This is a genomic window from Microbacterium sp. WCS2018Hpa-9 (assembly GCF_031843745.1).
Lineage (GTDB): Bacteria > Actinomycetota > Actinomycetes > Actinomycetales > Microbacteriaceae > Microbacterium.
This window is the reverse complement of record NZ_JAVTIY010000007.1, coordinates 1-57671: the sequence shown is the minus strand read 5'-3', so window position 1 is coordinate 57671 and position 57671 is coordinate 1. Positions and strand designations below refer to the sequence as shown.

The 57671-nt window shown below is 65.3% G+C and carries 53 protein-coding genes and 1 pseudogene (1 of these 54 running past the window's edge); 31 read left to right on the top strand and 23 right to left on the bottom strand.

What is annotated here, in order from left to right:
• From RQG82_RS14960 to RQG82_RS14890, 15 genes are all read left to right on the top strand, one after another.
• Positions 1-329, top strand: partial view of a helix-turn-helix transcriptional regulator gene (locus tag RQG82_RS14960; protein WP_074731945.1) — the 3' portion only. 7 nt of this gene lie to the left of the window's left edge; 329 of the gene's 336 nt are visible here — the last part of the coding sequence; its start codon lies beyond the left edge, outside the window; it ends in the stop codon at positions 327-329.
• A gap of 206 nt (positions 330-535) precedes the next feature.
• Positions 536-2416 (top strand): cation-translocating P-type ATPase, encoded by a 1881-nt coding sequence (locus RQG82_RS14955; RefSeq protein WP_052492874.1) that lies wholly within the window; start codon positions 536-538, stop codon positions 2414-2416.
• Positions 2417-2541: 125 nt separating this feature from the next.
• Entirely contained in the window at positions 2542-3072 is a 531-nt protein-coding gene (locus RQG82_RS14950) for a hypothetical protein (RefSeq protein WP_136041015.1), read from the top strand.
• Positions 3073-3142: 70 nt separating this feature from the next.
• Complete coding sequence (locus RQG82_RS14945) at positions 3143-3808, top strand: thioredoxin domain-containing protein (RefSeq protein ID WP_136041016.1); 666 nt, start codon at positions 3143-3145, stop codon at positions 3806-3808.
• Entirely contained in the window at positions 3805-4794 is a 990-nt protein-coding gene (locus RQG82_RS14940; protein ID WP_308418032.1) for an NAD(P)-binding domain-containing protein, read from the top strand. Before RQG82_RS14945 ends, RQG82_RS14940 begins: the two co-directional genes overlap by 4 nt.
• Positions 4795-4803: 9 nt before the next feature.
• Positions 4804-5718 (top strand): cation diffusion facilitator family transporter, encoded by a 915-nt coding sequence (locus RQG82_RS14935; RefSeq protein WP_042538288.1) that lies wholly within the window; start codon positions 4804-4806, stop codon positions 5716-5718.
• Between the two features lie 61 nt (positions 5719-5779).
• The gene (locus RQG82_RS14930; protein ID WP_162253853.1) at positions 5780-6388 is read left to right on the top strand and encodes a copper resistance CopC family protein; all 609 of its coding nucleotides are present in this window, start codon (positions 5780-5782) and stop codon (positions 6386-6388) included.
• Entirely contained in the window at positions 6381-6920 is a 540-nt protein-coding gene (gene lspA, locus RQG82_RS14925; protein WP_053098498.1) for a signal peptidase II, read from the top strand. The genes RQG82_RS14930 and lspA overlap by 8 nt, the downstream gene beginning before the upstream one ends.
• Positions 6917-7252: a DUF6804 family protein gene (locus RQG82_RS14920; protein WP_042538290.1), complete on the top strand. Its 336-nt coding sequence runs from the start codon at positions 6917-6919 to the stop codon at positions 7250-7252. Before lspA ends, RQG82_RS14920 begins: the two co-directional genes overlap by 4 nt.
• A gap of 25 nt (positions 7253-7277) precedes the next feature.
• Positions 7278-8228 (top strand): cytochrome c oxidase assembly protein, encoded by a 951-nt coding sequence (locus RQG82_RS14915; RefSeq protein WP_042538291.1) that lies wholly within the window; start codon positions 7278-7280, stop codon positions 8226-8228.
• Positions 8212-9816, top strand: coding sequence for an apolipoprotein N-acyltransferase (gene lnt / locus RQG82_RS14910; RefSeq protein WP_311259815.1), 1605 nt, complete (start codon positions 8212-8214; stop codon positions 9814-9816). Before RQG82_RS14915 ends, lnt begins: the two co-directional genes overlap by 17 nt.
• The gene (locus tag RQG82_RS14905) at positions 9801-10316 is read left to right on the top strand and encodes a DUF3515 family protein (protein ID WP_042538292.1); all 516 of its coding nucleotides are present in this window, start codon (positions 9801-9803) and stop codon (positions 10314-10316) included. The genes lnt and RQG82_RS14905 overlap by 16 nt, the downstream gene beginning before the upstream one ends.
• Positions 10313-12211, top strand: a complete 1899-nt coding sequence (locus RQG82_RS14900; RefSeq protein ID WP_042538293.1) for a cytochrome c oxidase assembly protein — start codon at positions 10313-10315, stop codon at positions 12209-12211. The genes RQG82_RS14905 and RQG82_RS14900 overlap by 4 nt, the downstream gene beginning before the upstream one ends.
• Positions 12208-12891, top strand: coding sequence for a copper resistance CopC family protein (locus RQG82_RS14895; RefSeq protein ID WP_026049677.1), 684 nt, complete (start codon positions 12208-12210; stop codon positions 12889-12891). Before RQG82_RS14900 ends, RQG82_RS14895 begins: the two co-directional genes overlap by 4 nt.
• Before the next feature lie 193 nt (positions 12892-13084).
• Positions 13085-14440, top strand: coding sequence for a M23 family metallopeptidase (locus RQG82_RS14890; RefSeq protein ID WP_026049678.1), 1356 nt, complete (start codon positions 13085-13087; stop codon positions 14438-14440).
• A gap of 98 nt (positions 14441-14538) precedes the next feature.
• Here RQG82_RS14890 and RQG82_RS14885 read toward each other — a convergent pair whose 3' ends face one another.
• Both RQG82_RS14885 and RQG82_RS14880 read right to left on the bottom strand, forming a co-directional pair.
• Positions 14539-15300 carry a cytochrome c biogenesis CcdA family protein gene (locus RQG82_RS14885; protein WP_017201929.1) on the bottom strand — a complete coding sequence of 254 codons (762 nt, stop codon included), beginning with the start codon at positions 15298-15300 and terminating at the stop codon, positions 14539-14541.
• On the bottom strand, positions 15297-15866 hold the full coding sequence (locus RQG82_RS14880) for a TlpA disulfide reductase family protein (RefSeq protein WP_053098497.1): 570 nt from the start codon (positions 15864-15866) through the stop codon (positions 15297-15299). Before RQG82_RS14880 ends, RQG82_RS14885 begins: the two co-directional genes overlap by 4 nt.
• Positions 15867-16311: 445 nt before the next feature.
• Between RQG82_RS14880 and RQG82_RS14875 the strand changes: the two genes are divergently transcribed.
• From RQG82_RS14875 to RQG82_RS14860, 4 genes are read left to right on the top strand one after another with little or no spacing between them, the layout of a single operon-like run.
• Complete coding sequence (locus RQG82_RS14875) at positions 16312-17133, top strand: TnsA-like heteromeric transposase endonuclease subunit (protein ID WP_167347459.1); 822 nt, start codon at positions 16312-16314, stop codon at positions 17131-17133.
• The gene (locus RQG82_RS14870; RefSeq protein ID WP_053098495.1) at positions 17126-19162 is read left to right on the top strand and encodes a Mu transposase C-terminal domain-containing protein; all 2037 of its coding nucleotides are present in this window, start codon (positions 17126-17128) and stop codon (positions 19160-19162) included. The genes RQG82_RS14875 and RQG82_RS14870 overlap by 8 nt, the downstream gene beginning before the upstream one ends.
• Positions 19159-20202: a TniB family NTP-binding protein gene (locus tag RQG82_RS14865; RefSeq protein ID WP_053098494.1), complete on the top strand. Its 1044-nt coding sequence runs from the start codon at positions 19159-19161 to the stop codon at positions 20200-20202. The genes RQG82_RS14870 and RQG82_RS14865 overlap by 4 nt, the downstream gene beginning before the upstream one ends.
• Positions 20199-22526, top strand: a complete 2328-nt coding sequence (locus RQG82_RS14860) for a zinc-ribbon domain-containing protein (protein ID WP_150115143.1) — start codon at positions 20199-20201, stop codon at positions 22524-22526. Before RQG82_RS14865 ends, RQG82_RS14860 begins: the two co-directional genes overlap by 4 nt.
• 70 nt (positions 22527-22596) lie before the next feature.
• Here the strand turns inward: RQG82_RS14860 and RQG82_RS14855 are convergent.
• Positions 22597-23562, bottom strand: a pseudogene (locus RQG82_RS14855) (IS481 family transposase).
• Positions 23563-23749: 187 nt separating this feature from the next.
• Here RQG82_RS14855 and RQG82_RS14850 point away from each other — a divergent pair.
• On the top strand, positions 23750-24400 hold the full coding sequence (locus tag RQG82_RS14850; RefSeq protein WP_139305202.1) for a hypothetical protein: 651 nt from the start codon (positions 23750-23752) through the stop codon (positions 24398-24400).
• A 51-nt stretch (positions 24401-24451) separates the two neighbouring features.
• Here RQG82_RS14850 and RQG82_RS14845 read toward each other — a convergent pair whose 3' ends face one another.
• Entirely contained in the window at positions 24452-28210 is a 3759-nt protein-coding gene (locus RQG82_RS14845; RefSeq protein WP_139305203.1) for a hypothetical protein, read from the bottom strand.
• Positions 28211-28470: 260 nt separating this feature from the next.
• On the opposite strand from RQG82_RS14845, the gene RQG82_RS14840 reads away from it, so the two are divergent.
• The 3 genes from RQG82_RS14840 (at position 28471) to RQG82_RS14830 (ending at position 30776) form a co-directional block, all read left to right on the top strand.
• Positions 28471-29244, top strand: coding sequence for a hypothetical protein (locus tag RQG82_RS14840; RefSeq protein ID WP_053098491.1), 774 nt, complete (start codon positions 28471-28473; stop codon positions 29242-29244).
• Positions 29160-29879 carry an RES domain-containing protein gene (locus RQG82_RS14835; RefSeq protein ID WP_082297958.1) on the top strand — a complete coding sequence of 240 codons (720 nt, stop codon included), beginning with the start codon at positions 29160-29162 and terminating at the stop codon, positions 29877-29879. Before RQG82_RS14840 ends, RQG82_RS14835 begins: the two co-directional genes overlap by 85 nt.
• A gap of 93 nt (positions 29880-29972) precedes the next feature.
• On the top strand, positions 29973-30776 hold the full coding sequence (locus tag RQG82_RS14830; protein WP_139305205.1) for a hypothetical protein: 804 nt from the start codon (positions 29973-29975) through the stop codon (positions 30774-30776).
• Between the two features lie 451 nt (positions 30777-31227).
• On the opposite strand, the gene RQG82_RS14825 is transcribed toward RQG82_RS14830, so the two are convergent.
• The gene (locus RQG82_RS14825; protein ID WP_311259814.1) at positions 31228-32286 is read right to left on the bottom strand and encodes a magnesium and cobalt transport protein CorA; all 1059 of its coding nucleotides are present in this window, start codon (positions 32284-32286) and stop codon (positions 31228-31230) included.
• A gap of 317 nt (positions 32287-32603) precedes the next feature.
• On the opposite strand from RQG82_RS14825, the gene RQG82_RS14820 reads away from it, so the two are divergent.
• Complete coding sequence (locus RQG82_RS14820) at positions 32604-33182, top strand: hypothetical protein (protein ID WP_311259813.1); 579 nt, start codon at positions 32604-32606, stop codon at positions 33180-33182.
• Between the two features lie 217 nt (positions 33183-33399).
• On the opposite strand, the gene RQG82_RS14815 is transcribed toward RQG82_RS14820, so the two are convergent.
• Positions 33400-33975: a DUF6611 family protein gene (locus tag RQG82_RS14815; protein ID WP_311259812.1), complete on the bottom strand. Its 576-nt coding sequence runs from the start codon at positions 33973-33975 to the stop codon at positions 33400-33402.
• On the opposite strand from RQG82_RS14815, the gene RQG82_RS14810 reads away from it, so the two are divergent.
• Both RQG82_RS14810 and RQG82_RS14805 read left to right on the top strand, forming a co-directional pair.
• Positions 33974-34297, top strand: a complete 324-nt coding sequence (locus RQG82_RS14810) for a hypothetical protein (RefSeq protein WP_311259811.1) — start codon at positions 33974-33976, stop codon at positions 34295-34297. The two genes, RQG82_RS14815 and RQG82_RS14810, sit on opposite strands and share 2 nt — an antisense overlap.
• 213 nt (positions 34298-34510) lie before the next feature.
• Positions 34511-35422: a cation transporter gene (locus tag RQG82_RS14805; protein WP_311259810.1), complete on the top strand. Its 912-nt coding sequence runs from the start codon at positions 34511-34513 to the stop codon at positions 35420-35422.
• Positions 35423-35627: 205 nt separating this feature from the next.
• Here RQG82_RS14805 and RQG82_RS14800 read toward each other — a convergent pair whose 3' ends face one another.
• The 10 genes from RQG82_RS14800 to RQG82_RS14755 form a co-directional block, all read right to left on the bottom strand.
• A complete protein-coding gene (locus RQG82_RS14800; protein ID WP_311259809.1) occupies positions 35628-36236 on the bottom strand; it encodes a DUF305 domain-containing protein in 609 nt (202 codons plus the stop codon).
• A gap of 606 nt (positions 36237-36842) precedes the next feature.
• The gene (locus tag RQG82_RS14795) at positions 36843-38852 is read right to left on the bottom strand and encodes a heavy metal translocating P-type ATPase (protein WP_311259973.1); all 2010 of its coding nucleotides are present in this window, start codon (positions 38850-38852) and stop codon (positions 36843-36845) included.
• 140 nt (positions 38853-38992) lie between these two features.
• Entirely contained in the window at positions 38993-39316 is a 324-nt protein-coding gene (locus RQG82_RS14790) for a heavy metal-associated domain-containing protein (RefSeq protein ID WP_311259808.1), read from the bottom strand.
• Positions 39317-39423: 107 nt separating this feature from the next.
• Positions 39424-41694 carry a heavy metal translocating P-type ATPase gene (locus RQG82_RS14785; RefSeq protein ID WP_311259807.1) on the bottom strand — a complete coding sequence of 757 codons (2271 nt, stop codon included), beginning with the start codon at positions 41692-41694 and terminating at the stop codon, positions 39424-39426.
• A gap of 69 nt (positions 41695-41763) precedes the next feature.
• A complete protein-coding gene (locus tag RQG82_RS14780; RefSeq protein ID WP_311259806.1) occupies positions 41764-42726 on the bottom strand; it encodes a heavy-metal-associated domain-containing protein in 963 nt (320 codons plus the stop codon).
• Complete coding sequence (locus RQG82_RS14775; RefSeq protein WP_311259972.1) at positions 42723-42935, bottom strand: heavy metal-associated domain-containing protein; 213 nt, start codon at positions 42933-42935, stop codon at positions 42723-42725. Before RQG82_RS14775 ends, RQG82_RS14780 begins: the two co-directional genes overlap by 4 nt.
• 136 nt (positions 42936-43071) lie before the next feature.
• Positions 43072-44580, bottom strand: coding sequence for a glycoside hydrolase family 32 protein (locus RQG82_RS14770; RefSeq protein WP_396653631.1), 1509 nt, complete (start codon positions 44578-44580; stop codon positions 43072-43074).
• A gap of 81 nt (positions 44581-44661) precedes the next feature.
• Complete coding sequence (locus tag RQG82_RS14765; protein WP_311259804.1) at positions 44662-45495, bottom strand: carbohydrate ABC transporter permease; 834 nt, start codon at positions 45493-45495, stop codon at positions 44662-44664.
• Between the two features lie 8 nt (positions 45496-45503).
• Complete coding sequence (locus RQG82_RS14760) at positions 45504-46442, bottom strand: sugar ABC transporter permease (protein ID WP_311259803.1); 939 nt, start codon at positions 46440-46442, stop codon at positions 45504-45506.
• Positions 46442-47824, bottom strand: coding sequence for a sugar ABC transporter substrate-binding protein (locus RQG82_RS14755; protein WP_311259802.1), 1383 nt, complete (start codon positions 47822-47824; stop codon positions 46442-46444). The genes RQG82_RS14760 and RQG82_RS14755 overlap by 1 nt, the downstream gene beginning before the upstream one ends.
• Before the next feature lie 196 nt (positions 47825-48020).
• Between RQG82_RS14755 and RQG82_RS14750 the strand changes: the two genes are divergently transcribed.
• Both RQG82_RS14750 and RQG82_RS14745 read left to right on the top strand, forming a co-directional pair.
• Complete coding sequence (locus RQG82_RS14750; RefSeq protein WP_311259801.1) at positions 48021-49094, top strand: LacI family DNA-binding transcriptional regulator; 1074 nt, start codon at positions 48021-48023, stop codon at positions 49092-49094.
• A 70-nt stretch (positions 49095-49164) separates the two neighbouring features.
• Positions 49165-49917 carry an SDR family oxidoreductase gene (locus tag RQG82_RS14745; protein ID WP_311259800.1) on the top strand — a complete coding sequence of 251 codons (753 nt, stop codon included), beginning with the start codon at positions 49165-49167 and terminating at the stop codon, positions 49915-49917.
• A 142-nt stretch (positions 49918-50059) separates the two neighbouring features.
• Here the strand turns inward: RQG82_RS14745 and RQG82_RS14740 are convergent, their stop codons facing one another.
• The 4 genes from RQG82_RS14740 to RQG82_RS14725 form a co-directional block, all read right to left on the bottom strand.
• The gene (locus RQG82_RS14740; RefSeq protein ID WP_311259971.1) at positions 50060-51274 is read right to left on the bottom strand and encodes an MFS transporter; all 1215 of its coding nucleotides are present in this window, start codon (positions 51272-51274) and stop codon (positions 50060-50062) included.
• An 83-nt stretch (positions 51275-51357) separates the two neighbouring features.
• Positions 51358-51648: a hypothetical protein gene (locus tag RQG82_RS14735; protein WP_311259799.1), complete on the bottom strand. Its 291-nt coding sequence runs from the start codon at positions 51646-51648 to the stop codon at positions 51358-51360.
• Positions 51649-51651: 3 nt separating this feature from the next.
• Complete coding sequence (locus tag RQG82_RS14730) at positions 51652-51981, bottom strand: hypothetical protein (RefSeq protein ID WP_311259798.1); 330 nt, start codon at positions 51979-51981, stop codon at positions 51652-51654.
• Between the two features lie 71 nt (positions 51982-52052).
• Positions 52053-52502 (bottom strand): MarR family transcriptional regulator, encoded by a 450-nt coding sequence (locus RQG82_RS14725; RefSeq protein WP_311259797.1) that lies wholly within the window; start codon positions 52500-52502, stop codon positions 52053-52055.
• Between the two features lie 120 nt (positions 52503-52622).
• On the opposite strand from RQG82_RS14725, the gene RQG82_RS14720 reads away from it, so the two are divergent.
• On the top strand, positions 52623-52880 hold the full coding sequence (locus RQG82_RS14720) for a hypothetical protein (protein ID WP_042537280.1): 258 nt from the start codon (positions 52623-52625) through the stop codon (positions 52878-52880).
• The gene (locus RQG82_RS14715; protein WP_311259796.1) at positions 52880-53437 is read left to right on the top strand and encodes a MarR family transcriptional regulator; all 558 of its coding nucleotides are present in this window, start codon (positions 52880-52882) and stop codon (positions 53435-53437) included. Before RQG82_RS14720 ends, RQG82_RS14715 begins: the two co-directional genes overlap by 1 nt.
• 45 nt (positions 53438-53482) lie before the next feature.
• On the opposite strand, the gene RQG82_RS14710 is transcribed toward RQG82_RS14715, so the two are convergent.
• The 3 genes from RQG82_RS14710 to RQG82_RS14700 all read right to left on the bottom strand — a co-directional run bounded on the left by RQG82_RS14710 (position 53483) and on the right by RQG82_RS14700 (position 55639).
• Positions 53483-55060, bottom strand: coding sequence for an MFS transporter (locus tag RQG82_RS14710; RefSeq protein WP_311259795.1), 1578 nt, complete (start codon positions 55058-55060; stop codon positions 53483-53485).
• 100 nt (positions 55061-55160) lie between these two features.
• Positions 55161-55334 carry a CsbD family protein gene (locus RQG82_RS14705; RefSeq protein ID WP_082477872.1) on the bottom strand — a complete coding sequence of 58 codons (174 nt, stop codon included), beginning with the start codon at positions 55332-55334 and terminating at the stop codon, positions 55161-55163.
• A 56-nt stretch (positions 55335-55390) separates the two neighbouring features.
• A complete protein-coding gene (locus tag RQG82_RS14700; RefSeq protein ID WP_311259794.1) occupies positions 55391-55639 on the bottom strand; it encodes a hypothetical protein in 249 nt (82 codons plus the stop codon).
• A 91-nt stretch (positions 55640-55730) separates the two neighbouring features.
• Here RQG82_RS14700 and RQG82_RS14695 point away from each other — a divergent pair, with 91 nt between their 5' ends.
• Positions 55731-57347, top strand: a complete 1617-nt coding sequence (locus RQG82_RS14695) for an SDR family oxidoreductase (protein ID WP_311259793.1) — start codon at positions 55731-55733, stop codon at positions 57345-57347.
• Positions 57348-57671 lie beyond the last annotated feature (324 nt).

Genomic DNA, 57671 nt, shown 5'->3' with positions numbered 1-57671 from the left:
CTATTGCTTCTCGTCTTGATGTGATGAACCGTCTCGGTCGCGCGATGGCAGACCCGTCGCGCTCGCGGATCCTTCTTGCGCTCTTGAATGTGCCTGGCTATCCAGCTGAGCTCGCTCGCGAACTGGATCTCACACGTACGAATGTCTCCAATCATCTGACGTGCCTGCGCGGGTGCGGTCTGGTTGTTGCGACCCCGGAAGGCCGGCGCACGCGTTACGAGATCGCGGACCCGCATCTCGCAGTGGGCCTACGACACATGCTGGAAGCGGTCGTCGCCGTTGACGAGGGTTTTCCGTGCACGGACGAGAAGTGTGAGTGCTGCGCATGAGTGAAGAGTGCTGCGGCCCAGACGAGCCCCGGAAGGCTCGCACGATTCAGCGCGTTGAGTTGACGCGTTCCCACAGGACGGGAGACGCATGTTGCGAGCCCGACCCGGTGCGAAATGCCACGTCCTCCGAGGCCCATGAGGAAGGCGATGCTTGCTGCGGACCGGCGCTGCCGTCCAAGGCAGGCGTGGATGACGATGAGATCGAGGTGCGTCCGCCGTGGTGGCGCGACATCGCGCTACTGCCGTCCGCGCTGTCGGGCCTTTTCCTGGTCGCCGGGTACGCGTTCGAGTGGGCGGGTATCGAAATCCCCGCGCTTGTGCTGCAATGGGCTGCTCTGCTGACCGGCGCCTACACCTTCGTTCCTGGTGCGATCCGCCGGTTGATCCGGGGTCGACTTGGCGTCGGGCTGCTGATGACGATTGCCGCGATCGGTGCGGTTCTGCTCGGCCATGTCGGTGAGGCTGCGACCTTGGCGTTCCTGTTTTCGCTGGCGGAGGCTCTCGAGGACCGTGCGATGGATCGGGCGAAAGAGGGTCTGCGTGCCCTGCTGTCCCTGATCCCGGAGACCGTGCGTGTCTCTCGTCTCGCCGGCGACACGACGATCCCGGCCGCGGATGTCCGTGAGCTCGATATCCTCATCGTTGGAGCAGGCGAGCGTGTTGCCACCGATGGTGTTGTTGTCGAAGGGCGTTCGAGCCTGGACACATCCGCGATCACCGGTGAGTCCATCCCGGTCGACGTGCATCCCGGCACTGCGGTCGCGGCGGGCTCGGTGAACGGTGCATCGACGCTGCGGATCGAGGCGACCGCGGACGGGCGCGACAACTCGCTCACCCAGATCGTGTCCCTCGTGGAGCAGGCCCACGCCCGCAAGGGCGACCGCGCGCGGCTTGCTGACCGGATCGCCCGCCCCCTCGTCCCCGTGGTGCTGATCGCCGCGGCCCTTGTCGCCGTGTTCGGATTCATCGTCGGAGATCCGTCGACCTGGATCGAGCGTGCACTCGTCGTCCTCGTCGCCGCGTCTCCTTGTGCTCTTGCGATCGCGGTGCCGGTCACGGTGATCAGCGCCATCGGGTCCGCGTCGAAGTTCGGCGTCGTGATCAAGTCCGGGGAAGCGTTCGAGCAGCTCGGCACCATCCAGGCGGTGGCGCTGGACAAGACCGGTACCCTCACCCGCAACGAGCCGGCCGTCGTCGACGTGCGCCCCGCAGCCGGCATCTCACGGGACGAGCTGTTGACCTGGGCGGGAGCAGTCGAAGAGACAAGCAGCCACCCGCTCGCCGCCGCGATCACCACGGCCGCCCCCGGCGCAGCTGGAGCCGTGGACGTCGTCGAAGACGCCGGCCACGGCATCACCGGCCGCGTCAACGGCACCCTGGTCCGCGTCGGCAACGTCCGGTGGCTCGCCCCCGGAGTCCTCCACTCGGCCGCTGATGAGATGGCCGAAGACGGCATGACCGTGGTCGTCGTTGAAGCCGAGGGCGAGATTGCCGGGCTCATCGGCATCCGCGACGAGCTGCGCCCTGAATCCGCCGCAACCGTGCGACTGCTGCAGGATGCCGGTATCGGGATCACGATGCTCACCGGGGACAACGAACGCACCGCCCGCGCGATTGCGGCACAGGCGGGCATCACCGACGTCCGCGCAGAGCAGCTCCCTGCGGACAAGGCCACGGTCATCGAACAACTCGCCGCCGCGCGCCCGACAGCCATGGTCGGTGACGGCATCAACGACGCCCCCGCCCTCGCGACCGCCACCGTCGGTATCGCCATGGGGCTGAAGGGCTCGGCTGCTGCCATCGAGTCTGCCGACGTCGCCTTTACCGGGAACGATCTCCGATTGATCCCCGGCGCGCTCGCGCACGCTCGTCGCGGTCGCCGGATCATGACCGCCAACATCGTGCTCGCCTTGGCGATCATCCTCGTGTTGTTCCCGCTCGCCCTCTTCGGCGTGCTCGGGCTTGCCGGTGTAGTTCTCGTGCACGAGATCGCGGAAGTGTTCGTCATCCTCAACGGGGTGCGCGCGGCGCGGCGCCCTGCTGCCCTGCGGTCACCTGCCGCAACCTCCGTACCCGCCCAGGTCTGAACCATCCCGCTTCGACGGCACTACCCCGCTCCCACGGAGCCACTTTCGAAGGCCCCGAAATCAACTGGGTTGCTCGGTTGTGGGACGCGGACGCTGACAGTAACTTCAGTTTGACCTTCGGGCGCGTGGCTCTCGGGTTCGCAACAGATCTTGATTGGTGGGGCTGGTACCATCCTGAGGTCATGGTCGTCCAAGGTCGCATTCGCAATAGCGACAGCCGCGCCGACGAGTTCATGATAACGAAGATCATTACGGCCCTCGGATTGGCACTTCTTCTCATCGTCGGAGCGTGGCCGGGCGGCCATCGTGACGCGACGGATGCGACTGCGTATCTGAGCACGACATCCTCGTCGTCACTAGGTACGTCTTCTGCTGGCCCTGTCGCGGCGGGTTCGGGTGAAAGCGGTGTCGGCGCAACTGCGGAACATGTCGTGGCTGGGGATACTGCGAACGACATCATGATCGGCGTCGCCGGGTGCCTCTTGGGTATCCTCTGCTGCTTCTTGGTGCTCATCGTCACGCGGATCTTCCGCCGTCACGTCCCCTCTTCTCGCGTTCGTGAACGTTTGCCGCGCGCACCATCACTGGCGGCCATGACGGGGCGCCTGTTCGTATTGCCTCCTTCTCTCACACAGCTTTCTCTGTCGCGAACCTGATCTGGCGGCGCCATCTCTTCGATGGCGCTCCCCTGGTCGTCCTCGTTCGTTGTGTGTGTCTGGAGTGTCTATGAAATCTTCTATGAAAGCGGTACTTGTCACCGTGGCTCTCGCCGTGGTGTTGCTGATCGTTGCGCTGGTGTTCGTCCTTGTCAATCAGAGTCGAGCTGCCGCACCCGAGACGGGGGCCGCTGATGGTCCACAGGTCGTCCGTGAGAACTCGCATGTCCTCGATGACGGAGGAGATGGGGCGGTGACGGTGGTCGAGTTCCTCGATTTCGAGTGCGAGGCCTGCGGTGCTTTTTATCCCCTCGTCGAGGATCTCCGTGGCAAGTTCGATGGCGAGATCACGTACGTGATCCGCTACTTCCCGTTGCCGGGTCATCTCAACTCGAAGAATGCCGCGATCGCTGCCGAAGCCGCAGCGCAGCAGGGACGGCTGGAAGAGATGTATCACCGCCTGTTCGAGACGCAGTCTCAATGGGGTGAGGCTCAAGAGTCTCGTGCGGACCTGTTCCGGGGATTTGCGGAGGAACTCGGATTGGATATGGCCGCGTTCGATGATGCGGTCGCTGATCCGGCGACTGCAGAACGGGTCCAGTTCGATCTAGACGAGGGTGAGCAGCTCGGTGTCAGCAGTACCCCCTCGTTCTTCATCGATGGGGAGCCTGTCGTGCTGGAGACGTGGAATGACCTGGAGGACACCATTGAAGCCGCGGTGAACGGTGCTGAATGATGGCGCGTTCGCTATCGCACCGTCGCGTCATCATCGTCGGCGCCGGGCACTCCGGGTTGGCGACAGCCGCCGCACTCAGGTCCTCCGGGCTTGAGCCGCAGAAGGACTTCGTGATCATCGATTCTGCACCTCCCGGTCGACGAAGCTGGGCCACACGGTGGCAGTCGATGAAGCTACGCAGCGCGGCCCGCCACAGTGTCGTCCGCGGGTTTCCTTTCCCGGGCGATGGAGACCGTTATCCGAGTAAGGATGAGATGTCCGATTACCTGTCTTCGGTGGAGAACGCCCTCGGTGTGAAGACCGTGTGGGGCACTCGTGCTCTTGGAATCACCCGGTTGGGCGACGGATCCACACTGCATCTGTCGACCTCCGCCGGGGAAGTGCAAACCCGAAATGTGGTCTGTGCAACGGGAGCTGCCGCGGTGCCGCGCGTGCCGGGCTGGCGCCTGGAACTGGCAGTACCCGGTGTTGTGCTGCATTCCAGCCAGTACCTCTATCCCGCCCAGATACCTCCCGGCCGCGTGTTGATCGTTGGCGGTGGATTCAGCGGAGTGGAGATTGCAGAAGAGCTCGCTTCCTCCCACGACGTCACCCTCTCCACTCGAGCGGAATCCTCAGAGGTGTCGGAGCGGCCCATCTGGTCGAGGCTGCGACGTCGGGGTCCGATGTCTGAGTCACGCCCCCGCGTAGCTTCGACAGACGTCACTCATGCCGCCGCCGTGACGGAGGTACACGGAGACACCGTGATGTTCGCCGATGGGGCGTCCGTGAAGCCGCATTCCGTGATCCTTGCGACCGGGTACAGGCCGGCGGACGCATGGCTGCCCGATTCGGAGCCGCCCGGGCAGCCTTTGCACGTCAATGCACGCATCCCGGGACTGTTCACTGTTGGCATGCCGCGTTACTCCCGGGCAGATGCGGGCACCCTCGCTGGGGCGGGTCGTGATGCGGCGATCGTCGCCCGGCACATCGTTGGACGGCCGTAAAGGAGCACCATGACAGACACAGGGCACAGTCACGGTATCGGTGACGCCACTCCCCGCAATCGCCTGGTCATCGCGTTCGCGATCACCTCTTCGGTCTTCATCGTCGAAGTGATCGGCGCAATCATCACAGGCAGCCTCGCACTGCTTGTTGATGCGGCGCACATGCTCACCGATGTCGTCGGGTTGGCGATGGCCGTCACCGCTGCGCATCTGATGAATCGTCCCCCGACTCCCAAGTACACCTTCGGTCTTCGACGCACGGAGGTTCTCGGTGCGCTCGCTCAAGCAACTTTGCTGCTCGGGGTGGGCATCTTCGCGCTCGTGGAAGGCGTACGGCGGCTGTTCGAGCCCCCTGAGATCGCATCGGGGAGTCTGCTGTTCTTCGGCATCGTCGGTCTCGTCGCCAACATCGCCTCCATGCTCGTATTGTTCAGCGGCCGCGGACGCAATCTCAACATGCGCGCCGCGTTCCTCGAGGTCGTCAACGATGCCCTCGGTTCCGTCGGCGTCATCGCCAGCGCCATCCTCATCGCCGTTTTCGGTTGGTATCAGGCGGACGCCGTCGCGGGCGTCTTGATCGCGCTGCTCATCATTCCCCGCACTCTTATCCTGTTGCGAGCATCCGGTCGGGTGCTGTTGGAGTCCACACCCGCCGGCCTCGACCTCGAGGATGTCCGCCGCCACATCCTTGCCCTTCCGCACGTGGTCGCGGTGCACGACCTTCACGCGACCCAAGTCTCGACCGACCTCCCCACGCTCACCGCCCATGTCGTGGTCGATGACACCGTCACGATGGAAGCTTCCGCCGCATTGCTGACATCACTTCAGCAATGCGTCAACGAGCACTTCGCCGTGAGCATCGAACACTCCACCTTCCAGATCGAACCCGAATCCCACCCCGGAGAGCACGACACCCATGCATAAACGCCTCTCGGCACGTATCACAGCCCTCGCCGCCGCCGCCCTGATGGTGTCGGCATCCGTCGTGCTGGGGACCACAGCCCCGGCCGCCGCTCACGACGAGTTCGTCTCGGCGTACCCCGACGCCGACTCGGCCGTCGACGGCTCTCCCGACGAGATCTCTCTGATGTTCACCGGGCTGCTTCCGGATGGTGACGGCGCAACAGTCATCGACGTGGTCGATGAAACCGGAGCAAACGTCGCAGTCGACGCCCCCCAGGCGACCGATGACGTTATCACGCAGCACCTCTCCCCGGACGCCGCGACCGGTGTCTTCACTGTCCGATGGAAGACCGTCTCCGCCGATGGGCATCCGATCAGCGGAGAGTACGTGTACACCGTCAGACCCGCGACGGACACGGGATCCGGCACAACCACCGCAAGCCCCACCCCTGAAGCCTCACCACAGAGCAGCGAAGAAACGGAAACCGCATCGCCGGCACAAACGTACGGCGGCACACCATCCGGAGGCGGTGCCTTCGAAATGCTGCCCCTATTCTTCCTCTCCGGTTTGGCTATCATCCTGGGGGTCGGGGTTGTGGGCGTGATGATGGCCGGGCGCCGCCGTCACCAGCGGGATCGCGCCGAAGTTGCTGAGGATGCCGCGGCCGCGGGGGAAGACGCCGATGCGTGATCGAGTCCGCCGGTCGGCCGTGGTGCTCATCGTCGCCGCCATCGTTATCCTGATCGATCAAGGCACCAAGACTCTTGCTCTGAACACGTTGCGACAGGATGCGCGTATACCGCTGATCGGTGACTGGCTCGGTCTTCAACTGGCCTTCAACCCCGGGGCGATCTTCTCGCTCGGGGAAGGCTCCACATGGGTCATCACCGTCGTCGGGCTCGCTGTCACCGCGGCCCTCATCGGTGCCGCTACCCGAGCCCGCAACGTGTGGTCGGCGGTTGGTTTCGGTTTCATCGTGGGCGGTGCGATCGGGAACCTCATCGATCGCTTATTCTCGCCGCCCGCGTTCGGGATCGGGCACGTCACCGATTTCCTTGCCTACGGGAACCTGTTCATCGGCAACCTCGCCGATGTCGCTCTCGGCATCGGTGCCGTGTTCCTCATCGTCGCGGGTCTGCGCATAAGCCGTCGCCGGCCAGACCCCTCGTCCCGCCCCGATCCCGTCGACCCTGTACCCGCCGAAGAAACGGTTCACCCATGAGTCCCAAAGAACGTGTCCCCTCCACTTACCAGCGGAACGCCCTGGCCCCCAGCCTCGTCGCCGCCGCGATCCTGTTCCTCGCCCCGGCGCTCTTCCAGGCGAATTGGGCGCCCCTCGTCCTCTTCATCGCCTCAATTTTCGGGCTGATCGTCGCGTGGTTTGCGCTGCAGGCACGCCACTGGTGGTGGATCCCGGTCTTCCTCGCGATCGCCGTGCTCTGGAACCCGGTAATGCCCTTCCCCTTCTCCGGTGTCGTGTGGACCACAGCACAGCCCATCGCGGCCGTGGCGTTCCTGGCAGCGGGGGCGACGATCAAGGTGATCCGGAAGTGAACAGCGCGATCTTCTTGTCACGACCATGCGTGTGAGCGGCCAGATCCTCGAAAGTCCCCCGTCTTTGCAGGCGTTCCTCGCACCGGCGGACATCCCGCTTCCGGTGTTACCGATAGTCGCGGGGATCCTCGCTGTGCTGTATCTGGTCGGAGCGATCCGGTTGTGGACGCGCGGGCGTCGGTGGCCCGTGTGGCGAACGGTCAGCTTCCTTCTCGGGTGTGTTCTCCTCGCGGCGGTCACTGGTCTAGGCGTTGAAACCTACGGCCAGGCGCTGGTGTCCGTTTTCATGTTCCAGCAGCTCACTCTGATGATGATGGTGCCGCCGCTCCTCGTCCTGGGCTCTCCCGGCACCCTTCTTCTGCGAGCGACACCGCATCATGGAGCGGGACGGTTAGTCCTCACAGCGGCCCACGGTGCTCTTCGAAGCCCGGCCGCGAAATGGATACTCAGTCCGTGGGCCACTGTCCCGCTCTACCTGTTCGCGTTCTACGGCATCTACCTTGCGGGTGCTGCCGATGCCATCCTCGCTCTCCCCGGGGGTCACGTCGCACTCGAGGTCGGATTCCTCCTCGCCGGCGTGCTCTTCACCATCCCCATCCTGTCCTCCGATCCGCTGCCGGTCAGGTTGGGTCATGGTGCCCGTGCACTGGACGTCTTTGCCGAAGCCGCGCTCCACGCATTCTTCGGGGTGTTTCTCATGATGGCCAGTACGATCCTGGTCGGCTCGTTCGTCGCGCCCACCGAAGCACTGGGCATCGATCCCCTCGCCGATCAGCAGCTAGCCGGCGCTCTGGCATGGTCCTACGGTGAAGCCCCGACCGTACTGATGTTGATCTACGTGATGCATCGTTGGTTCCGAAGCGACACCGCTCGTGCTGCCGCGGCGGATCGGTATGCCGACGTGCACGGGAACGCCGACCTCGACTCGTACAACGCTTACCTGAAAAACCTGGGCACTCATGACCGTGACCGCTGACCCGTTGGTGGGACACGCCCTCTCCGTTCGACCACGGCGCGGCAACGCCAGTGCGCACGATGCGCTCCTGGCAGCTGCGGTGCCATTTCCCGTAGCGATCGTCGCGTCCGCCATCGCAGGAGGCATGCTGGATCTCGCCTACCCCGCGTCCGGGTGGTGGCCCGCGACGTTCGTGAGCGCAACCATCGGGCTGTGGACGCTTCGCGGACGCTCTGTTCCCGGGGCGTTCCTGATCTCCCTCGTCTACGGGACGGCCTTCTACTTCACTCACTTGGTATGGGTGACCCGGTTTCTGGGGCCCATCCCATGGGTCGCGCTGGCTGGCTTGGAATCCCTGCTGTTCGGTGCCGGCGGTGCGCTGATCGCACTCGCCTATCGTGTCGCCACCACGCGGGCGGGATTCGGGTATCACGCGATCACTCCTGTGCTCGTCGCCGGGGTGTGGGTGCTGCGGGAAACGCTGATGGGGAATGCGCCGTACACCGGGTTCCCGTGGGCGCGAATCGGCTTCACTCTTGCCGAGAGCCCGCTCGCGGAAGCCGCTTCCTGGGTGGGGACAACCGGGCTGACCTTCCTGACAATCCTCGTCTGCGCAAGCGTCGTGGAAGCCCTCACCCTCCGCCGGTGGGAGCCGGGAGCAGCAGCGGCGGTCATCGTCGTTGCCGCGATGGCCGTCCCTCTGTTCCCGACTGAGCAAGCGGGAATGATGCGCGTCGGATGGGTGCAGGGCAACGGTCCCAGCGGCTACTTCGACACCAGGACAACAGGTGACATCCTGCGCGCACAGGAAGAAGCGACCGCTCCGCTCCTGGGGCGTGAAATGGACCTTCTCGTCTGGCCAGAAGGGGCCGTCGACGCCGATCCCCTGCGCGATGCCGCCGTCGCAGGCCGCCTTGATCGACTCGTGCAGGGTGCTGGCGCTCCGGCACTGGTGAATGCGGCAACCACCCGCGGAGCTGACACGTTCAACACCTCGATGCTGTGGACCAGCGCCGGGCCGCAGCAGCTCCACGACAAGGCCAACCCCGTCCCTTTCGGCGAATACGTGCCGGACCGTTGGTTCTACGAAGCCATCGCCCCCGATCTCATCGGGTTGATACAACGCGAGTACACGCCCGGCTCCAACACGCCCCTCATGAACGTTGGCGATGTGCCCATCGGTCTGGCGATCTGTTTCGACGTCATCTACGACGACGTCATCCACCAGAGCGCGTCCGCTGGCGCGCAGATGTTCGTGTTTCAAACCAACAATGCGGATTTCAGAGGCACGGACGAGAACCTCCAACAGCTGACCATCGCCCGCATACGCGCGCTCGAAACAGGGAGAACTGCGGTGAACGTCTCCACCACCGGGACCAGTCAAGTCATCGGCCGCGATGGAAAAGTGTTGGCTCAGGTTGCGGTGGACACGACCGCGGCGAAGATCACCGAGGTCCCCCTCCGCGCCGGCACGACTCTCGCTGTCGTGCTGATGCCGTGGCTCGGCTGGATGCTCAGTATCGGAACGGTACTAGCGCTGCTCGTCATGTCGATCCGACAGCGACGGACGCATGCTGACTCCCAGGAAGACGGATGGATGACGTTGTGAAGCTCAAGATTCTGACCTCTGGCGCGGCGCTGTGCGCACTGCTTGTGCTCACCAGCTGCGCACCCACCGTCCACCTCGAGCCCGCAGCGAACGCGAATGACCCGCTGTGCGCAGAGGTCACCGTACGATTACCGGACTCGATTGGCGACCAGGCTCGCGTCTGGACGGACGCTCAGGCCACCGCAGGATGGGGCACCCCCAGTAGCGTGCTCCTCACCTGCGGGTTGGAGCCCCCGGCCCCCACCACGCTGCAATGTGTCAGCTTGGGGGGCGTCGATTGGATCGTCGACGAGGAGGAGACCCCGAATCTGCGGCTCACAACCTACGGCCGAGATCCAGCTGCCCAGGTGTACGTGGACACGACCACCCTGTCGGCGGACGCGGTTCTCGAATCTCTTGCCGGGGCGATCCAGCAGCTCCCCAAGACCGGTGAATGCACGGCACCTGTGACGGAAGACCCGGACGCTGCTGGCGCTCAGACAGGGGATACCACTCCATGAATCCCGTTGTTCTCCGGATCGTTGGACCGACGATTCTCGTTGCCGCCGCACTCATCGCTGTGGTCATCGGGCTCGTGATTGGTGGAGGAGCTGCACCAAGACTCGCGAGTGACCCTGGAGCGCTCGTGCGATGGGGACTCCCGGCCGCGAAACTGTTCGTCAATCTGTCCGGTGCGGCGATGCTCGGGCCCCTGGTGCTGGCGGTGTTCGCTCTCCCCTCGGCAGGGAAGCCCTTCACCGTCGCGCTCGATATTGCCTCCGCCGGCGCCGCGACCCTCACCCTCACAAGCGGGGTGGTGGCTTACCTCACCTTCCTGTCCTCATTCAATCCGCAAGTTAACCTGAGTGCCGAGTTCGGCACGCAGCTCGGTCGCTTCCTCCTCGACACGGAGCTGGGACGATCATGGCTCATCACCGCGATCCTCGCTTCGGTCGTGACAGTCCTCGCATTCGCTGTTCGCAGCTATGGTGCGGTCATGATCACAACCGTGCTTGCGATCATCAGTCTGATTCCCATGGCCACCCAAGGTCATTCGGGTGAGCTCGCCAATCACGATCCCGCTGTCATGTCCCTCGTCCTGCATGTCATTTCAGCAGCAGTATGGCTCGGGGGGCTCATCCTGCTCGTCGTCGCGCGACCGATCAGCTCGCCGCGCGAACTCGAGAACCTGCTCCGCCGGTACTCGACGGTGGCGCTCATCGCGTTCATCGGCGTCGCCGTCTCGGGATACGCGCGGACGCTCACAGCCCTCGGCCGGTGGGAGGATTTGGCCTCACCGTACGGCATCCTCCTTCTCACAAAGATCGGCGCGCTTTTGGTCATGGGCGTCCTGGGTGCCGCCTACCGCCGCCGACTCATCGCAAAGACCAGCGAGGGCCGTGGCGCCTTCTGGATGATCGTGTGCGTCGAACTCGGTTTCATGGGTGTCGCGAGCGGGGTCGCCGCCGCCCTCGCCCGCACCGCCGCCCCCGCCGATGCGATCACCCTGCCGCAGACCACCGCCGCGGAGATCCTCACCGACGCACCCGTCCCGGTCGCACTCACCCTGCAGAGATGGTTCACGGCGTGGAGTCCCGACCTCCTTTGGGTGCTCGTCGCGGGTTTCGGAATCGTCTTCTACCTCGTCGGCGTCCGACGCGCACGGCGCCGCGGGTATCCGTGGCCAGCCAGGCGCACGATCAGCTGGATTGCGGGGATGGGGGCGCTTCTGTGGACGACCAGTGGGCCGATCGCAGCCTATGACGATTCGCTCATCAGTATGCGATTCCTCGCCTTCGCTCTCCTCAGTCTCGCGATCCCCTTGCTCCTTGTCTTCGCGGCGCCGATCACCCTCGCAACCTTGGTCATCCACCCACGGGACGATGGAAGCCGAGGACCGCGCGAATGGCTTCTCTGGGCCGCCCACAGCCCCCTGGCCCGGTTTACTCGTCGCCCCGTCGTCGCCGCGTCCCTGTTCGCCACGTCGCTGTGGTTGTTCCACTACTCCGACCTGTTCCGATGGTCGCTCTACGACCAGCTCGGAGCGGAATGGATGATCAGCCAGCTCCTCGTCACCGGGTGCCTCTTCGTACGATCGCTTTCCCCGAACGCGTCCACGACTCCCGAGGGGCGGTGGCGTGTGGCCTCACTCACTGCGCTCACAGGCGTGGCCACTTTCTTCGGCATCGCCACTATCGCTCGCTCCGACCTCATCGTCGCGGAGTGGTTTGGCGCCATGGGGCGGACGTGGGGACCCACCCCCCTGCAGGACCAGGCCCTCGCCGGAGCCGCCACCTTGATGATCGCGGGAATGCTCGCAATCCTCACCGGCTTCTCCGTCCTCCACACGAAACGCAACAACAGACCTACCGACAGCACCCCCGTGCCCGCCGGACGAAAGGACCCACGCCCGTGACCTCCACCCACCGCACCCGCTGGCTCGCCAGCACACTTCTTGCCCTCATCGCACTGGGAATCGTGGCCGCACCGGCCCCCGCAGCTCTCGCGCACGACAACCTCCTGGACACCGTGCCCGGGGCAGACGAAACCGTCACCCAACTCGACGACGTCGCTCTCACGTTCAGCGGGGAACTCATTGACTTCAGCCAGGCAAGCTTCGCCCAAGTGCAAGGACCCGACGGCCTCTTCTACGAATCCAGCTGCTCCACCATCGACCGCAACATCCTCACCACCCCGGTCGCACTCGGAGAACCCGGCGTCTACACCGTGCTTTGGAACGCCGTCTCCAGCGACGGTCACCCCATATCCGAGAGCTTCACGTTCACGTACGCTCCCACCGGCATCGAGCCAGGGCTGGGATGGGACCAACCAGCATGCGGGAACGAACAATCACGGATGCAACCGGCAAAGGCGTCGCCCTCTGCTGTGCCAACTACCGAACCTCCCGCAGCGGACACCCCTGCCCCGGCGGCATCCGCAGGCGAGAACGAGGTGGCTTCGATCGCGATCCCGCTCATCATCGCCGTGGCTGTCATAGGTGCCGCGGTGATCGCCACCACCGTTGTCGTACGGCAAGTGAAAAAGAACAAACACAACAAGGTGAGCCCCGACATCCACACGGACCCGAAAGCGTGAACTTCGTGTCAGGACAGTCGAACTCGAATTCGATGCGACAGATATGGGCCACTGATCAGAGATCACGAGCGAGTCGGCGCGACTTCGGCGGCCACGTACGGCCGATGGACCAGACGGCGGGCAATGCAAGCGTGGCCAATCTGCGCGCCCATGGCAGCAGAATCCACGAAGCCGAGCTCGAGGAGAGGGCACAGTGAACGGACGACTCGTCTCTGCGGCTACGGAGGCGGCTGAAGAATGCGGTTGTGCACCCACGCCCGCCGAACGCGACTCGTTCTGGAAGCTGAGTGTTACTCGACGTGGCGCTTTCGGGCTCGGCGCGCTCGGTGTCGCTGCATTCGCTGCACTCGGCATCGGCTCCGGCGACTCAGCGGCGTACGCTGCGTCGTACCCGAGTTGGGACGATGTGCAACGCGCCAAGAACAACGAAGCTGCCAAGGCTGCCGAGATCACCCGAATCGAAGGGCTGATCCAGTCCTTGACGCGGAAGGTCGCTGAGACTCAGGTTGCTGCCGATACAGCCTCCGACGAGTTCTATGCAGCGCAGCAGGAGTACTTCGCTGCGATCACGGAAGCTCAGAGCCTGCAGGCGCAGGCGGACGAACAATCAGCGATTGCCGAAACCTCTGCGCGCAGGGCCGGTCAAGTTGCGGCACAGCTGTATCGCAACGGTGGAGATGATTCAGCACTGCAACTGTTCTTCTCCGGTTCCGCGGCCAACGCCGATGAGCTCCTGTCACGCCTGGGCACCATGGACAAGCTTCTCGAGTACAACCGGTCGGTCTACGATGGCGCAATCTCGGCGCGCAACACCGCCCAATCGCTGACCGATCAGGCGAAGGTTGCCCGCGACGAACGAGACCGCCTGCAGCAGGTCGCAGAGCAGAAGATGATTGCGGCACAAGAAGCGGCCGACGCCGCACAGGCCGCGCTCGACGAGCAAGCCGCGAACCTCGAGACGATGCAGGCGCAGCTCGCCGCGCTGAAAGACACCACCACGCAGACTGTCGCTGGTTACCAGTCGGGTGTGGCCGCGCGCGAGGCCGAAGAGCGCGCCCGTCGCGAACGCGAAGCCGCGGAAGCGGCAGCCAACGGTGGCGGCAACGGCGGCGGCGGAGGCTCTGCCGGTAGCGGCGGTTGGGTCCGGCCCCACGGGGGCGGCCGAAGTTCAAGCTACGGCCCGCGGACCCCGATCTGCGGTTCGCAGGGCTGCTCCTCGAGCTACCACTACGGCGCGGACATGGCCAATGGCTGCGGAGCGGCGATCTACGCCGCCAACTCCGGAACAGTGGACTACGCCGGCGCGAACGGCAACTACGGCAATTACGTCCGCATCCAACACGGCGGGGGCGTCAGCACCGGGTACGCGCACATCAAACCCAGTGGCATCCTCGTTGGCAGGGGGCAATGGGTCAATTCGGGCCAGGTCATCGCTTACGCGGGTGACACTGGACGCTCCTTCGGTTGCCATCTGCATTTCGAGGTCTACATCAATGGTGGTTACACCAACCCCGTCCGATTCATGGAAGACCGCGGCGTCTATATCTAAGGCTCCGACATGGGAGCACGAAGTGGCGCCACCCACAATGACCAGTTGGGTAGAGAGGGCTGCTCCAGTCGTCACTCGCGACATCCTTGCTAGGGATCTCAGAGAGGGAGAATGACGCTACCCATCACCGCCGTCAGCCGCGACATGATGTCGGTCCACAGCCCTGTCACCATCAGGATTCCGAGGACGATCAGCAGTATGCCTCCGCATACGTTCACCACCCGGATGTGACGACGGAGGAACTCGACCGTCTTCGCCGCCCAACCGAACCCGAATGCGACCAACAGGAACGGGATGCCGAGGCCGAGCGAATACGCGAGGCCGAGGAAGCCGGCACGGACAGGGTCGCCAGCATTGAACGAAAGCGCGATGATCGCGGCAAGCGTCGGACCCATGCACGGTGCCCAGCCGATACCAAGTGCCACTCCAAGTAGCGGCGCCCCTGCGATTCCGGCCCGGGAGCCGACGTGGAAGCGGACCTCCCGCTGGGCGAAATTGAACAACCCGAGAAAGACGAGCCCCATCAGGATGATGACGACTCCGAGGATGCGTGTGACCAGGTCGCCCCAGCGTAGGAAGAACACGCCGGCCGTGCCGCCCAGCGCGGTGATGAGAACGAAGACGACGCTGAAGCCGAGGATGAACAGCAGTACGCCGACTACGAGCTGACGGCGCTGGGGCGCGACTGCGTTCGTCGCGCGACCCTTCGAGTCCGGCGCGACCACCCCGCCAAGGAAGCCGAGGTAGCCGGGGACCAGCGGGAGCACGCAGGGCGACAAGAACGACACGAGGCCAGCGAGCATCGCGACGGGGACTGCGAGCCAGAGCGCACCGGACCCGATGATGGTGTCGGCGTTCACGGTGTCTCCGCCAGAGCGTCCTTGACGAGCGTCGAGAGGATCGAGGTGCCGTCGATGGGTCCGATGATGCGGGCGGCGACACGGCCCTGCCTGTCGAGCACGAGAGTCGTCGGTGTCGCCTGGATCGGCACGACCTCGGAGAAAGCGAGTTTCGCCTCGGCCGTGTTCACGTCGATCAGGCTCGGGTAGGTGATGCCGAACTCGTGAGAGAAAGCCTGGGCAGTGTCGGCCTGGTCGCGGGTATTGATGCCGATGAAAGCTACATCCTCGCCGCCGTATTCTTGCCAGACGCTTTCGAGATCCTTCGCCTCGATGCGGCACGGCGCGCACCCGGCGTACCAGAAGTTCACCACCGTGACCTTGCCGGCGTTGTCTGCGCTGTCGAAATCATCACCAGTTTCAGTGATGCCGCTGAAGTCGACCGGTTCGCTCCGCTCGTCGATCGGGATCTCGACGATCGCGCCGCCAGCGGCCACATACCCGGTGTTCTCACCCTTGAGGAAGGAATCGCTGACCGGATCCGGCGCACACCCGCTCAGACCGATGGCGAACACCGCGGCGAGCATGGCTCCGATCGCACCACGAATGGTGCGAAAGCGAGGATTTCGAGGCACATCTCGCACTCTACGCAGATCCCCTATGCGTCCGCCGAACCGGGCCACCGTCCTGCGGGCCTCTTACCGCTTCCGACGTCCGCCAGGGCAAGTCGCCGCGTCGGCAACTTCGGTCTGCTGACACACAGAGCACCTCCGGGAGGATGACGTGTCAGCTGAAGGCCAACTGCGTCATTCCAACGCAATTCCGACGACGACCGCCTGCACACCGTCTCAGCGTTGCAGATTGCTCGGCGGTGGCATCAGTGTTCTCGTTCGGTCGTTGCCGGACATCAGATCGAACTCTAATCCGAGCCATACCGGTGTGTCGGGAGCCAGGCAAAGCCGACCCGGCGGATCCTGGGCGCAGGCGACAACGATGTGCCTACTCAGGTACTCCGCCTTCCTTGGAGTGGTGATGAAGCCAGCTGAGATTGCACGGTTGATCGCACGGCGACGATTCTCGAAGGGCTCGGAGCTGCACTGGGTGCCGCGCGATCATCGTTCCGCATCCGGCTACGCGGATAGCGTCTCGTTCGCACCGGTCAACCGAAGTCTCGGCCGTTTGGATTGGTCGGTCATCGACCCGATGAAGGTTCGAGTATCGAAGGGCGCAAGCCACTTTTTCACGGGGTCTGAGTACTTCTGGAGTCGCACCCGTAGCCACGTATGGTGTGAGTCTCAGTTCGAGCGCGACGAGTTGATGTGGCTCGATTTCGGCGGGCAAGTAGCAAAGGTGTGGTCGCAGCCATTTGGCGTGGTGTTCGGCGTTCGCTCGCCGATGGCGGGTCACTGGCACGTGCCGGATTTCCTATTGCAGATGTCGGACGACTCCTACGCCGTTCGAGACGTGAGGCCAAAGGAACGCATCGACAAGTCTGCGCAACTGCAGTTCGATGAAACCGCGGTTGTGTCGGCAACGCTCGGCTGGCACTATCAGGTACTTTCCGGCCACAGCATCCATGCGACCCGCGTGGTCGAATGGTTGTCGGCGTCGCGTCATGACCGTTGCAGGCCGCCTGCTGACGTCGAGGACAGGATCCTCGACGCGGCAACTGACAGCAAGACTCGCCGGGAGTTGTGCGAGCTGGCATCACCAGATTGCCCACCTCTTGCCTGCGCATGGGTTGACAACCTCGCCTGGCGCAGACTTCTCGCGCTCGATCTGTCTGCGGTCTTCAATAGCAACGCGCTACTGACTACCGCACGTCGGGAGAGAACGGATGCGATCAGTGTCTGACGAGAGCAAGCTGAAACTCGGGGACTCTTTCGACATTGACGGCGAGATCTGGGTCTGGGCCCACATCATCCCCGGCCTAGAGGTGAAGCTCCGGTCCGAGAACGCACCCGATCGACACCTCATCATGTCCGTAGACGAGTTCCTGCGCCATGCCGGCACGGCTCAACGCGAGCGCGCGGTATCGCTTCGTCCGGACGGGGACGCGTGGCCGACCAACGTGTGCGATATGGAGGCCCATCTCCTTGAGGCGTTCACCGGGAGACCAATGGATCCGTTGGCTTCCACTCCTCGGGCGCAGTATGACCCTGCGCTGACGACTCAGAACGCACGCGTTGACGCGAAGCTGCTGGAGTTGAAAGGCACGTCACTGGGGCGAGCGCGCAGTACCTTTCACCTCCTATGGAAGACCTACCAGCAAGACGGTGCAGCGGGGCTGAATGCCCGCATGCACCGGAAGGGCGAGCAGCGACTCGCCATCAGCCGGGCAGATCCGCGGCTGGTGACGATCATCGATCGATTCCTCGATCGCCAGACGGACAAGGCCACGAGTAGCAAAAAGCGTTGCGCTGTCTTGGTGAGGCGAGCGCTCGAGACAACCTACCCGGGCGACCCCATTTGTGAGATCAAGGCTCGCACCCTCCAGGGCTACATCAACGAGCGGGCTGCAGGCCGTTACAGCTTCGACAAAGCGACCACCCGGAGAAACACCGACAACAGCCCAAAGCGTCAGTACCACTCCGGAGCTGCCTATCAACTTGGAGAGCGATGCGAGATCGATTCAACGGACCTCGACGTTCTCGTTTGGGATGAGACCAGTGAGTTCCGTCCGAAACTCACCGTGCTTCTCGACGTCGCCAGCCGAGTGCCGCTCGCTTGGGCGATCCACGCGGATAGCCCTGGCGGATTCGATCATGCGCTCCTGCTCGCCCGAGCCATCATCGGGCGCAAAGCCGTGCCTGGTTCGGGCGCTGCCACTCTCTCGGGGTCAGCCGCCTTGCCTTCCGCGCTGATGAAGCAGGTGAACCCCTACCTCAGCGACGAGTCTCTGGCTCTCCCATGGATCTTTCCGCGATCAATCACCATCGACGGCGGAGCTGATTTTCGGTCCCGCACGTTCAGAGATGCCTGCCGTGCGTACGGAATCCACAGGGAGCTCGCGCCCTCCGGAACGCCGACGGTGAAGCCACATGTTGAACGCAACTTCGGCACCCTCTCATCAGATTTCGCCGCATGGTTGGCCGGTTTCGTGGGGAACTCCGTGGCGCATCGAGGCGCCCGCGACAACCCCACGCTCACCTTGGACTCGCTCCGGCTCATCCTGGACAGTTGGATATCCAACATCTACCTGAACAAACCGCACCAGGGCCTGAAGTCGACGAGCTCCCCCGGACGGATCTTCACCCCGAATCAGATGTACACCGAACTCTTCAGCGTCGGGCCTGGCGTCCCAGTGCCTTTCGGAGTCGAGGAGTACCTCGCCCTGTTGCCGACCGAACGTCGCATGATCGGTCGTGCAGGGATCGATCTCCACAATCGCCGCTACGACTCGCCCGACCTGGAGGACCTCCGCAGTCGCTCCCTCACGGGCGCTGAACCGGGATCCGCGAGAGCGAGGAAGTTCCCGGTGAGCTTCGACCCCTACAACGCGAATGCCGTCTGGGTACGTCACCCGGAAACCGGCTTGTGGATCGAGTGTTGGGACGTCGCTCTGCGAGAGAAGACGGCACCGATGGTCGCCGAGATCGACATGAAACTCCTTACCCGATACCCCGACGCCGCTATCGACGATCCCGATCGCCGCCGGGAGTGGATCGATCATGTCGAAAGCCGCGAGCGAGGAGACAAGCGCAAGCGCACCCAACACAAGCGAGAGCAACAGCGCCTCAAGGTCGAAGCTCAACGCGAGTCAGGCCCCTCGACAACGACACCGATCCCATTACGGCAATGGGCCAAACCCGTCGACATCAGCACCATCGATTGGACGTCCCCCGACATACATCTCGCTCAAGCAGAGGAGCTTGATCCATGAAGATCACCCCACTCGTCCTCCACCATGACCGCAAGACCAGCCTTGCAGGGCTTCGAGAAGCATTCGACGCCGAGCCCGCATCGCCGCCGAAGATCACCTTCCGGCAGTACACAGATCTGGATAGTGAAGCCCGAGAGCTATACGACCAAGCTCGCGAAGACTTTCTCCGGCTGACGTTGAGGGTGAAGACGCGCGAGCAAGCAGTCTGCGCTCGCATTCTGGAGGACCTCATCCGAATCAACCCTCGGCTGAAGAACTCGCGGCGCGGGCTGATGGTATCCGCGCCGATGTTCTCCGGCAAGACAGAACTCGCTCTCCTGTTGGCTCGATCCGTAGAACGCAGACACGCAGCCCAACACCCCGACTACCTCAGAGACGGAGACGCACCGGTCGTCTGGGTGGAGATGACCGAACACTCGACCGGGAAAGCTCTCCTTGCCCAGATCGTGGAGTTTCTCGCCCCCACCATCGTTCTCCCCAAACAGATTGCCACCGACCGGCTGCGGAAGCTTGCCGTCGAAGCCCTCCATCGACATGGCACGAAGCTGCTGGTGATCGACGAAGCGCACAAGCTTGGCGGGACTGAACCCTCCAGTGTCATCAAGGCTCTCCAGAATGAGTCCTGTGCGACCGTCGTCCTGGTTGGAATCAATCTCGACCAAGCATTCAAGACGGGCGACGGGCTGCAAGTCAGCGCACGCTGCGACTTCGTCACACTCGACAAGATCGACCCCGCCGTCCAAGAGGACTTCGAACAATGGATCAAATGGGTCGCCACCTTCGACAGCTTCCTACCACTATGTGGGCACGTCCACGGCCTTCTCACCCGCAACGCCGGCACGCTAGTCCACGCCGCCGACGGGAAACTCGCCGTTCTCGCGATGATCGTGGACCGCCTAGTCGCGTCCATCTTGCGCGACGAATCGCGCACCTCGGAGACCGTAACCCGCGAGGGACTCTTCGGGGTTCTCGATACTCTCCGGCGCACCACGCTCAACACACACAACGTCACCCTGGACGACTTGGTGGACGCCGCATGACCAGCACGCAGGCGTGGGCGAAACGACCCAAGTGGCATCATCTTGAGACGCCACGCTCCTACGCGCAGCGGCAATGCCGCGCCGCAGGAGTGCCGTTCGATTTCGCCGAGAGGGCACTGACCAGCCGAGCGCAACCGAACATCCACCGCGTCTGGATCGACGATGAAGCGGCCGCTCGGGCGGTCGAGGCGACGGCAGGGCGCCCGGCCGGTCACTACCTCCGCATGAAACGTCTAGCGCAACCGGACTCCACACGGGCCTACCCGCAGCGCTTCCTGTGCCGCCTATGCAGTGCCGGGGAGACGATCGAGCAAATTTCCCATGATCGGGAAAACTTCTGTCTCCGACACCCGGGGCAGATGGTGTGGGTCGGTCCCGGAACCGAACTCGATACCCAGGTTATCGTTCCCTTCGATCCCACGCTTCGGAACGCGGAACTCTCCTTCCGTCGACTCGTCGCTACTGGTCGGGTCACCACGCAGCTGCACAGTCAAGTGTGGGCCATGGTGCGCGACAACGACACCCTCTCCGCCCAGGACGGAGAGACCGGGCAGAATCAGTCCTTGATGAGCGCGGCACGCGAGATCGATCGCCGCGCACATCTGTACCGCGCGACGGTGCGCGTTCTGCAGATCTTGTCCAATCGTTCGCACTGCGCACGATGGCGCACTCAGTCGGCGGCAGATCTACGACTCGACATCAACGCAACGTTGGGCTTCGCCAACAGCGACGTCCTCGTCGAACGGGTGATTCTCTGGCTCCGACCCCTCCGCCGCCACACCATCCCCACGAAGTTCCGCCCCTTGGAAGCCGCCCTCGACACCGTCGACGTCCCCCGCATCCTCGACGCCACCGCCAACTACCCGCTATGGATCCTCCGACACCCGCAAGCCATCTCCGAATGGGACTGGGATCGCAACCCGCCCACCCGAGACCCCTGGTCGGGAGTAGATGTCTCCCACAAAGCCTGGTGGTTGTGCGAAGAGGGGCACTCCTGGGAAGCAAGCCCCCACGTGCGAGGCTTTGCCGAGACGAACTGCTCATACTGCATCGGCATGGACTTCTGGCCTGGACATACCGACCTCGGCACCCTGCGGCCGGACATCGCCGCGGAATGGGACACCACCCCAGGAGCCAACCGCGGGGACCCTCATCACGTCAGCGTCACCTCCGCACGGAAAATCAACTGGCTGTGTACTGCTCAAGAGCACACCTGGCCCGCCCAGGTGCGCTCCCGCACCACGCAAGAAAGCAGCTGCCCCTACTGCAGCGGTAGCCGGGCGATACCAGGTGAAACAGACTTAGCCACTCTTCACCCAGGCCTCGCAGCAGAGTGGGATTACGAACGCAACGACAGCTCCATCACTCCGGAGACAGTCACCCCCGGATCAGATCGTGTCGTCTGGTGGCGAGGCCCCTGCGACCATAGCTGGGACGCGGCTGTCGGCGGCCGTTGCTCAGGATACGGGTGCCCGTACTGCTCCAACCAACGCACCCTCGCCGGTTTCAACGACCTCGCCACCACCCACCCTCAACTCGCCGAACAGTGGGACCCCGCGAACTCCAAGACTCCGAGCGAGGTCACCGCGGGCTCGGATTACCCCGCGGTATGGCGTTGCGGCCTGAGTCACACGTGGGAGCTTCCCGTCTGGGGTCGCACGACGGACAAGACGGGATGCCCCGTATGCGCGAATCGGGTCGTCCTCGCAGGATTCAACGACTTGGGAACTCTCGACCCTCATCTGGCTTCGGAGTGGGACCACGAAGCAGGGGCGAACGACCGGACACCGTCCGAAGTGACCGTTAGTAGCTCCTATGAAGCCCTGTGGCGCTGCGCGAAGAACCACACCTGGCCAGCGACAGTCGCCAATCGACATGCTGGTTCCGGTTGCCCCTCGTGCTCCGGACGGGTCGCCATCCCGGGAGCCACTGACCTCGCGACACGCCGACCGGATATCGCCGCACAATGGGATCCCAGCAACGACTGCTCACCGAACCAGGTCACAGTCTCATCCCACGTGAAGGTGTCATGGATCTGCCATCGCAACCACTCGTGGCCGGCGACCGTCAAGAACCGCACTTCCGGCTGCGGCTGCCCCTACTGCGCAGGAAAGCTGCCCATCCCTGGCGAGAACGACCTTGCGACGCTGCGCCCCGATCTCGCCAAGCAATGGGATCCAGCGAACGCCCTCTCTCCTACCGAGGTCACCGTCGGGTCTGGTCGAAAAGTCATGTGGATCTGCGCTTGCGGATATTCGTGGCCGTCCAAGATTCAGACCAGAACCCGCAGACCCCACGCCCACTGCCCCGAATGTCGCAAGTAGTAACAGGACCCGATGCGAACCTCGTCTGGGCTTTTTGACCTGTGGCGCTGAGTCCTCCTCGCCCCCAGCGCTAGCTGTTCTTCCCCGTGAGGTTGTGAACGCGGTCTGAGGGTGTGTGGCCGCCGATGCCGGTGTGGGGTCTGTGGTGATTGTAGTGATGGAGCCAGGCGTCGTAGGTGGCTGCTCGGGCTTCGTCGCTGGCGTAGGTCTCGGCGTAGGCCCATTCGTGGGCGAGGGTGCGGTTGAAGCGTTCGACCTTCCCGTTCGTCTGCGGGCGGTAGGGCTTCGTGAATCGGTGTTTGATGTCGGGGCCGAGAGCGGTCGCGAACGCGTGTGAGCGGTAGCAAGAACCGTTGTCGGTGAGGACCTCTCGGACGGTGATGCCCGCGCGTGTGAAGAAGGCCTCGGCTCTGGCCCAGAACGCTGATGCGGTCTCTTTGCGTTCGTCGTCGAGGATCTCTGAGTAGGCGAGCCGGGAGTGGTCATCGACGGCGTGATGGAGGAACGCGTAACCGCGGCCCTTCTTCTTGTTGTTCCGGTTCCCGATGGTGCGGCCCAGCATGCGATGCCCGCCGCCGTCAGGGATGCGGCCTTGCTTTTTGATGTCGACGTGGATGAGGTCGCCCGGCTGTCCTCGTTCGTAGCGAACGGGTTTCGGTCGCCGGACAGGGAGGCCGGTGGCCTGATCGACGTGCGTCAGGATCGGCATCCGGTATCGGTGCAGAACCCGCTCGACGGTGGAGCGGGGCATGCGGAGGTGATATCCGATCCGGTGCGGACCCCATCGTCTCGTGAACCGCAGTGCGATGATCCGCCGCTCGAGGCGCCGCGCGGTGCGCGCAGGACTGCGACGAGGCCGCGAAGAGCGATCCGCCTCAGAGGCGCCCGTGCGAGCTCGCCGGGCCTACTTCGATGCTGTTGCCGGCGACACCTGGAACCGCTCGGCCGCTCGCCGCACCGACCAGCCTTGAGTGTTGATCAGGTCGGCCAGCCGAGCCCGACCAACGGGCGTCAGGGGTGCGTTAGCGTGAGTCACGAAGACCTCCGTGTGTGGAATGTGAGTGTGGTAACCCACATCCTGCCCGGAGGTCTTCGCTAACTCACGTGATCACAACGTCCCGAGGAACTACATCTAGTCGCCTGACATCGACTCTGTGGCGTGCGCGACGTCGATGCCCAGGGAGGCCTCCCCTTCCGGCGAAGGCTCATCTACGCTGTCGCACATGGATGAAACCGATGGCCAGCCACGGACCCGCCCTTGGCATGCACAGCCATCCACCGATGTGATCGCGGCGTTCACTGACGCCGTCGCTCGGTTGAACGCCGACGGGGACTTCATCGTTCGAGCGCTGACTGACCAGCTGCTCGCAGAGCGACCGATCGCGGATCAGGAAGAGCTGACGCCGCAGGAGATCAGCTATCTCACCCGGTCCAAGGCCTTCACGCCCGAGTCGTTCGAGAAGACATCGACTCGGGTTGCTCGCGGCGGTGTTCTGGCGAGTGTAGCGAGCACCCTTCTGACGGGCGTGCTTCAAACCATGTCCGCGTCCGCAGCCGCTGCCTTCTTGAGTATGGACGAGGACTCGCTCTTCGCCGCCGCCGATCGTGGCGAGTTGTACGCCGTCGATGTTGCCCACTCCAGACGGTTTCCGTCGTGGCAGTTCAGTCTCTCGTCGCCAGGAAAAATCCTGCCGCACCTGACCGAGATCATTGACATTGTGAAAGACAAAGGATGGGTGTCGGTATCGGCTCTCATGGCGACGCCCCAGCCGGTCATGGTCACCGACGGGCAGCAGAGCCCTGTGGAATGGTTCAGGCGCGGCGGCGACGTGGAAACCCTGGCTCGGATCATCGAGGCTCAGAAGTGGCGATAGAGCTCCTGCTGGGGACGCGAACTCGTGCGCGCCGCCGCTCTCGCATGTCGCCTACGGCGTTTGGCCTCGAGCTGCGAGAAACTCCGTCGCCGTCTCAACCCGATACCGCTCGTCGACGTAGCTTGCCGGAGTGAGATTACGGGTTACGAAGAGGGTGCTCAGGTGGAACTGCTCTCCCTGCGGGGGGTCGCCGAGTCCCAGACGCGCCGCAATGCTCGCAACGTGGGGCGCCAGTTCGCTCTCCTTTCGGGACAGCTGCGTGGTGTAGCAGGGCTTGGTAGCGCGGGTCCCTAGCTGGTCCCGGAAGAAAGAGCGCAGTTGGCGTGCCGTCTCGGCGAATCCGTGAACTGATGCGGGGTCTTTGGCCTCAATCAGCCACAGGGTGCTGTCTCCAGGGCGTCCGCACACGAGGTCAACTTCGGTAGTGAGAGTCGGCACGCCGAGTCGCGCGTGGTCGTTGGGTTTCACGCGGGCGACCGTGGTGTATCCGAGTTGCTCTAGCCGGTCTTGGAGGAACCTTTCGAACCGAATGTTGCGGCGCGCACGGCGGTCCGCAAGCGCGTCGGTGACAGGCTGAGGAACGTCCCCCGCCCAGGGAAGAACTCCTTGGAGTAGGTGGCGGTAGTAGACCTGAAAGGACGTCAGCAAGTACTGCGGGCTGACAATGAGCCGTCCGTCCGAGTCTTGCACCAGCGGTTGCACGAGGAGCCGGTGACGCCGCGTGCGCGTTTGCCAGGGTTTCCACTCGACGGCTTGTATCTGGACGGCCGTGCTGGTGAGCATCCGGATAGCGGCTTCGACACGCGTTCTCTTCGCCTCATCCGCGCCCGGGCCTAGCGCGTCACAGCCCCATGCTGTTGCCTCGGCCACTGTGACGTGCGCGGTCGTCCTGCCTGGCTCAAAGGTCTCCCATTTCGCGAGTGCGGCGAGGGTGGAGAGCATGTCCTGCGACGTCGCCCCCCATGCACGCTGGAAAGCGCCCTCAAGGTCGTCTCCTTCGTTCGTCTGTAGAAGCGAATCGCCATCTTCAGCGCCATACAGCCGAACGCTCGCGGCCGCGCGGCTCAGTTCGTCGTTTCGCAGGCCCCACGCCGATGCGTCGGGATGCGGATCATCGTCGACGGCGAGCTCGTACATTGGGCTGAGGTTGATGACTGCGGGCGCGACTTGGTGATACATCCGCTCGCTCAGTGTGGTCGCGGTGAGGTATGCGTCTGCGGCGGCAAGAAGACCGCTCCACGCCTGAGGAGTGATCGGCTTCGCTTCCGTCGGCTTGTCCAGGATGCGCAAGGCAGCTTCCACCACGATCTCGTTACATTGACGAAGCTGAAGTGTCTCCGCCGAGAGCTCGGCGGTGCGGGTGAGCGGGTCCCATTCGGTAGAGAGGTTCGCGGCGACTCGGGACAGATCGTCTTGCTGATGAATAGCGCTGTCCATCACTCTCGCCAGCTGCTCCATCCCCGTCAACACCACCTCGCTCACGTCGTGTCTCTTGATTCCTTCCAGCAGAGTTTCGAGAGCAACCGGCGCAAGATGCTCGCGGGTAAGTCGATTCGCGTCGTCCGCTCGGTACTCTCCCGGTTCGACGCCGGCACCGTGGAGTCGTCGCCCCAAAGCCGCAACCATGCGGCTCTCGTCAGAGGGTCGTAGACCCCACGGACCAGGCAGGTGATTGAGAGTGGTCCGCGCCTGCTTCATCTCCAAGATGAGAAAGGGCTTCGCTGTGCGCCACTGGTCGCGGAGCGCCGCCGCCGCTTCGACATCCACGCCTCCCGCGCGGAGCAGATCGAACACTGCGTCCCCTGTTAGGAGATTCGCCGCGTACGGATCTCCATTCGCCGAATCTGCGAATCCCTCGACATCGATGCGCCACAAAAAGTTGACTGGTTCATCGACGGCACGCGCGTGCGGGTCGAGATACGGCGTGACCACGCCGGATGATTCACCCGAGACCGCTTCCGATGTGTGGAGATGGAGGACGTATCCGGGCACATCGATCGCCTGGTGCGCGGAACGCCATCGATCACCAAGCGCAGCAAAGCCGTAGATCAGCCCGCCGCACAAGTCAAAGACGAACCGTCGGTAGTCGGCGGACAGGTCCTCCGAGCTCGCCCGTGCCACAGCGACGGGGGGTTCGGTAAGCGCGAGGGACCACCCGACGACATCCGGCGCGGTATTGACGCCGCGGTCGACGTCGTAGGTGGCGTCACCTTCGAGCGCCGCGACATTGGCGACCGGCCCCGGAGCAACCTCCGCTGCTCGCAGGTCACGAAGCGGAGGGAGCCCGACTCTGAGGAGCGACGCTTCGAGATCCGATAGCTCTACCGCGCGATCCCACTCGGCCTCGCCCGCGTGGGCTTCAAAGTAGATGGCGGTGGGTACCATGCCACCCTTGAAGAACGACTTGCCATTGGCCTTCCATGGCTCCCAGTAGTTGATCGCCTCCCACCCGAAACTCTCGGGGAAATCGGGAGCGCTCAGATCCCGCGCGAATGCGTAGAGATCATCGCGGGACGTGGCCGTCTCTGAGATCCAAGTCAAGTCTTCGAGCGCGAGGTTTGCTTCGCCGAAAGCTTGCGGCACAGCGATGTGACCGGCCGCGGCGAAAACCGTCAGCGGGATGACCTCCGCGCCCGGCCTGATGGTCCCTTGTCGTCCGCCCGCCATGCGCACCGACAGTGGACCGGCGTGCGACCTCATCTGTTTAGCCAGCTCCACTGAGCCGATGCGCGGCGGTGGGGTGGACCCCAGGTCGGGAACATAGATGACCGAGACAGCTATGCATGTGGATGGATTCACCGGCACCAGCCACTGAACGTCGATCCCTCGAAGCGGGGAATCGACACTTTCGCTGTTCGGAGGGGATTCGATCAAGCTGTTGGAAAAGCGCCATAGGGCCCGGCGGATCTGGTTCAGACAAGAAACCCTGAGGGCTCGTCGCGCATGCCCGTCTCGATCAAGCGCGGATACCAGTTCTTGTACGGCATGAGCCATGATCTCTGGGATGAAGAGTGGCGGCACCCATCGGAATCCGCCCGCTGAGTCAGCAAAGCGAAGGAACCTCCCGAACGGACTGGACGGACTCTCAGCATCGAATGCGGCCTCACTTGCGGAGATCGTCATCCATTCCAACGCTCTCTTGTCAGCCTCACCGAGTTCGATGTGGTCGAGAGGGCCCAGGTTGAGGAAGGCCCGCGTCGCTTCGAACTCAACGTCCGGCAATGAAACCTCATCGTTGAGCTCGAGATCCGGGGCTGGCACCCACGCGTCCGCAAGGTGGCGGACGCAGAAGTCGCCGTACCTCATCGCCACGTTCACCACGTTCGCAATACCGAATCGAAATCGCCTGCGGAGCCGACCGTCTACCGCTTCCGCCATTCGGAGCGAACGCGTGAGGTCGGCGACCGGCCGTTCGGTGAGGCCAGGCACTGCACGCAGCGACTCCGAGCCGACGGTGAGTAAGGCTGTTCGGGTCGGGTCGGTCGGGATGAAGTCTTCACGCGCCGGGCCGATCCCATAGGTGGTAGCCGCTAGATCGGACAGTGCTTGGATCGACGGCAGCGGGTGGTAATCGTCTGATGCCGGAGCGGCGGAGGCTCGTAGTGCGGCCGCGAAGCTGCTTCCCAATGTCACCGATCGATGCCTGTTGCCCGGGGACGTGGCGGCGGCGAATACCAACGTCCAGAGCTCGTCCGGATCGTACGCTGAAAAAGCCTGTTCGAGTGCGTCTGGCTCCCGTTGCGCGGCGCTCACCGCGCGCGGTTGAGATCGAGGCCGCTTGTTTCTACGAGATTTTTTGTTCTTCCCCACGCAAGCATTCAAGCGTAGGCCAACGACACCCTCGCTGATTGCTGCGCGTTGAAGACGTGGCCCGCCGGGGAGGAAGGTGGTCAGGGGATGGGGTGCCGCCTTGAATGCGCGGACGATATGCCTCCTTCAGCGCCCTGCTCCCACGCCAGGGGAGCGCTTGACCGCTCGCACCTTGACACCTTCCTCGGATCCATACACGCAAAAGCGCGCGTAAGATAATGCGTGTACGCGCTAACCAGATGACGACGCGAGGAGGCCAGATGGCCGTGAAGAAAAGTCGCACCCGTGCCGCCTCGGCTCGCGTCGCCGGTCGCGAGGTCGCTGTGGGCCGCGGCACTGTGACAGGTCGATCCCTCGACGGGAACCCAAAGCTCGTCGTGGCGACCAAGGCCCCAGCAAAGACCGACGTACAAGCCGGTGTCGAGCGCCTTGCGCAGGTGGCGAAGACGTCAAACGTCGACGTATCCGTGTTCAACGCACTCATCGACGAGCTCGCCGATGCGATGACCGACCGTCAATCGACCGAACTGGGCCTCACAGAGCAGGAAGCCAACTTCCTGATCGAATCCGGCGATTTCACTCCGGAGGAGTTCGCCGAGGCATCCGCATTCGTCACCAGCGGCGGGCTCGCCAAGCTCGAGCGCGAGACTCACGTGCGCGCCCTCACCAATACGTACACCGCGTCCGAAGTTGCAGCGCTGCTCGGGATCGATGCCTCCAGTGTGCGTCACCGACAAAGCAAGAACACTTTGTACGGCTTCCGGGCCGGAAGGATCCGTCTCTACCCTCGATGGCAGTTCATTCCAGGCGAGAAGGTCTCCACGATCCCCCATCTCCCCCTGCTCGTTAGAGCAATCCCATCCGACTGGGATCCAGCCGACGTCGAAGGCTTCATGACAACGCCTCAGGATGACTTGCGGTCGACCGAGGACTCGGTCGACCCCAAGGAGTGGATGACGCCGATCGAGTGGCTGGCTGCCGCGAAGGACCCCGCACCCGTAGTGGGAATCCTCGAAGACGCCGACATCAGGTGAGCCCGTCGAGCGCGAAGGTCCCCGCAACGCCCCCGGCGTCGCTCACACTCGACGCCAGCGAGCACCTGAGAACATACGATGGGCTCCTCTGGCGGGTCTTCGCTACAAGGGGTGCTCATCCACAGGCGTGGGACGAGCTGCGGCACTTCGGGCCGGTCAGAACCATGCGCTTTGACCCGCATCCCGAGCCGCAGCAGCATCATGCCGATTATGGCGTGATGTACGTAGCCGCTGGATCTACAACAGCTCTCGGCGAGGTGTTTCAGAAGGGGCGGATTATCAACCGGCGCGCTCGTGGAAGTACCCTCGCGGCTTGGCGACCGACGCGGGAGCTTCGGTTGCTGGACCTCACCAGCAACTGGCCTGTGATCAACGGCACGACCTCTTCGATTCAGATGGGGCCCAAGCGATACACCCGGAACTGGGCGAATGCGATTCATGACCAGCTTGGGTCGAGCATCGACGGGCTCTACCATGTGTCATCGATCGACTTCGGCCCGATGGTGACACTGTTCTCGCCCGCCGAGGACTCGTTCCCCCAGCTGCCGTTGGTGCACACCCGCCTGGACTCATCCAGCGCGAACGTGTACCTCGCGAAAGCCGTGAAGAGACTCGGCTACCGCGTCAATAAGTAGGACCGCCTAGATGAGCAGGAGTCATTCGCTAAAGGCGAGACCGCGATTCTCGGTGTATCAGACGGCGTTCAATCCACCCGTACGCTCAGTGTTATGACAAAGCGTTCGACATTGCAGACTCTCGGCGGTGCCGTCGAAGGCTTCCGGGATTTCGCGGCGGCGATCAAGAGTGGAGTGCCCACGGTTCGACAGGGGTCGATGGCAGAGGAAGATCAAGCCCTCGCAGGAAACATCGTCATCCCTCACGCCATAGTCTCCGGGCTCGTCCTCACCGTTGCAGACCATGTATCCGCTTGGGCGGAGCTTGCCGCTAGCCCCGACGAGGACGTGTTGCTCCTCCACATGCAGGCTGACTACACGTTGTTCCGCCCGGTCTTGGAGGGGCTCGTGGAGGTCATCTGGATTCTTGACGGCACCGATTCCTCTACTAGAGTCCGCAGGGCACTCGAGATTGCTCGTATCGAGTACAGGCACGGGCTGAAGCTGACGAACGCTCTGCGCAAAGCGCGAACGCCGGATGACAAGACGGAACAGGGAATAGCAGCACTCGGGCGTTTTCTCAGGACCACGGCGACCAACCTCGGGTCTGATCCCAAGGACATTCTCAGCGCACCATTGATCGACCCCTCCTCGATCACAAGGAAGATAGCGAGTCGCGTTCCAGGCCCCACGCTGCAGACCTTCAACTATTGGGCAATTACTTCGGCTCACGCGCACGGGCAGTTCATCACCACTCTGCGCCACGCGATCGAGACCCCCCCATCTACACCTCAGATGGGCGGGGCTCTATACGAACCAGACGAGGAGTTGATTGCAAACCTCATCGAGTTCATTGGGGCGCTGCTCGAGATCGCAATCAAACTCCTCAACGAGCAGGGCTACGAACTTCGACGCTAGAGCTGTCGTTTCGGGGGATCGGGAAACGACGGGTCGAGGAGATGCACACCATCGAGATGCAGAAGTCTCGGAGGCGGACTGTCCGACCCCATCCGTATGATCGAAACAACCCGTCGCGGGTGCGGGATCGCGACGGAGTGGATCTTGCGCTTTACATCGGACTTAGTCCGATTACATCGCGATTCTGACACCCGTCCCATTCCGCATCCACCTGATCGCGAGCGGAGCAAGGCGCCGCGAGAACGCCACCATGAGAGACGTCGCAGGACTTTGGTCCCTACCGGGAGCCAGAGCGGGAGAGATACGTTGACCACAGGTCGCTTAAGACTGCGATCTGTGGGCCGGTGAAGCCCCCAGCGATACCGGCTCTGGTGGTCCTGAGGGTTCCCCAGACCTGACGGGACCGCCCTCCGTTCTCTGCCCAGCCCTTCGCCACGCGCGACTCCGACATCTACAGCCACCGTTTCCACTTGAACGTCACCCAGAGACCGACTCCGAGGCCCACCATGGTCAGGATCGACAGCGGGTAGCCCCACACCCACTCGAGCTCCGGCATGTGCACGAAGTTCATGCCGTAGATCGTGCCGACCAGTGTCGGGGCGAAGAGAATCGCCGCCCACCCGGTGATCTTCTTGATCTCGTCGTTCTGAGTGATCGCCTGCTCCGAGAGACGCTTAGTCTCGACGCTCTGCGCGAGCGACGCCTCCGAGAGCTCCCGCATCGCCTTGTTCTGCTGCTGCGTGACCAGCGTGCTGTGGACCGTCAGGGCGCTCTCCAGGAGAACGCGGAAGGCGTCGGCGCGTTCTGCGATGCGCAGGACATGATCGAGAACGTCGCGGTAGCGAGCTTGCAGCTCCTCATCAGTGCGGTACTTCTCGGCTCCGCGCAGCAACGCCTCGAGGATGCCTCGAAGGGGTGAGGTCGCTCGCTGAAATCCGATCACTTCGCTGAGGAGCTCGTAGATCCTTCGTGACACCGATTCGTCCCCACGGAAGAGTTCATCCTCGATCTCATCGATATCGTTCTCCAGCCCGGCGACGACCGGTGCATACCCATCGACGACTTCGTCCAGCACCCCGTACAGCACTGACTCGGGTCCGAGCCGGAGAAGCTCCGGGCGGGATTCGAGCCACCGGCGATTGGTCGACAGCTCAGGTCTGGCTGCGTGCCGGACGGTCACGACGAACGAGGGACCCACGAAGAGATGGATCTCTCCGAAGTGCACCGTCTCGGTGTCGTCCACGTACCACGCGGGTCGGAGGACGAGGAACAGAGTGTCGCCGTAACGTTCCAGCTTCGGGCGCTGGTGGCCCTTGCGAGCGTCTTCCACCGCGAGCGGGTGCAGGGAGAACTCTGCGGCGACGGATTCCAGTTCTTCGTCGGTGGGCTGGAACAATCCGATCCACGCCATCCCCTCGTGCTCCCGCAGTCGCTCATAGGTCTCTTCGAGATTGTCGGGGGTGCAGCAGCGCACGCCGTCGACGTAGATGCCGTTGTCGATGAGTGCCACGTCAGGTGAGCCTTCCGTCGAGAAGATGGGCGGCGGCCCACAGGGCGACAATCACACGCTGCAGTAGCACGGAGTCGGACTGCCCAAAGCGGGCGCCACTCCCGATCGAACACCCCGCCGCGACCCGGCAACGTCGCTCTAACGGAACACATACGCACACGAGGGCGACTCTCATGGCTCCCTCACGAAGCCCGGCTCTGACGGCCACTGCACACGTGAGCGACGCATCGGAGCGGCTCGTGAGCGAATCGGAAGGATGCGCATGAGTTCCGTAGGGGCACGTTCCCCGTGAGAGGGATGCGCCGTAGGACTGAGGCATGACCCTCACGGAGATCCTTCCCACCATGCGCCTGAGCATTCCCGACCCCCTCGCGATCGACCTCTGGCCGATGCACACGCACGCGATCGTCTCCGACGTCGTGGTCGGCGGAATCTCCCTGACCAGGCTCGTCGAGCTCAACGGCACGCCGGCGCTGCTCACCGGAGACCTCCCACGTCCGGGCATGCCCCGCGAGAGGGCTTTCGGCGGGGGGACCGACGTCACCGTCCTGGTGTTTCGGGTCACGCTCCGCGTCGACACGCAGGAGGATAAGCGCATCGCTCTGACCGACTGCACGTTCGACGGCGTCTCAGCGCAGTGGAGTGAATGTCGGCTGATTGGGCGCACCTCGACCAGCAGGAACGCGCGCACCGAACTCATCCCCGGAGACGTCGGCGGCGCCTCGTGGCCCCACCCGGTCGCGCTTCTGCCGGGCGACCTGAGGGAAGGCGACCTGCTCGCCGTTCCCTGTGCGGGCGCGATGACACTGCACGATGTGCGGCCCCGCCCGGCCGTCGCGGGCGGCGAACCCCGAGTGTCTCCTGCGCTGGCCGCCGCACGCGCGGACATCTCGTGAGCATCCTGCACAGCATCGTGTCGACATCCATCCTGGTGCGGCACAGGCTGAATGACCCTCGCCGTTCCGCACCAGACGACCCCCTCGCTCGTGACCGCAGCGGAGCCATCGCAGCGAGCCAGGCCCGATCACACGATCGTCAGGAGGACTCGGAAGACGACGATCGGCACGGCAGATGCATGAAGTGAACGCCCGTTCGGGGGCGATCTGGAGTGCTCTAACGATCGCTCTCGGCATCACGTCGTGCCGCCGGCGCTCCGACTGCCACGTCTGCGAGGAGCGCATCCATGTAGACGGAGACCCAGATGCGCTCGAAGGCGTCTGTCGTCATCACTCCGCGCCGCAGGTCGTCACATGCGGCCTGCATCACGGACGAGAGCACCGCAAGTGCTTCCTCGCGCTTCTCGTCATCGGGATGCGGACACAACCCCGACCGGCTCGACCACAATGCGATGGTGCGGCCGCGGACCGGCCGCGCTCTCCGCCACAGATAGATCCCTACGGGTGCGATGAGGGCGACGAGCACGATCGCAGACATCTCCGGCGATGCTCCCAGAGCGATCAGGAGCAGCCAGCAGACGGTCCCACCGCCCAGGGCGCTCGGAGCGAAGCAGGAGAACCGATGCGCCCACCGGCGCTCCCCATCCGAGGTATCCGGCGGGCAGACGACCAAGCGCGACGTCACTATGCCGTGCCGAGCCACCGTCTGCTGCAGGTATCCCCACCGAACAGGTCGAGACTTGCGCGCCTGCGTGTGAGTCAATCGAGCATCTGGGGCTTGTTCGAGGGGCATGCAGAGAAGAATCGAACATGCCGGTGGGTTGCACCAGGGCTCCGCACGAAACACATGCACCACCCGTCTCCACGGTGAACCCGGCACACGTGAGCATCTGGAGTTCAGCGCTCCCAGGCGGCGCGCCCTCACGGATGCCAGACTCGACCTCCGCGAGCACTCTCTCGCGTTCCGGCGCGAATACCTCGAGCATCTTCTCGCCGACTGGACGGTCGACGAGATCGTCTCCTTCGAGGGCCTGCTCACCCGGTTCGCGGCATCCGTCGCCGCGCACCCGCCACGCCCGAAACCGCTTCACGCCCCCGAGGGAGAACACCGATGAAGATCACCGTGCGCGGCGGCACCGGCCGCAGCGGACGTCTGCTGGTTGCCGAGCTGCTCGCCGACGGCCACGAGGTCACGGAGTGAGCCTCGTGGCACCCGGACGACTCGCGTCCTGATGACGTCGATGCACCGTTCCGCTACATTGCAAGTGTGCCGAGTCGGTGCGAGGCGAGCGGAGACCTGATGGAACCAGCGCCCGGGGGCGAAGGTGATGACCGGCACGCGTGAAGGCGCGAAAGCGGAGCAGCGCAGCCTCCGTGTGTCGATTGCACTGTCGGTCGCGCTGGCAGTGATCGCCCTGATCGTCGGCATGCTCTCGGGCACCCGCATCATCATCTTCGACGGCGCCTACATGCTCATCGGCCTGATCCTGTCGTGGGCGTCTTTGAAGGCCTCGACCACGGTGGCCGCGGGTCCCACGAGCCGGTTCCCGTTCGGGCGAGACGCTCTGGCGCCCTTCGTCGTCGCGATCCAGGGCGTCGCCATCGCCGGGACCCTGCTGTATGCCGCCGGAGACGCTGTGGTCGTGATCCGAGACGGCGGCTCTGCCGTGAACCCTGTCGTCATCGTGACCTATGGAGCCATCACCGCGGGCGTCGGGTGGTTCGCAGCGTCGTGGCTGCCACGCATCGCCCGCGGGTCGGATCTGGTCGTGGCAGAGGCGGCTCAGTGGCGCGCCGGAGCCGTGCTCAGCATCGTGATGGCAGCAGGTGCAGTCGCCGCCATGGTCATCGAGCGCACGGAGATCCGCGAGATCGTGCAGTACATCGACCCGATACTGGTGCTTATCTCCTGCGCGATCCTCGCTCCAATCCCGGTCCGGCTGATTCGCTCCGGGCTGAATGAACTGCTCGAGGGAGCACCTCCTGCCGCTGTGGCCGATGAGATCGCCCGGGTGGTCGCACAGGTCCGAGAGCGGTTCGCACTCGGTGAGCCCATCGTCCGATCGAGCAAAGTCGGTCGGAAACTGTATGTCGAGGTCGACTTCGTCGTCATGGCGTCTCAGTGGGACGTCAGCGAAGAGGACGACGTGCGACACGCGATCATCGATGGGCTGGCCCCTCTGGGGTTGGAGGTGTGGGCATCCATCTCTCTGACCACAGACCCCGGACTCACCGACTGAACGAGCACGAGCGATGCGTCGACAGCCGTCGTCTGCGCGATCCCCGGCTCACCGCCCCGAACGCTCCGAACACTCGCCTCGGGAGCAAGGTCGATGCGCCGCAGCAGCTGGGCGTTCAGTGACGGAGATCACCGAGCGTCGGGCACGATCGCGTGGACACGGATCGACGAGCGGGGCGCGGTAGATTCCGCACCCCGCTCATGGATCACAGGGTCGCGAGGATCTCCTTCATCGTCGCGATCTCTGTGGTCTGCGTGGCGATGATCGTCTCGGCCAAGGCGACGGCGTCACTGTTCTTACCGTCGTCGACTTCGTCCTGCGCCATGTCGATGGCGCCCTCGTGGTGTTCGATCATCTGCTCGAGGAACAGACGGCTCGCCTCGGCACCCGTGGCATCGTAGAGGGCTTGCATGTCCTCGTCGGACATCATGCCGTCGCCATGGTCCATGCCGCCCATGCCGCCCATGCCGCCCATGCCGCCCATGCCGGCGTCCCACTCTTCGAGCCACTGATCCATCGTCTGGATCTCGGGCTCCTGAGCGGCCTTGATCTCTTCGGCGAGCGAGACGACTCGCTCGTCGATGCCCTCTTTACTGAGGATGGTGTCTGACATCTCGACGGCTTGCTCGTGGTGCTCGATCATCATGGCGGCGAACATGATGTCTTCGGTGTTCGCGTCGGCGGGTGCGGAGGAGCCGCTGCCGTGATCCATGCCATCCATGCCATCGTCGGAGCCGGTGGTGACGACGCATCCGGAAAGCGCGAGAAGTGCGGTGAGTGTGAGCGCGGCCATCGCCGCGGGGCGGATTTTCATGAGTGTTCTCCAGGGGTCGGTGATGAGGCCCGACGGGTGCCGGTGCCAGGGGTGCGTTGCCTGCGAGGCAGGCTGGCGCGTCATCACGTGCGACTGATGCAGAGAACCGTGAGAGAGGGGGGTGGCGGTAGGTCGTGAGCACGAGCGTGCCTCTGGGGCGTCGTGGTGGCCGCGATCACGGTCAGCGGGGTGTGTCTCCAGCCGAGCCCTACCCGCCCGAACAGGATTGTGGCGACCAGCAGCGCGAGCACGCATGCCATCCACGTCATCGGGTCGCCGCCACCGCACGTCGCACACCCTTCGGTTGTCGCCGGTGTGCTCGGCGACAGGGCGGCGGATGCGGCGGATGAGGCGTCATGATGATGCTCGGGTGCTCCGGACTGCATGCTGACAGCAACCGTGCCATGATGGCTGGCTGTCGATGCGTGCGAGTTGAAGGAGTGCATTGCGAGGAGCCCGGCGATGATTCCCAAGGAGATTGCAAGGGCGGCCAGGACGGCGCGGGTGAGCGTGCGCGGTCCCCGCACCTGTCGTGCGACATCGATCAGTGACATACTCACCTCCCGTTCTGCTCAGCCTACGTCCGTCGCCCTGACTAGTCCTCACCTACTTGGCTGTCACCGCGTCGGGGCGCAGATCCAGTCGGCGCAGCAGTTGCGCGTTGAGCGCGACGACGATGGTCGACAGTGACATCAGCAGCGCGCCGACGGACATCGGCAACACGAACCCGATGGGAGCGAGCACGCCGGCGGCGAGTGGGACGGAGAGCAGGTTGTAGCCGGCGGCCCACCAGAGGTTCTGCTTCATCTTGCGGTAGCTGGCGCGCGACAGCTCGATCACCGAGAGCACCGACCGGGGGTCGTCGCTGGCGAGGATGACGCCGGCGGAGGCGATCGCGACATCCGTCCCGGCGCCGATGGCGATACCGACGTCGGCCTGCGCGAGGGCGGGGGCGTCGTTGACACCGTCTCCGACCATCGCAACCTTGCGTCCCTCGCCCTGCAGTTCCTTCACCTTCGAGGCCTTGTCCTCCGGTCGCACCCCGGCGAAGTACCGGTCGATGCCGAGCTCACCCGCCACCGATGCGGCGACAGCGTCGGCGTCACCGGTGATCATGACCACCTGCAAGCCGCGCTCATGGAGGGCCTCGACTGCGTGACGCGACTCCGAGCGGATCTCATCGGCCAAGCGAAGGGCACCCGCGACCTGACCGTCGACGAGCACGTGGAGGATGATCGCACCCTCATTGCGCCACTCATCGGCGACCGGTAGCTCGGAGGCGTGCTCATGCTCGAGCATGTACGGGCCGCCCACCTGCACAACGTGTCCGTCGACACGTGCACGGACCCCGACCGCCGGGGAGGATTCGAAGTCGGCTGACGAGGGGACCGGGAGAGTCTTCTCCTTCGCCGCGTTCACGATCGCGCGAGCGAGAGGGTGTTCGGAGTCGGCTTCCGCGGCCGCGGCCCAGGCCAGCAGCTGGTCGGGATCGGTCCCGACGACCGGGTCGATCGCGGTCACCGCGGGGGTGCCCTTGGTGAGAGTGCCGGTCTTGTCGAACAGGACGGTATCGACGGTGCGCATGCTCTCCAGCGCGAGACGGTCTTTGATCAGCACGCCCCCACGGGCGGCGCGCTCTGTCGCGATCGACACGACGAGCGGGATAGCCAGACCGAGCGCGTGCGGGCAGGCGATCACCAGAACGGTGATCGTGCGGATAACCGCGGCGTCGGGCATGCCCACGACGGTCCAGACGATCGCAGTGATCGCGGCAGCGCCGAGCGCGAACCAGAACAGCCATCCCGCCGCCTTATCAGCGAGCCGCTGCGCCCGCGAGGATGAATTCTGCGCCTCGGTCACCAGCTTCTGGATCCCCGCGAGAGCGGTGTCCTCACCGATAGCGGTGATCTCGACCCGCACACCGGAATCGGTAGCGACGGTGCCGGCGATGACCTGGTCGCCGTCGCTGCGGCGCACGGGCCGGGACTCGCCGGTGATCATCGACTCGTCCATGCTGGCCGAGCCCTGCACGATCCGTCCGTCCGCGGGGACCCGCCCGCCGGGGCGCACCACCACCACGTCGCCCACCAGCAGATCAGACGGGGCGACCGTGACGGTCGTATCGCCCTCGATCTTCTCCGCCTCATCGGGCAGCAACGCAGCCAGGGAGTCCAATGCTGAGGTCGCCTGTGCCAGGGATCGCATCTCGATCCAGTGACCGAGCAGCATGATCACGATCAGCAGCGCCAGCTCCCACCAGAAGTCCAGCTCATGGTGGAGCACACCGAGGCTCGCGCCCCAGGACGCAAGGAACGCCACCGTGATCGCCAGGGCGATCAGCAGCATCATTCCGGGCTTGCGTGCTCGGAGCTCACTCACGGCGCCGGTGAGGAACGGGGTCCCACCCCACACGTACATGACGGTTCCGAGAACCGGGGATACCCACTCGACCCATGCGGCATCGGGCAGCGGGTACCCGAGGATCATCGAGAACATCGTCGAGAACCCGACAACAGGGACCGCGATGATCAGCATGATCCAGAACAACCGCCGGAACTGGCCCACGTGATCGCCGTGACCGGCGTGTTCTTGAGGAGCGCCGTGGTCGTGGCTCATCGCCGCGTGGTCATGCTGCTCCGTCGGCGCGGTGCCGTGATTCTCGCCCGCGGTGTGATGGGTGTGCTCGTCGTGCTGGCTCACCAGAACTCCTTGTTCGATGCGCCCGGGGTCGAGCCGGGTGCGGACGGATAAGTGAATCAGGCCTGGCTGGTCGCGAGGCTGTAGCCGGCCTCTTCGACCGCAGACCTCACGGCCGCGGGGTCGACAGGGGCGGTGCTGTGAATCGTCACTCGGGACGCGCCGCCGACGTTCAGGTCGACAGCGACGGATTCGACACCGTCAAGCGCGCTCAGTTCCTCACTGACGCTCGACACACAGTGCGAGCACGTCATTCCCGTGATCAGTACGTCCTCCGAGACCGGGGCCGCCACAGGAGCGGATGCCTCGATGTTCGAGGGGGCGGCGCAGCACGCGCAACCAGCGTTCGCGTCCTTCAGTTCGAGTTCGATGCGGTCAGTCATGGTGGGCTTCTCCAATAGTTCGACGGATGGTTATGAACGGACCAGGCGAGCGATGGCGTCGTCAGCTTCGCGGGCCTTCTCCGCGTCGCTGCGAGAGACCATGCGTGTCACCGCGTGATGACGCTTCGGAACCCGCGCAGGCGCAGGCTGTTTCCGACGACGAAGACGCTCGACAGCGCCATCGCCGCGCCGGCGAGCATGGGGTTGAGCATTCCGAGCGCGGCGACCGGGATCGCCGCGACGTTGTACGCGAACGCCCAGAACAGGTTGGTCTTGATCGTTCCGAGCGTCTTGCGCGACAGTCGGATCGCATCGACCGCACTGCGCAGGTCTCCGCGCACCAGGGTGATGTCGGATGCTTCGATCGCGACGTCCGCCCCTGTGCCCATCGCGATGCCGAGGTCTGCCTGCGCGAGTGCGGGCGCGTCGTTGACGCCGTCACCGATCATCGCGACGACCTTTCCTTCGCGCTGCAGCCGCGTGACGACGTCGACCTTGTCTTTCGGCAGGACTTCGGCGATGACCTCGTCGATGCCGACCTCTGCCGCGATCCGCCTGGCGACCGCGTCGTTGTCGCCGGTGAGCAGGATGGGAGTCAGCCCGATCTCCTTGAACTGGGCGATCGCTTCGGCGCTGCTGGCCTTCACCGCGTCGGCCACGACCAGGATGCCTCGCGCCTGCCCGTCCCAGCCCACCGCGACGACGGTCTTGCCCTCGCCCTCGGCGCGGGCCTTCGTCGATGCGAGCTCGCCGCTCAGCGTCTGCGACCACTCGGCGAGCAGCGAATCCCTGCCGACGAGCACAGCGTGACCGTCGACGATCCCCTGCACTCCCTTGCCCTCGATGTTCGCGAAGTCCTCGGGCGTCGGCAGCGCGCCGACCTCCTGCGTCGCACCCTTGGCGATCGCCTGGGCGATCGGGTGCTCCGAGGCATCCTCCAACGCGCCGGCCAGTCGCAGGAGCTGGGTGCGATCGGTGCCGGGCTCGACGACCACGTCGACGAGCGTCATCTTGCCGGTGGTGACAGTGCCGGTCTTGTCGAGCACGACGGTGTCGATCCTGCGGGTGGACTCCAGCACCTCCGGGCCCTTGATGAGCACTCCCATCTGCGCCCCCCGCCCGGTGCCGACCAGCAGCGCGGTGGGGGTCGCCAGGCCCAGCGCGCACGGGCACGCGATCACGAGCACGGCGACCGCCGCGGTGAACGCCGCCGTCACGGGGAACCCCGCGCCGAGCCAGCCGCCCAGTGCGACGACGGCGATCACGATCACGATCGGCACGAAGACGCCCGAGATCCTGTCGGCGAGACGCTGAACCTCGGCCTTCCCGGTCTGCGCGTCTTCGACGAGCTGCGCCATCTGCGCCAGCTGCGTGTCAGAGCCGATGCGGGTGGCGCGCACCACGAGCCGGCCGCCGACGTTCGTCGTGGCACCGGTGACGGTGTCGCCCTCTGCGACCTCGACCGGCACCGCTTCGCCGGTGAGCATCGACGCGTCGACGGCCGACGTGCCCGAGACCACCACGCCGTCGGTCGCGATCTTCTCGCCCGGCCGCACGACGAACTGATCTCCCACCTGCAGGTCCTCGACCGGGATCTTCGTCTCGACGCCACCGCGCAGCACGGCGACGTCCTTCGCGCCGAGCTCGAGCAGGGCGCGCAGGGCTGCACCTGCCTGCTTCTTCGACCGCTTCTCGAAGTATCGACCGGCGAGGATGAACATCGTCACCCCGGCGCCGACCTCGAGGTAGATGTTGGCTGCCCCGTCGGACGGAGCGAGTGCGAACTCGAACGGGTGGGTCATTCCGGGGGTGCCGGCCGTGCCGAAGAACAGCGCGTACAGCGACCACAGGAATGCGGCCGACGTGCCCAGGGAGATGAGCGTATCCATGGTCGCGGTGCCGTGCCTGAGGTTCATCCACGCGGCCTTGTGGAACGGCCATGCCGCCCAGAGGATGACCGGAGACGCGAGCGCGAGCGAGGCCCACTGCCAGTAAGTGAACTGCAGCGCCGGGATCATGGCCATCGCGATCACGGGCACGGTCAGCACGATCGAGCCGATCAGGCGGTTGCGCAGCGACAGCAGCTCAGGGTCTGCAGCGCCGGCATCTCCGTCCGCCGCCTGGTCGCGCGTGCGGCCCTTCGGGGCGGGGATCGCCGCCGAGTATCCCGTCTTCTCGACCTCGGCGATCAGCGCCGCCGGGTCGTACCCATCGGGGACGATGACCTTCGCCTTCTCGGTCGCGTAGTTGACGGTCGCCACGACACCCTCGAGCTTGTTCAGCTTCTTCTCGATGCGCATCGCGCAGGAGGCGCAGGTCATGCCGCCGATCTCCAACTCGACACCTGTCCCCGCGCTCGGGGGTGCTGACATGCTCATGTTCGTTCCTTCTGTGGCTTGTAGCTGGGGGCCACAGCGATCAGCTGCGGCAGAGGTGAGGCTCGACGGTCAGTGCCCGTCGTCGTGCGCATCACCTTCGGGCTCTGTCGTGCCCTCTGCGTGAGCGGCGTCGAGCACGAACTCGGCGGTGTGCACCGTGCCGTCCACCTGGAAGTCGAGGTACAGCAGGTATCGACCCGCGGTCGGCGCTTCCGCGACGAACGCGATCTCCGGCCCCGACGTCTCGCCCGCTTCGGGTTCGTCACCCGCGGCGTGCACATGCAGATAGGCGAGGTCGCCGTCGCGCAGTGCGACGAGGTGACCGAATGCCCCCAGATACGGCTCCAGTGCGGTGACCGGTCGACCGTCCTGCGTGACGGTGAGGGTGAGATCCCGTGCTGTGCCCGCTTCGAGGTCGCCGTCGAGCGAGACCGTGAAGCCATCGACCTGAGCGATCCGAGTCGGGTGCGGCACGACGGGTGCGAACTCGCCGGCCACCTGAACAGTGCGCGTGAGAGTCAGCGAAGCGGCGTCCGCCTGCGCGGGGGTGAAGTCCGCGAAGACGCGGTAGGTTCCGGCTTGCGTCCATTCCCAGGGCAGCGACCACGTTCCCGTGGCCTCGTCGAGCACCGGATGCACGTGACGGAACTGGCTCCCGTCTGATCGCACCACGATCAGGTGCAGCTCCTTGTCATGCGCGGTCGCATAGTCCGTGACCGGGGTGCCGGCGGCATCCTCGATGCGGAATGCCAGCTCACCGGCTTCGCCCGGCGATGCCGGCGCCTCGATCGCCGACAGCACATATCCGTCGAGGCCGAGCGAAAGGCCCTTCAGATCGTCTGCAGCGGCACTCGCCGAGCCATCCGCGCCGGCAGCGCTCTCGACGTGACCATCGTGATTGTTCCCTTCCGCACCCTTCGTCCAGTCGCTGACCGCGTTCGCGGGAACGATGACGCCGGCGAGCCCGAAGGCCGCGCCGAACGCCACCACGAGGCCGGCCCCGAAGAGGCCGAGCCGTGCGCCGGCGTTCATGCCGTCCGCACCGCCGAATAGCCTGCCTCTGCGACCGCGGCGAGGATCTGCGCATCGTCAACCGACGCAGAGCCGGTGACGACGAGCTTTCCGGTCTGCGCGCTCACCTGGATGTCTTCGACGCCGGGGACTTCAGAGACCTCTTCGCGGACCGACATCTCGCAGTGCCCGCAGGTCATGCCCGTCACCTGGAACTCGTTCTTCGTCATCATGTCTCCATCTCTCGTACCTAGTACCCCAGGGGGGTATTATGGATAAGCGTATACCCTCTCCGGGTATTCCGCGATGGGTCGACGAACTTCGCGCGAACGCAGCCGTCGCGCCGGCTACCTCAGCTCGGCACCGTCAGCACGGCACCTCTGCCACGGCGACGCGCGCCTCGCGCAGCGCTCCCCCCACGGCCGCCAGCGAACATGTGCGATGCGAGGAGGCGGGGATCAACGCGGTGAGCACCCGGTCGCCGTCCTCCGCGAACAGCTCGAGCGATGACACCCGATCGTTCAGCGCGTCGATCCAGATCTCCCAGGCGATCTCCCCCGCATGCGCGATGGGCATCGACATCGACCCGCCCACCCCCGCGGGGGGAACCACATCAGGTCGGACGACGTCGATGCGCCCGTTCGCGTGGCTCTGCCGGATGACGACGTCGCCGGCGTCAGCATCCGCGATGCGCAATTCGACGCTCTCCGCGTCTCCGAACTCCGCCGTGACACGGATCCGCACAGCATCCGCCAGCACAGCATCCGCCAGCGCAGCATCCGTCGATCCGACATCTCCCAGTCCCGCCGCCACGGCGACGCGGCCCGTCAGCGAGCCGAGCTCGGTGATCTCGTCAGACCCGACCTCGATCACCGGCGTCTGCCGCAGACGCACCACGCCCCGTCGATCGCGAGTGAGCGAGAGCCTGCGCGGAAGAGTCATCGCGCTGCGGTACTCGGAGGACTCATCGTGAGGGATGCTGCCGGCATACTGCCAGTTGTCCATCCAGGCGATCAGCGTCCGCTCGTGCCCGGCGAGGCCGTCGAACGTGACGCCGGCGTAGCAGTCGGGACCGAAGTCGATCCAGCCGTACGCCTCCAGCTCCTCACGCGACTGGCTGCGGTCGAGCAGGAGCTCCGGCCCGGGAGTCGGGAGGGGCTCAGTCGGCCGGAAGGTCGCGCCGTCGAACTCGCCCACGATGTAGTGGGTTCCCGAGCCGCCCGCGATGCCTCCGGGGTTGAGGCTGATGAGCAGCACCCACCGCACATCGTCCTCATCGCCGTCGACGGCGAGCCGGAACATGTCGGGACACTCCCAGACCCCGCCGACGGGGCCGGCCGGACCGTACGACGAGAGATAGGTCCACGTCTTGAGATCGTCGGAGCGGTGGAAGAGCACCTGCCTGTCCTCCGCCTCGACCGCGACCATGACCCAGTACGCGTCGGCCCCGTCGTCATAGCGGAACACCTTCGGATCACGGAAATCGCTCGTGCCGCGGTCGAGCACCGGGTTGCCCCGGTACTTCGTCCAGACGTATCCGCCGTCGGTGCTGTAGGCGAGAGCCTGCGCCTGGCGCCCGGCCGCGGCCGCCGTGTAGAGCGCCACCAGCGGGGGCTCCTCGGCCGTGCCGAACCCAGAGGTGTTGCCGTGATCGACCACGACGGAGCCGGAGTAGATCTGCGCCGTGTCGTCCCAGAGGATCGCCGGGTCGTGCTCGGTCCACCGCGCGAGATCGGTGCTCGTGGCGTGCCCCCAGCTCACGTCCGCGTGCGAGACCCCGTGCGGGTTGCACTGGAAGTACAGGTGATAGAGGCCGTCGTGGAACACGAGACCGTTGGGATCGTTCATCCAGTTGTTGCGCGGAGCGAAATGCATACGCGGTCGAGCGCTGAGGACCGGGGGAAGGTCAGTGGGGGTCAAAGGGGCAGTCGTCTTTCTCTGAGGGGTGGGCGTCGGTCACTTGCCGACGCCCGCTGTGAGTCCTTCGCGCAGCGGCTTCTGCCCGAAGAAGAACACCAGGAGTGCCGGGATCATCGAGAGGATCACGCCGGCGAGCACGGTCGAGACGCTGCCGGTGCCGAGGTTGCCCTGCAGCGTCACCAGGCCGAGTGGCAGCGTGAAGTTCTGGTCGCTGATGGTCATGATCAGCGGTCGGAAGAACTCGTTCCAGTGATAGTTGAAGGCGAGGATGCCGACGATCGCGAGCCCGGGGGTGGCCAGCGGCAGATAGACGCCGAAGAACGTGCGCCAGGGTCCTGCCCCGTCGAGCTGGGCGGCCTCACCCAGCTCGGTCGGGATGCCCATGAAGTACTGACGCATCAGGAACGTGCCGAACGCGGTGGGGAGCGCAGGCACGATGAGCGCGAGCAGCGTGTCGGCGAGGCCCATGCCCCTCACGAGCATGAACACGGGGACGATCGTCACCTGCAGCGGCACCATCATCGTCGCGAGAATGAGCGCGAACATCAGCTTCTTGTGGCGGAACTCGAACTTCGCGAACACATAGCCGGCCATCGCAGCCGAGAGCATCTGGCCGGCGGCGACCAGCATCACCACCAGGGCGCTGTTCCAGGCGTAGAGCCAGATCGGGATCTTGGTGAAGACGTCGGCGAAGGCGCCGAACCCCACGCTCACCTCTTGGGTCACGCTGTCGGTCGGCGAGAGCGCCGTGATCAGGGTCCAGACGACGGGCCCGAGGGTCAGCAGGGCCGCGAGTCCGAGCAGGGCGAACTTGCCGCCCGTGCCGAGGGTGTAGAGCCAGGAACGCTTCTTTGCGACTGTCGTTGTCATGATGGGCCTCACCCGTAGAAGACGAATCGGCGGCTCAGCCGGAACTGGATGGCCGTGACGAGCATGATGAGAAGGGTCAGCACGATGCCGATGGCAGACGCGCCACCGAAGTCGAGCTGTCGGAACGCGGACTCGTAGATCACCATCACGGCGGTGCGGGTCTCGTCGCCGGGGCCCCCGCGGGTCAGCACCCACGGCTGGTCGAAGATCTGCAGGGCGTTGATGATCGCCATCACGGATGCCACGAGCAGCGTCGGACTCACCAGGGGCAGCGTGATCATGCGGAACTGCGTCCACCCCGCCGCACCGTCGAGGGACGATGCCTCGTAGACCTCGCTCGGGATCGCGGCGAGCCCTCCGATGAAGAGCAGGAACGTGAACCCGAAGTTCTGCCACACGTAGACCAGGAGCACCACGACCTTCGCGCCGAATCCGGTCGTCAGCCATCCGACATCCGCGATGCCGATCAGATTGAGCGTCTGGTTCACGAGGCCGAACTCCTGGTTGAACAGGTAGGCCATGATGAGCGAGACGGATGCCGCCGACAGGATCAGCGGGAAGAACAGCGCCGACCGGAAGAAGGTGCGCAGCCAGTTCGGCATCTTCGATTGGACGAGCACCGCGAGCACGAGAGCGACCCCGAGCTGCAGGATGACGGCGACGACGACGAAGCCGATGGTGTTCAGGAACGACACGCTCACCGTCGGGTTGGCCGCCAGGTCGACGAAGTTGTCGAATCCGACGAAGACCGGGTCGGAGATGATGTCCCAGCGGAAGAAGGCCAGGACGAACGATCCGATGATCGGGACGAAGTTGAACAGCCCGAGACCGATCAGGGTCGGTGCCAGGAAGACCCAGATGATGGAGCGCCCCGAGCGGGCGACCGTGCCGGTCTCGCGACGCGCTGCGGGTGGCACGGTGAGAGTGCGGGTGGTGTTCTCGGACATCAGTTTCCCCCCAGTGCGAGCTCGAGATCTCGCTGCATCGTCTCGAGCCCTCGGCGGACTCCGGATGGACCGTTCGTGATGGTCGACACCACGTTCTTGAGCAGCGCGGATTCGACGGCGGCCTGCTGCGGAGGCGCCGGCATCGGACCGGTGTCGGGGAACTTGTCGAGGGTGTCGTAGAAGACCTCCCAGTGCGCAGGCCCCACCCCCGCGCCGTAGAGCTCGGCGTTGAGCGAACGACGAGGGAGTGACGAGTCGGGCTTCGGGTGGGCGATCGTCATGCCCTCGACCGAGACGCAGTACTTGAGCCACTCCCAGGCCGCGTCCTTGCGGGGCGAAGTCTCCATGATCGCGTAGCCTCCCGCACCGAACTGGTGCCGTTGCCCCGCCATCCGGGGGAAGTAGGTCACGTCGTAGGCGTCGTTCGCGACCCCCGCCTCCTCGAGGCCGCTGACCCAGAAGCCACCAGCAGGGGTCATCCCGACCGAGCCGGTGGAGAACAGCGAGACCAGCTCGTTGCCGCCGCCCTGTGCGGGGTTCGCGGCGAGGCCCTCCGAGACCATGCGCTCGAGCACCGAGAAGCTCTCGACCGCGTGCTCGTTGAGCGCGTCGGCCTGCTTCCACACGTAGCCTCCGCTGCGGGCCGGCTGGTCGGGATAGAAGCGGTCCCACAGCCAGTCGCCGCCGCTCGCCTTCTCCTCGTGCAGGAAGCTCGTGTTGTTCACGTAGAGCCAGGGGACGACCCCGCCCCACAGCCGGTTGTTCCAGAAGTACGGCAGGAACTGCCCCGACGCGCTCTTCTTCATCGCACGGGCGGTGCCGAGGAAGTCCTCGAGCGTCCAGTTGTCGGCGGGGCGCTCGAGCCCCGCGCGCTCCATGGCCTTCGTGCTGTAGAACACGTTCGCCGCGTTGAAGTTGTCGGGCATCTGGAACAGGCTGCCCTGATACATGAACGCCTCGATGAGGGTCGGGTTCACGTCGTCGAAGTACTCCTTCATCTCCGACGCGTCGCGGCGCACATAGTCGTCGAGCGGGTGTGCGAGGCGCGAGGCGAAGAGCTGCGCTCCCTCGGTCGCGACCGTCACGACGTCGGGCGGCGTGCCGGCCGCGATCATCGTGAGGATCTTCGCGAAGTACTCGCTCCAGTCCTGCCCTTGGATGGCCACGATGCGCACCGAGATGCCGGGGTGCTTGCGCTGGAAGCCGTCGACCAGCGCCTGACGCGCCACCGCGTCCTGCGCGGTGCCGAAGAGGGCGACCGTCAGCGTGTCTGTGCCGCGTCCGGAGATGTCGGCTCCGGTGAGCCTCGGCCACGAGACGACGGTGCCCACGATTCCCAATCCGATCGCGCCGAACAGAGCCCTGCGAGTGAGATCAACCACGATGTTCTCTCCTGTGTGAATGACTTCGCAGCGAGGGAAGCGAGTCCCTGCCACGGAGCTAAATTGATTCAGCATCGCCGAGGCTAGCATCACGGATGTGACGCCGCAATGATTTTGCTAAATCAATTCAACCTGCCTGGTTCCACGGCATCCTATGCACTGCCTAAGCTGGAGATGTCACGACAGGAGGAAGCCGGTGCCGAAGAACGTCGATCGCAGGCCGACGCTCGCCGACGTCGCCGCGCTCTCGGGCATGTCGAAGACCGCCGTCAGCATGATCCTGAACGACCGGCCGGGTTCACGCCTCTCCGCCGACGCGGCGCGCCGAGTCCGCGCTGCGGCCGAGGAGCTCGGCTACCGACCGAATCCCGCGGCCCAGAGCCTGCGCCTCGGAAGGACGAAGACACTCGGCTTCATCTCGGATCAGATCACGGTGACCCGCTACGCCTCTGAGATGATCCGCGGCCTGCTGTCTGCGGCGAAGGAGCACGGCCACACCGTTCTGATCGCCGAGACCGAGGGCGACGACGCGACCATCTCGGATGAGATCCAGGCGATGATCGACCGCCGGGTCGACGGCATCCTGATCGGACTGCTCGGCGCCCGCATGATCGAGGTGCCCGAGACACCCGCCGACGTGCCGGTCGTGATCGTCAACGGCACGTCGACGACGGGGCATCCCTCCGTGCTCCCCGATGAACGAACCGCCGGTCACGCGATGGCGCGCCTGCTCACAGACGCCGGCCACCGCCGCGTCGGCGTGATCGGCAACAACCCGCGCGCGGTCTCGTCTCCCCTGCACTCGGTGACCATCGGCCCGCGATTCGACGGCATCCGCGCCGCCTTCGCCGAGGCCGGCGTCGATCCGTTCATCATGGACGTCCCCGACTGGAACCCCGACATCGGATACACGCGGACGCTGCAGATGCTCGACGCGCACCCCGACATCACGGCGATCCTGGCCGGCAACGACGGCGTGGCATTCGGCACCTATCAGGCGATCGCCGAGCGAGGACTCCGCGTGCCGGACGACATCTCCGTCGCCTCGTTCGACGACGAGGAGCTCGCCAGCTTCCAGCGACCGGGGCTCACGACCGCGCGGCTCCCGTACGACGTGATGGGGCGCACAGCCGTCGAGATGCTGCTCGGCGAGCGCCCGCTCGGCGCCGTGCTGATCCCGATGCCGGTCATCGAACGGGCCTCGATCCGGGGCCTGGATCGACCCGCCGAGATTCATTCAGACGAATCCATCTCCTCATCGGAGGCGTAGGCTGGAAGCCGAGGACGGACCGTCCGAGAAGATCTCCCGGCACCGTGACCGTCCGAGAGAGGAGCCACTCGTGGCTCAGTACGACGTCTCGAACCGCTCGGCGATCGTGACGGGAGCAGGCAGCGGAATCGGTCGCTCGACCGCGCTGCTGCTCGCCCAGAACGGCGCAGCGGTGGTCGTCAACGATCTGAACGCGGACAACGCGAATGCGGTCGTCGAGGAGATCCGCGCCGCCGGCGGCATCGCCGAGGCCTCCGTCGGAGACGCGACCGACACCGGCTGGATCGCCAGCTCGGTCGAGCTCGCGAACACGCTCGCCCCACTGCGCATCGGCGTCAACAACGCCGGCATCGGCGGAGCATCCGCCCCCACCGCCGAGTACGACGATGAGGCCTGGGACAAGGTCATCTCGATCAACCTCAACGCCGTCTTCCGCAACATGAAGGCGCAGATCCCCTCGATCCTCGCGAACGGCGGCGGCTCGGTCGTCAACATCGCCTCGATCCTCGGCAGCGTCGGCTTCGCGAACTCGCCCGCATACGTCGCGGCCAAGCACGCGGTCGTCGGCATGACCAAGTCGGCCGCCCTCGAGTACTCCGCCCAGGGCGTGCGCGTGAACTCGGTCGGCCCCGGCTTCATCGACACCCCGCTGCTCGCCAGCATGGATGCCGCTGCGAAGGACTTCCTCGTGAGCAAGCACCCGATCGGCCGTCTCGGCCAGGCCGACGAGGTCGCGAACCTCATCGCCTTCCTCGCCAGCGACGCCGCCAGCTTCATCACCGGCAGCTACCACCTCGTCGACGGCGGCTACACCGCCCTCTGAGGTTCGACCCGGGCCGGGTGTCACCACCGTTTCGGGGGCCGACACACCAGGTGTCGGCCCCCGATCCACGTCCGGTTCGGCAAGTGGCGTTGTCGGCCCCCGATGTGGTTGCCGACGCGCTGTGCGAGCCCACCGGCGCCGCCTACCCCCGCGGGCGACGCTTGTCGAGCACGCCGGCGAGCAGCACCGCGACCAACGCCGCGGCCGGTGCCACGATCAACCCGGCCCGCAGGCTCTCGGTGTCGGCGATGAAGCCGACGAACGGCGGCGAGAGCAGGAACCCGAGGCGCAGCAACCACGACACGATCGTGAGACCGGCTCCCGGCCGCAGGCCCGGCAGCTCGTCCGCCGCATGCATGGCCGCCGGGATGAGGGTCGCGATGCCGAAGCCGACGGCGGCGAATCCGGCGATCGTTCCGGGCACACTCGGGAAGATGAGCGCAAGGGCCATGCCCGCCGCGGCGATCAGGCCTCCGACGCGGGCCACGGCGCGCTGACCGAAGCGGTCAGTCATGCCGTCGCCCAGCATCCGTCCGATGAACTGCGCTCCGACCAGAGCGATGAATCCGAGAGGTGCGATCGCGGCGGCAGCACCGAGCGAGTCGCTGAGGTAGAGGGTCGCCCACGAGTTGCCTGCATCTTCGGCGATCGCCCCGGCCATCGCGATGAGCGTGAGCGCGATGAGCATCATCACGGTGCGAGGGCTCACACCACGGCGCACCGTGGCCTGCAGTTCGGCCGGTTCGGCCGTCGCCTCGGCATCCGCCTCTTCATCGCGACCCGGCAGGCAGAACCAGAGCGCCGTGAAGGCCACCGCCGCGAACACCGCGGTCGAGATGCCCAGGTGCACGCCGAGAGGCAGCTGCAGGGCGATCGCCGCCGCAGCCATGCCGCCACCGAGCACCGCACCGATCGACCAGATGGCGTGGAACGAGTTGATGATCGAGCGGCCGTAGCGCCGCTGCACCCGGAGCCCGTGTGCATTCTGCGCGACGTCGGTGATCGCATCGAATGCTCCGCCGAGCAGCAGGGCGACGGCGAACAGGATGCCGGAGGGCGCCAGCGCCGCGGCGAGCAGACCCAGCCCCGTGGCGATCGTGCCGATCACAGCGATCCGCGCCGAGCCGAAACGGCGGATCAGCACAGCGGCGAAGAGCCCGGCTGCGATGGCTCCTGCGGGGAATGCGGCGATCGCGAGTCCGTACCCGGCATTGTCGAGTTCGAGTGCGGCCTTGATCTCGGGGTAGCGAGGAAGGATGTTGGCGAACAGCGCGCCGTTCGTCAGGAACAGCGCCGAGACGGCGATCCGCGCGCGACGGGTCGCCCGGTCCGTGGCGGGCCGTCGAATCGATTCGATCGAAGTCACAGCAACGACCGTACACGCCTCAGGGCGTCGCCGAAAATCGCTCTTCCGACGCGGGAGTCGACGCCTCGCCGCGATCAGCCCAGCAGCGGTTCGACCTGCGCTGGCTCCTCGGTGAGCATCGACGCCGCAACGATCGCAGCCTTCGCGTCATCGAGGCGGTCGAACTGACCGATGAAGTCGGACTGCGCCCCGAACGCTCTGAATCCCTCGCGGGGCGTGCCGGTGATCGAACCGAGGAACTGACGTCGGTCATTGCCGACATGGAAGCCGGGGTCGACCTCGACCCACAGCCCTCGCGGCCGGGATGCCGAGCGAACCCGAGCACCGGTCACGGCCTTGGCGGCATTCCTGATGCGGGCAGACATGGTTCACGCACTCATCGCATGCAGGGTGCGCGAGCCGTCGACCGCCCGGGCGAACTCCTCACGGGTCAGATCGAGGCCCCCCGCGGAGCTCGCGGCGTTCATCATCGCCACCACCAGTGAACGATCGACATCTGCCTCCTGCGTCATCGAGAAGCGCAGCGGAATCGATGCGTGCACCCAGATCGTCTCTGCGACACCGTCGCCCATCGCGAGCGTGAGCGGGAAGGACTCGTTTCGCCGCAGCTTCGTCACGATCACGAGCCGCAGGTGCGTCATCAACCGATCGTCGAGCTCGATCGGCGTTGCTGTGTTGCCGTACGTCAGACGTCCCATGATCTCTCCCTCAGACGAACATTACGTTGAGAAATAGATTACTAGGTTACCTAGCTAAATCACAGTCGGACCTAGGGGAGGTCGCCGATCTCCTCGGCCAGGCGTCGCAGGAACCGGGTGATCGTATCGGTCTGCTCCGGGGTGAACTCGCTGGCGAGCGACTCGATGCGCTGCGTCAGCTCATCAGCCTGCGCGTTGAGATCGCGGAGCGACGGGCGCAGCACCTTGGAGCGGGCATCGGCAGGATGCGGCCCCACGACGATCTGACCGCGCTCTTGAAGTCGACGCAGCAGGCTCGTGATCGCCGCCGTGCTGACGTTCAGGTGAGCGGCGAGCCCGCCCGGCGTGGCGGGGGCGTCATCAGGGGCGTCGAGGATGTACCTCATCGCCTCCCTGTCGGTGTCGTTCGGCGCGCGCACCGCGGCAAGGCGTCGCCCGAACTGGGCCTCGGCCCTGCGAAGTTCGTCGACACGCGCGACGAGTTCGGTCACCCGCGTCGTCGTCTCAGTCCTGCTGCTCATGCGTCACCCCCTGACCCTTCCATGGTACTCGACAAACAGGTAACCAGGTTGCCTAGCGAAATCCAATGCGACCAGCCACTCTGATGAAGTGAGATGATGGAATTCTGGGAAAGGGGCCTCATGGTCGAGCGATTCGCACTCGAGGATGCCGGGTACATCATGTACGCCGACATGATCGACCGTCTGCGCGCGGACTTTCCCTCCGTGCCTGCGTGGCGGATCGATCAGATCGTCACCGCCGAACACGACGCGATCACCGGCGGGATACTCCGGATCGTGCCGGCCGAGGTCGAGTCCGGCGCGGCCGAGATGCTCGCACGCGAAGCGGAACCCCGTGGAAGTGAAGAAAGCCTGAGCGATGATGGCGAGGTGGCGTGATGGAGCGCTCTGAGGAGTTCGGCCGTTCCGGCTACTGGTACCCCGAGGCCGACAGCGCCAGCACCGTCGACGTCCTGAACCTGCTGCGTCGCTACCGCGCGGCCGAGACCGCGATGCGGGAACGCACACGCATCTCGATGAAGATGAACGAGACCGACCTCGTCGCCCTGCGTTTCCTGCTGCGCGAGCAGCGGGCCGGCCGCATCGTGCGAGCCATCGACATCGCCCGCATGCTCGACATCTCCACCGCATCGACGACGACGCTCATCGACCGCCTGGAGAAGGGCGGGCACGCGAGGCGGGCGCCGCACCCGACCGATCGACGTGCCGGAATCGTGGTGCCGACGGTCAGCAGCGACGACGAGGTGCGAGAGACCCTCGGTGCGATGCACAGGCGGATGCTGGCACTGGTCGACGAGATGAGCGACAAGGAGCGCGCCGTGGTCACGCGGTTCCTCGCCGGCATGACCTCGGCCATCGAAGAGGCGTCCGATCTCGACCAGGAACTGCGCGAGGTCATCCGCTCGCACGAGGAATCCGAGTCCTCCGGCGAGTGATCGTTGAGAGCCGGCCGACGATCGGCCGGCCACCCGACGCTCCGATCAGGCCCTGTCGACGTCGCCCTTCGCCTGAGCGTCCGCCTCTCCCTCGGCATCCGCTGCGACCGCCACCCGCTCGGGGAACAGCTCGTCGAGATCGAGGTCGGGATTGTCCTCCTGCGTCTCGACCAGCTCGACGGCCTCCTCGATCGTCTGCACGCTCGGCATGGCACCCGGAAGCGGCCTGCGCGCCGACTCCTTGAGCACGATCACGGCGATGAAGCCGGCGATCGACGTACCGATCACATAGAAGGCCGGCGCCAGCGACGAGCCGGTGAGCTGCACGAGCGCCTCCATCACGACCGGCGCGGTGCCGGCGAAGAGCGCCACGGCGAGGTTGTACGAGATGCCCATGCCGCCGTAGCGCGACGATGTGGGGAAGAGCGCGGGCAGCGACGACGCGAGGTTCGCGACGTAGAACGTCACCGGGAAGGCGAGCAGCACGAGGCCGAGCAGGGTCGACCAGATCTCGCCGTGCATCATGAACAGGAACGACGGCACGGCGAGCACGATCGCCGAGATCGACCCGATGAACAGCACCTTGCGGCGTCCGATCCGGTCGGAGAGCTTGCCGGTGAGCGGGATGCAGAGCGCCATCGCCACGAGCACGGGCAGAGTGAGCAGAGTGCCGTGCACCTCGTCGTAGCCCAGAGTGCCGGTGAGATAGGTCGGCATGTACGAGGTGAGGGCGTACCCGACTGTGTTGGCGGCGGCCACCAGCACGAAGGCCGTGAGCAGCTCGCGCCAGTACGCGCGGATCAGCGCGAGGACGCCCTTCGGCGCATCCGGAGAGGCCTGCGCGTCGTCAGCCGCGCGCTTCGCCGAATCCTGCGCCTCCTGGAAAGCCGGAGTGTCTTCGATCTTGAGACGGAAGTAGATCGCGATGAGCCCGAGCGGCAGTGCGACGAGGAACGGGATGCGCCAGGCGAAGCCCTGCATCGTCTCGGCCGACAGCGTCAGCTGCAGGATCGACACGAACGCGGCGCCGATCGCGAAGCCCATGTACGACCCGAGGTCGAGCAGCGAGGCATAGAAGCCGCGGCTCTTGTCTGGCGCGTACTCGGTGATGAAGGTCGTGGCGCCGGCATACTCGCCACCGGTCGAGAAGCCCTGCGCGAGCTTGAGCACGATGAGCAGGATCGGCGCCCAGAGGCCGATCACGGAGAAGTCGGGCAGCACGCCGATGAGGAACGTCGCCGCCGCCATCATGATCAGCGTGAAGGCCAGCACGCGCTGGCGGCCGAGCCGATCACCGAGCTGGCCAAGCACGATGCCGCCGAGCGGACGGGCGATGAACGTGACCGCGAACACGCCGAGCGAGAAGAGCGACTGCGCGCCCGCGGACGCATCCGGCAGGAACGCGCGGCCGATGATCACGGCGAGATAGCCGTAGACGCCGATGTCGTACCACTCCATGAGGTTGCCGACCACGGTGCCGGCGACGGCGCGGCGCAGCATCGGGCGGTCGACGACCGTGACGTCTTCGACGGTGAGTCGTCGTGGTTCGTCTGCCGCCGGTCGCAGGCGACGGATCAGCCGCTGCCACAGGTTCAGGGTGGTGCTCTTCAGGGGATCGGACATCGTGCCATCTTCCTTCTCTTGCGGCATCCGCTTGATATGACGGGCCGCACAAACGGCGGGGAGGCGGCATCTGCCGCCTCCCCGCACTGTGTTGCTGGTGTCAGCTGTTGAACGCGTCCTTGACGTTCTCGCCAGCCTTCTTGACGTTGGCCTTCGCCTGATCGGCGCGGCCCTCCGCCTCGAGCTTCTCGTTGTCGGTCACCTTGCCGGCAGCTTCCTTCGCCTTGCCGGCGAGGTCCTGAGCGGCGTTCTTGATCTTGTCATCGAGTCCCATGGGGGATCCTTTCTCTTATCAGCGGTGGTCTGTGGTCGGGATCCTGCGGTGTCGTCTCACAGGGGGATGTCGAGTGCGAAGGCAGCCAGCGGCATGGCTGCCGCAGCGATGATCGCGATGAGGCCGGCGACTCCGGCGGACTTCCACAGGGGCGTGCCCGAGGGAGCGAGCGGGACGCGGCGGATCCCGGTCGAGCTGCCGACGGCCGCGCGCGCCGAGAGCGGGGCGAGGTCGAGGGAGTCGGTCGAGCTGATCCGGCGCGATCGCAGATCTCGACGTGTGGGGTACTGCGCTGCTGTCGACATGTGATCACCTTCCTCAGAGAAAAGATTACTAGGTGAACTAGTGAATCGCCAGCCTAGTGAAATATTGATGTATTCCGCTTACGCTCAGGAGATGACCGAGCTCACCCAGCCCACCGGGCACGAAGAGGCCCTGCGCGCCCTCCCCCGCGAAGACGGATCGGCCCCTCGGGCACTCGTGCTCGGAGCCACCGGATACATCGGCGGGCGCCTGACACCGCGACTGCTGAACGCCGGGTACCAGGTGCGCGCGCTGGCCCGTGACGCCGCGCGTGCGGCATCCTTCCCCTGGGGCGCGGAGTGCGAGATCGTCGAGGGCTCGGCCGACGATCCTGAAGCCGTCGCCGACGCCATGCGCGACGTCGACGTGGTCTACTACCTGATCCACTCGATGACCGCGGGCAAGGGCTTCGAAGAGAGCGATGAACGAGCGGCCACGACGGTGGCGGATGCCGCGGCGAAGGCCGGCGTTCGGCGCATCGTCTACCTCGGGGGCCTGCACCCCGACGACGTGAAGCTGTCGCCGCACCTGCGCTCCCGCGTGCGGGTGGGCGAGATCTTCCTCGAGTCGGGCGTGCCGACGCTCGTGCTGCAGGCGGGCGTCGTGATCGGCTCGGGCTCTGCGTCGTTCGAGATGATCCGTCACCTCACCGATGTGCTGCCGTACATGCCGGCGCCGAAGTGGGTGCGCAACCGCATCCAGCCGATCGCCGTGCGCGACGTGCTGCACTACCTCCTGGGGGCTGCCCGCGTGGATGACGAGGTGAACCGCGCGGTCGACATCGGCGGACCCGACGTGCTGCGCTACGGCCAGATGATGAACGGCTATGCGCTCGAAGCCGGACTCCGTCAGCGAGCGATCGCCGCGCTGCCGGTGCTGACTCCCGGTCTCGCGTCGCACTGGGTGAACCTCGTGACGCCGGTTCCGCGGTCGATCGCGCGCCCGCTCGTCGCGTCGCTGCAGAACGAGTGCATCGTGAAGGATCGCGCCATCGACGACCTCATCCCCCGCCCCGACGGCGGGCTGACCCCGTATCGCACGGCGGTCTCGCTCGCGCTGGGTCGCGACGCCGCAGACACCATCGAGACGAGCTGGCAGGATGCCGAAGTCTCGGGCGCCCCGAGCGATCCGCTGCCGAGCGACCCGGACTGGGCCGGTCGCACCGTGTTCACCGACACGCGCAAGCTGCGCACCGCCGCACCGGTCGACGGACTCTGGCGGGTGATCATCGGCATCGGCGGCACGAACGGCTGGTATTCGTCGAAGTTCCTCTGGGCCGTGCGCGGCTGGATGGACCGCCTCGTCGGCGGCGTGGGCCTTCGCCGCGGACGCCGCAGCAAGGCCGAGGCGCGAATCGGAGACGCCATCGACTTCTGGCGCGTCGAGGCCGTCGAAGAGCCCGGACGCGCGACCGACGCCTCCCCCGCGAGCGGTGGACTGCTGCGCCTGCGCGCCGAGATGAAGGTGCCCGGCGACGCATGGCTCGAGCTGCGCGCACTCCCCGACGGCGACGGTTCGCGCTACGAGCAGCGTGCGGTGTTCTTCCCCCGAGGACTCGCCGGTCGGTTGTACTGGCTCGGCGTGCTGCCGTTCCACGGCTTCATCTTCGCGGGCATGGCGGCGAAGATCACCGCCGCCGCGGCCGTGCCGGTCGAGACGGTCGGGCATGGCGCGGCATCCGCTTCGGGCGCGGCATCCGCCGTCAGCTGAACCCTCTGCTCGCTGCCCATCTCGCGCTCGCGTGCGGGGTCAATTCCGCATCGCGACTCCCGGACGGGGTCACTTTCGCATCGCTGCTCCCGTGCGGGGTCACTTTCGCATCGCTGCTCCCGTGCGGGGTCACTTCCGCATCGCGACTCGCGTGCGGGGTCACTTTCGCATCCGAAACCGTTGATTCCGATGCGTTTTTGACCCCGCACCGCGTCGGCCTCTCATGCGAGGTCAATTCCGCACCGGAAGCGGGCGGTCCGGATGCCGTTCCGGCCATGCACCGGGTCGGCGGGCGTGCGGGGTCGAGTTCGCATCCGGGGTCGC

Coding starts and splice junctions, on each gene's coding strand:
- RQG82_RS14820 (WP_311259813.1), top strand. CDS start 32,604: ATGACCCTCACGGAGATCCTTCCCACCATGCGCCTGAGCATTCCCGAC.
- RQG82_RS14700 (WP_311259794.1), bottom strand. CDS start 55,639: ATGTCGACAGCAGCGCAGTACCCCACACGTCGAGATCTGCGATCGCGC.
- lnt (WP_311259815.1), top strand. CDS start 8,212: ATGACCGTGACCGCTGACCCGTTGGTGGGACACGCCCTCTCCGTTCGA.
- RQG82_RS14715 (WP_311259796.1), top strand. CDS start 52,880: ATGGAGCGCTCTGAGGAGTTCGGCCGTTCCGGCTACTGGTACCCCGAG.
- RQG82_RS14795 (WP_311259973.1), bottom strand. CDS start 38,852: ATGAGCCACGACCACGGCGCTCCTCAAGAACACGCCGGTCACGGCGAT.
- RQG82_RS14935 (WP_042538288.1), top strand. CDS start 4,804: ATGACAGACACAGGGCACAGTCACGGTATCGGTGACGCCACTCCCCGC.
- RQG82_RS14850 (WP_139305202.1), top strand. CDS start 23,750: ATGGATGAAACCGATGGCCAGCCACGGACCCGCCCTTGGCATGCACAG.
- RQG82_RS14860 (WP_150115143.1), top strand. CDS start 20,199: ATGACCAGCACGCAGGCGTGGGCGAAACGACCCAAGTGGCATCATCTT.
- RQG82_RS14830 (WP_139305205.1), top strand. CDS start 29,973: ATGACAAAGCGTTCGACATTGCAGACTCTCGGCGGTGCCGTCGAAGGC.
- RQG82_RS14765 (WP_311259804.1), bottom strand. CDS start 45,495: ATGACAACGACAGTCGCAAAGAAGCGTTCCTGGCTCTACACCCTCGGC.
- RQG82_RS14905 (WP_042538292.1), top strand. CDS start 9,801: ATGGATGACGTTGTGAAGCTCAAGATTCTGACCTCTGGCGCGGCGCTG.
- RQG82_RS14810 (WP_311259811.1), top strand. CDS start 33,974: ATGCAGAGAAGAATCGAACATGCCGGTGGGTTGCACCAGGGCTCCGCA.
- RQG82_RS14815 (WP_311259812.1), bottom strand. CDS start 33,975: ATGCCCCTCGAACAAGCCCCAGATGCTCGATTGACTCACACGCAGGCG.
- RQG82_RS14840 (WP_053098491.1), top strand. CDS start 28,471: ATGGCCGTGAAGAAAAGTCGCACCCGTGCCGCCTCGGCTCGCGTCGCC.
- RQG82_RS14695 (WP_311259793.1), top strand. CDS start 55,731: ATGACCGAGCTCACCCAGCCCACCGGGCACGAAGAGGCCCTGCGCGCC.
- RQG82_RS14920 (WP_042538290.1), top strand. CDS start 6,917: ATGAGTCCCAAAGAACGTGTCCCCTCCACTTACCAGCGGAACGCCCTG.
- RQG82_RS14705 (WP_082477872.1), bottom strand. CDS start 55,334: ATGGGACTCGATGACAAGATCAAGAACGCCGCTCAGGACCTCGCCGGC.
- RQG82_RS14730 (WP_311259798.1), bottom strand. CDS start 51,981: ATGGGACGTCTGACGTACGGCAACACAGCAACGCCGATCGAGCTCGAC.
- lspA (WP_053098498.1), top strand. CDS start 6,381: ATGCGTGATCGAGTCCGCCGGTCGGCCGTGGTGCTCATCGTCGCCGCC.
- RQG82_RS14875 (WP_167347459.1), top strand. CDS start 16,312: ATGAAGCCAGCTGAGATTGCACGGTTGATCGCACGGCGACGATTCTCG.
- RQG82_RS14865 (WP_053098494.1), top strand. CDS start 19,159: ATGAAGATCACCCCACTCGTCCTCCACCATGACCGCAAGACCAGCCTT.
- RQG82_RS14760 (WP_311259803.1), bottom strand. CDS start 46,442: ATGTCCGAGAACACCACCCGCACTCTCACCGTGCCACCCGCAGCGCGT.
- RQG82_RS14940 (WP_308418032.1), top strand. CDS start 3,805: ATGATGGCGCGTTCGCTATCGCACCGTCGCGTCATCATCGTCGGCGCC.
- RQG82_RS14780 (WP_311259806.1), bottom strand. CDS start 42,726: ATGAACGCCGGCGCACGGCTCGGCCTCTTCGGGGCCGGCCTCGTGGTG.
- RQG82_RS14800 (WP_311259809.1), bottom strand. CDS start 36,236: ATGAAAATCCGCCCCGCGGCGATGGCCGCGCTCACACTCACCGCACTT.
- RQG82_RS14785 (WP_311259807.1), bottom strand. CDS start 41,694: ATGAGCATGTCAGCACCCCCGAGCGCGGGGACAGGTGTCGAGTTGGAG.
- RQG82_RS14900 (WP_042538293.1), top strand. CDS start 10,313: ATGAATCCCGTTGTTCTCCGGATCGTTGGACCGACGATTCTCGTTGCC.
- RQG82_RS14880 (WP_053098497.1), bottom strand. CDS start 15,866: ATGCTCGCCGCGGTGTTCGCCATCGGTCTGAGCGGGTGTGCGCCGGAT.
- RQG82_RS14775 (WP_311259972.1), bottom strand. CDS start 42,935: ATGACGAAGAACGAGTTCCAGGTGACGGGCATGACCTGCGGGCACTGC.
- RQG82_RS14945 (WP_136041016.1), top strand. CDS start 3,143: ATGAAATCTTCTATGAAAGCGGTACTTGTCACCGTGGCTCTCGCCGTG.
- RQG82_RS14790 (WP_311259808.1), bottom strand. CDS start 39,316: ATGACTGACCGCATCGAACTCGAACTGAAGGACGCGAACGCTGGTTGC.
- RQG82_RS14725 (WP_311259797.1), bottom strand. CDS start 52,502: ATGAGCAGCAGGACTGAGACGACGACGCGGGTGACCGAACTCGTCGCG.
- RQG82_RS14915 (WP_042538291.1), top strand. CDS start 7,278: ATGCGTGTGAGCGGCCAGATCCTCGAAAGTCCCCCGTCTTTGCAGGCG.
- RQG82_RS14770 (WP_396653631.1), bottom strand. CDS start 44,580: ATGCATTTCGCTCCGCGCAACAACTGGATGAACGATCCCAACGGTCTC.
- RQG82_RS14735 (WP_311259799.1), bottom strand. CDS start 51,648: ATGTCTGCCCGCATCAGGAATGCCGCCAAGGCCGTGACCGGTGCTCGG.
- RQG82_RS14805 (WP_311259810.1), top strand. CDS start 34,511: ATGACCGGCACGCGTGAAGGCGCGAAAGCGGAGCAGCGCAGCCTCCGT.
- RQG82_RS14710 (WP_311259795.1), bottom strand. CDS start 55,060: ATGTCCGATCCCCTGAAGAGCACCACCCTGAACCTGTGGCAGCGGCTG.
- RQG82_RS14720 (WP_042537280.1), top strand. CDS start 52,623: ATGGTCGAGCGATTCGCACTCGAGGATGCCGGGTACATCATGTACGCC.